Source organism: Acinetobacter sp. 70_2, from assembly GCF_056736115.1.
In genome coordinates, this window is record NZ_JBWZIP010000012.1 from 344,819 (window position 1) to 402,489 (window position 57,671).

The window sequence follows — 57,671 nt, forward strand, 5'->3', positions numbered from 1 at the left end:
TGAGTACCCTGTTGTACGGTAAATTTATGCTGATACAAATAATAATTCGGCTGAATCTGCCACGATAATTTCGCAGTATGCGATTGTGGCGACTCAACCGAAAATGAAAAAGCCTGTTCTGGTGAAAGTAGCTTATCTTCTGCAAAAACAAACTGGCTCAATACAAAACTAGCAGCTGCTAGAAAATAAATAATTCCCTGAGAAATAAGCTTTTTCATTAACATCAATCAAGTTGGTTTTATCAGAATAAGAATGCCATACCCAAGCCACCATGGTAGCCTTTATCTTGACCCTCTAAATCGACACCTACACTTGCATCAAGTTGAGTACGTTTATTAACTGCATACACTAAGCCTGTACCTAAACCATATTGGTAGTCTTGGCTTTCAGCTTTACGGTAAACAAATTCAGAATAACCAGAAAGTTTGCCGGCAATTTTATAATTGATTGTTGGAATAGCAGTTACAGCCCAGTTGCTGTTTTGCACTTCGTAACGCATCGTAATTGCGGTATTGATCAAATCATCATACTGGTACGCTACTGCTGAGCTCAGGCTATAAATGTCGTCATGTGCGGTAAACTCATCATTACCCGTTGCAATGAGCGCTTGAGCCAACACAGCCATTGTTAAATTTTCATCATTTAAATCAATCGCTTTTTTTAAGCCGATGCTTACATCACCTAAACCAGAAGTATCTGTTTTTTTACCAGCACGTTTGGTTTGAGTCCAACCCGGACCTTGCCAACCTAATTGTAATTCTAAGTCTTTAGCCAAACCTGTACGGAATAACATATCGCCATGTACAGTTACGGTTTTTTCTTTCACGCCATCAACAGTTGATTCTGTATAAGTCGCACTTGGTAAACCTTGTTCCCAGGCTAACTGCCCCACTGGAGTGATACCTGTTCCAAAGCCTGAACCTGGACGGTCAAACGAGAACTCTGCGGCAAAAGTACTTCCTGCAGCAACAGTGGTCAGAGCAAAAGTTAAAATTTGAAATGTTCTCATTCTATATTCCAATCAAGTAGTTAGTTCTTTTGACATTTTTGCTCCATGATGGCGCAATAACTCTAGTGTTTCACGCTCTTCTTGAAGCGCTTCTGACCAATCTATTTCATCAAAATCACAATCAAAGAACAACTGACTGATTGAAGATAAAATGGTGAGTCCTTCTTCATCACGTGTGTTTGGATCAACTTTTTCATCAAGTAAACGTTGAACCGCTGGTGCGCATGCCGAACTTGCTGCATCCCATAGCGGGCCATAAAATTCTTCTGCATCCCAAAGATGAACATTTGCCTTAGCCTGAATTAAGGCTTCAAGGATATCGAGATAAACTTGTAATGATTGTTGCTTTTCTTCTTTTGATAAGGGAGTACCAGCTTCATAAGCTTCTGAGACGTCTTCCCACCATTTAAAAATTCCATCACAAATAATTGATACGGGTGGCCCTTGTTCCGGATCAATGAAATTCGGATCAAGCCCCTCAGCAAGTAATTTTTGTACTTGCGTAAGTTCTAATTCTTCTATGGCTTTAATTAAAGCCTGCTGCTGGGTGGTTAACATGACCATCTCTCAAAAATATATTAGCGCTATTATGCCTAATCTCTGATGAAGATTTTAGAGGTCAATGCTATTGCATTGCAAACCAAAAGTTGTGAAGAGTTTTTATCCGTCTTTTTATGCTCCATAAAAAAAAGCCCCGAAGGGCTTTTTAGCATTTTTTTAAGCTTCATCATCAATGAGTTCTGGTTGACCACCTCTCGGGTGCTCTTTTTTCTCAAAGGTATGTTCAAGACTACGTTTTAATTTTTCAATCGCGCCATGAATTGAGGCATCAATATTTCCTGCTTTATGGTGCACTGCAACTGGTTTCAAGCCAGCAGGACGTGCTTCGATCATACAGTGGATATCTTTATCGCCACCTTTGTCCCCATTTTCATCACTAAAATGAACCGAGAAATGCGTAATACGTTCGCTATGACGTTGGAATTCTTGAGTAAGTTCTGCACGTACATAAGTAATTAAACGTTCACTATTATGGATGTTTTTATCTGTGCGGATTTCAATATTCATAAATACCATCCTCTCTTTCTTACTGTGGATCTTTTCTATGCAAAACTTTTTTATGTTGGCATGTTTTAAGCATGCATGAACTGACTTCAATTGTACATTTTGATGGTGTAATGGTTTGTTATCTCCTGACTTAAACGTACTGCTTTTAATTTATTTTGAAGATCTTCATACCTTCAATATCAGTCCATCTATAAAAATATGCAAGCTGATTTTTTAAATTTTTATGAAAAATTGAACAAAAGGAGAGCAATTGTGACCGAATCTTATCTATCTGGAGCAGAACTTATTGAGCAGATTCAAAAGTCTCCTTATTCACGTGATTTAATCGGTTATCACGGTCAGCCTCCACAGGTGAAATGGCCTAACAATGCTAAGGTTGCCGTACAATTTGTGCTGAATTATGAAGAAGGTGGCGAAAAGCATATTGAGCATGGCGATGAGGGTTCAGAGCAGTTTTTATCAGAGATTATTGGTGCTGCAAGCTACCCAGCCAAGCATATGTCGATGGACTCTATGTACGAATATGGTTCACGTGCTGGTTTTTGGCGCATTCATAGTGAGTTCCAACGACGCAAGCTCCCAATGACTATTTTCGGTGTTGCCATGGCACTGGCTCGTAACCCATATATTGTCGAAGCGATTAAAGAAGCTGATTATGATGTGGTTTCTCATGGCTACCGATGGCTTCACTATCAAGACACCGACATTGAAGTCGAAAAACAGCACATGGAACAAGCCTTATCAATTTTAGAAAATTTGTTTGGAAATAAAACTATAGGCTGGTACACCGGACGCGATAGTCCCAATACCCGTCAGTTACTCGCAGAGTTCCCACAAATACAATATGACTCAGATTATTATGGCGATGACCTGCCTTTTTGGACGACTCTCACCAATGATGCAGGTTCATCACGTCCTCACTTAATTATTCCTTATACACTCGAATGTAACGATATGAAGTTCTGTTCACCGGGTGGATTTAATAGCTCAGAACAGTTTTTTCAATATTTAAAAGATAGTTTTGATGTGTTGTATGCAGAAGGTGAAACTGCACCAAAAATGATGTCGATTGGAATGCACTGCCGTATTTTAGGGCGTCCGGGTCGTTTTAAAGCCTTACAAAAATTCCTCGATTATATCGAAATGCATGATCGGGTCTGGGTGTGTCGTCGTCAGGATATTGCCGAACATTGGTATAAAAATCACATAACTCAATAATTGATTTTTAATTTTCTAAATTCTTAAGCAAATCTCAAATCACTCTTGGCACTGTTATTGCTAAAACTCTATATCGACAACAATGAGTTTAGGAATAACAGTGTTTTTAGCCGAGTTTAATCAAGCCCCACCCGACCAACTCAAGACTCTGTTAAACAACTGCGTCCATATTCCAACTTGGGCCGAAAAAATTATTTCAGAACGGCCCTACTCATCAACATCAGTTCTGTTAGGACATGCAGAACAATTAAGCCACACGTGGTCATGGCAAGAAATACAAACAGCTTTAGCAACCCATCCAAAAATTGGGGAACGACAGGCAAAAAAACAGCTTAATGCAAAAGAACAAAATTTTTCAGCTCAAGAGCAAGCTGGCATTTCCTTAGATGAGCAAACACAACAAGCTCTGCTACAAGGCAATCTCGATTATGAACAGAAGTTTGGCTTTATTTTTTTAATTAAAGCAGCGGGCCTTAGTAGCAACGAGATTTTAAAAAAACTTAATCAACGTCTTCAAAACAATTTAGCTATAGAAAAAGTCATTGTACATGAGCAACTCGCAGCAATTGCTCTATTACGTCTATCTCAGGAATTACACACATGATCAGCACTCATATTTTAGATACAAATTTAGGTAAACCCGCTGCACAGGTAGAAGTGAAGTTGTTCCATGCAGCAACTCATGAACTGATTGCGACCGCAACCACCAACCTAGATGGGCGCGTGAGTGATTTTGGAATAAAAAACTTAGGTGAAGGTGCTTATCAACTTGAATTTGAAGTTGCGCCTTATTTTTCATCACAGCAAATCAAAACTTTTTTCCCACGTGTTTGTATTCAATTTTTTATAGAAGACATCAATCAGCATTACCACATTCCATTACTCATTAGTCCGTTTGCTTACTCCACTTATCGCGGTAGCTAACGGAAATAAAATAGGAGAAAAATATGAATCATCGACAAAAGAATGCGATTTCTCCAGAGCATGAATATTTAGGAATTTCGAAAAGTTTTGCTTACGGTTTGCAGCATGTGCTGACCATGTATGGTGGCATTGTGGCTCCGCCCCTCATTATCGGAACAGCTGCTGGTTTAAGCTCGGCACAAGTGGGAATGCTCATTGCAGCCGCCCTATTTGTAGGTGGATTGGCAACACTCATACAGACCATAGGAACCAAATATCTAGGTGCAAAATTACCTCTGGTACAGGGTGTGTCTTTTGCGGGTGTGGCAACTATGGTGGCCATTATCACCACGGGCGGTGGTTTGCCTGCTGTCTATGGCGCGGTGATTGTAGCTTCTCTAATTGGACTTTGCCTTGCACCCTACTTTTCAAAAATCATTCGTTTTTTCCCACCTGTTGTGACGGGATGCGTTATCACGATTATTGGTCTATCTTTGTTACCCGTTGCGATTCGCTGGATGATGGGTGGCAACGATAAAGCACCGAATTGGGGAAGCGTCGAGAATATCTCTTTAGCTTTGCTGACTTTAGGCATTGTGATTGTTTTAAACATGCTGCCACAAGCTGGCATTCGCCGCTTATCTATATTATTAGCGATCGTGGCTGGCACTATATTGGCCTACTTCATGGGTTTTGGTGACTTCAGTCAGGTCAGCTCAGGTGCATGGCTGCAATTTCCACATTTATTTGCATTTGGTTTCCCTACATTTGAACTGAGTGCCATTTTATCAATGTTGATTGTGACCTTAGTGATTATGACGGAAACCACAGCCGATATTATTGCTGTAGGAGACATTGTAGGAACTGAAGTCGATTCAAAACGTATCGCCAATGGTGTTCGTGCAGATATGTTCTCAAGTGCTATGGCACCGATCTTTGGTTCATTCATGCAAAGTGCTTTTGCACAAAATGTAGGGCTAGTAGCAATTACAGGTATCAAAAGCCGATTTGTTGTGGCAGCAGGTGGTGTCATTCTGATTATTTTGGGACTATTGCCTGTTATGGGTCGCCTCATTGCCGCAATTCCTATGCCTGTACTTGGTGGTGCAGGTCTGGTCTTGTTTGGGTCGGTTGCGGCAAGCGGAATCCGCACTTTGGCAAAAATTAATTATAACGATCAGAAAAATTTGATTATTGTCGCGACTGCTTTATCGGCAGGAATGATCCCAATTATTAACCATGAGTTTTATGCACATTTTCCAGCTTGGGTACAAACTTTGTTCCATTCAGGTATTAGTTCAACTTGTATCTTTGCTATCTTATTGAATTTATTATTTAATCATTTACCTTCATTTCGTAGCTCATCTACCCCGCATTTAAGCCAAACCATAAACACCAGAAATACACATTAATAAATTAGTTTTTAGCGCCCCACTTCGGTGGGACTTTTTTTAACCGTTGATCAAATTTGGCTTCATTTTTGCTTAAGACCCTGTATCCTTAGCGTGCTTTATTTGGGGGGAGATCATTTAAATGCAATTAAAGCAACTTGCGGCTACTTGTGCCTTGTTATCTGCAACTGCCATGGTTCAGGCAAAACCAATTTGGCAAGATTTTAGCGTGACCGGTCTTTATGGTGAAAACTATGAAGTTGTAGACGCAAAAGAAACCACCATCACTTTGGAATATGCAGCAAAAGTTAAATATGCTGATGTGTTTTTCTTTATGGACCGCATGCGCGGTGAAGATGATCACAAAAGTACATATTTTGAGTTATCACCACGTTTAAGCTTGGGCGAAGTATCTGGCAAAAAATTGGCTTATGGTCCAATTAAAGATGTGCTCATTAGTACCACTTGGGAAAGTAACAGCGAAAATGGCAATAACTTCGATAACTTCTTATATGGTTTTGCTGTTGATTTAGATATTCCATATTTTAAATATGCGAATTTAAACTTCTACCGTGCAAACAATGAGAAAACTGACGATGATTATCAAATGACGTTCGTTTATGGTATTCCATTTAATATTGCATCTGAAGAATTCTTGGTTGATGGCTTCCTAGATTGGTCAACTGCTGAAGGTGACCATGCCAGCGAGTTAAACTGGACAACTCAATGGAAATGGAATGTAGGTAAACACATTTCTCCTGACACACGCCTATACCTCGGTATTGAGCACTCTGTGTGGAATAATAAATTTGGTTTACAAGGCCGAGACGAAAATAACGTCAGTGCTTTGGTTAAATACCACTTCTAAAATTTTTATTTAGAAGCATAAAACAGCAAGGAAAAACGCCTTGCTGTTTTTGTTTTAGTCGAGTGGATTACCGACAATATTACTAATAATCCCCTGCATAATATGTCCACCTTGTTCACGGCGTAATTCCGCATACCACGCTTGGGTAACTGTTTCATCTTTCATATGGGTCACATCACAACGTTTACGAGCACGAAGCACCAATTCATTGGCACGTTCATTACGTTTGTTTTGATAGCGACGTAAAGCATCCTCTAGTCCCAAAGTATTAATTTGCAAAGAACGCGCTAAATAAATCGCATCCTCCATGGCTTGGCAGCCACCTTGTCCAATATCAGGTGTGGTGCTATGGGCAGCATCCCCTAAAATCACCACACGACCTTTATAAAACTGAGCAAAGGGTTCAATATCATGGATTTCTACCCGATTGGTCTTTTGTGGGTCTAAGCGTTCAATGAGCTGCTGTACAGGCTGACACCAATCAGCAAAATATTGTTTTAAAAGTTGTTTATATTCATCTCGATTATTGTCTAGACCTGCTGGCAAAGGCACATCTAAAAAGAAGTAAAACTTACCATCTGCAACCGGCATCAGAGACGCACGCTTGCCTTCCCCAACATACGTCGTCCATTGCTGGGCTGGCGCTAAATCTTCAGAGATTTCAACCAAGCCATTCCAGTTCACATAACCTGCATAACGGCGCTGTACTTGATGACCCAGCACATAGGCACGAGTCAGTGAATGAGTACCATCCGCCCCAATCAATAAGTCAGCATGCGTTGAACTACTATCTGCAAAATGCACCTCGACATAATCGGTATTGTCTTCAAGGCTCACCATTTTTTTGCCTAGATAAATCTGGTCTCGTCCAAACTCATCCATCAGCATATTTTGTAAATCGGCACGTGCAACCGGATATGGTCGTTGTCCTACTTCTTCGATTAATGGCAATAAACTGAATTGTGTCATCACGTCGCCAGTTAAGCCATCGACATAGGCCAAGTCATCCATTTGTCCACCAAGTTTGGCGATTTTCTCGGTTAATCCCAGATAGTTCAGGCATTTCACACCATTCGACCAGAGCGAAATTGCCGCGCCTACCGGAAGAATCTTTTCAGTTTGTTCAAAAATGCGAACTTGGTGACCAAATTTCTTTAATGCAATGCCTGTGGTTAGACCTCCCATTCCCGCACCAATAATCACCACATTCATAACACGCTCCTATAGATATTCACCTATAGGGTGCTTATGCTAAAAACATGCCATCGTTCAAAATTTATTTAGCTTTTCCACAAATCTGGCATGCACCATGCTTATATATTTAAATGTAGAACTCGTCTCGGCACGCTCTGTGACAGCGCAGTTTTAAATGAAAAATCATGTTTTTAACAAGAAATACGGATACTCCACTATGGCAACATTGCATGCTCCAGCTTTTGAACTTCCTGAGATTTTGAATACCAAAACCAATTTGGCAGATGCCCGAATTGGTGCACAAGTCATTGAGTGTTCAGATGATTTCTTTGCAGAAGCAAAACGTATGCTGCAATTTGAAGCACCTATTTTTGTTGAAGATAAATTTGATGATAACGGCAAATGGATGGATGGTTGGGAGACCCGTCGTAAGCGTCACGCGGGCTATGACTGGTGTATTGTAAAGCTAGGAGTAAGTGGAAAAATCACTGCACTTGATATCGATACCAGCTTTTTTACAGGAAATTATCCTGCATCTGCCTCATTAGAAGCGTGTTATGCACCAAATGGTGATCTTACAGGGGCAAAATGGGAAAATGTTTTAAGTAATACTGAACTCGGCCCAAGTCAGCATCATATTTTTATGGTCAATAATGATGCACTTTTCACCCATATACGCCTCAATATTTTCCCAGATGGTGGTGTTGCCCGTTTACGTGTTTATGGGGATGTTCATATTCAGGTGACTGATAGTGAGCAAATGCTTGATTTATTGGCCCTAGAAAATGGTGGTCGCGTAATTGCCTATAGCGATGCGCATTTTGGACATCCACGTAATTTGATTAACCCTGGTCGTGGCATCAACATGGGCGATGGTTGGGAAACTAAACGCCGCCGTGCACCAGGTTATGACTGGTGTATTCTTGCGTTGGGTAAAAGCGGAAAAATTGAAAAGCTTGAAATTGATACGGCGCACTTTAAAGGCAATTTCCCTGCCCAAGTATCTATTCAAGCGGTTTACCTTGAAAATGCAACCGATGCACAGTTAATTCCACAAAGTATGTTTTGGTCTTACTTACTCGAAGCCCAGCCTATGCAAATGGACCATATTCATGAATATGTGAATGAAATTTTACAGCATGAAAAAGTCTCGCATATTCGTATTAACATGATTCCGGATGGTGGTATTAGCCGTGTTCGTTTATGGGGGAAAATTGCCAAGTCATGATTATAAATACTGTTCAAATTCAGCCCTTGACCATTGAGAACTTTCAGCCCTTCGGAGAAGTCATTTGTTGTGATGGGCATGATTTTTTTCATATTAATGATGCCCACACCGAGCGCTACCATGCACTGGTTGAAACTGAAATTGAGGGTGAAGCAAAAGCAGGGATCAGTATTTTTCGTAATATTAAGGCCAGTGTGTTACCTCTGCAAATTTCAATGCTAGAACGCCATCCAAAGGGTTCTCAGGCATTTATTCCATTACAGCAACAAAAGTTTTTAATTATTGTGGCGCCTGCTTTAGACCAGAATACTCCCGACATTTCCAAGCTCTGTGCTTTCGTTTCAAATGGAAAGCAAAGTATCAATTATCGGGCAGGTACATGGCATCATCCGTTGCTTACCTTTGAAGCGCCGAGTGATTTTGCGGTAGTAGATCGAATTGGAAGTGGCGCAAATTGTGATGTTTTTCAATTTCCACTTGCTATAAAAATTACGACTTAAATTAAAATATACAGATCTGTCTATTTTAATTTAATGGCCGAAACACCAATAGCAGCAACTGTTGTAATGATTACCTAAAATTTAGGTTTATATAAAAATCCCCGCCTATTGAGCGGGGATTTTTTAATTCTATTTTAAACCGTGATATCAGCTAAGTTACCTTTCTGCTCAAGCCACTGCTTACGATCTGCCGAACGTTTTTTTGCAAGCAATTTATCGAGCAAACCTGCTGTTAAATGGACATCATCTAAATCAAGCTGTACCAAACGACGCGTGTTTGGATCCATCGTGGTTTCACGAAGCTGAATCGCGTTCATTTCACCCAATCCCTTGAATCGGGTAATTTGCGGATTACGATTACCTTTAACATTTTTCAAAATGGCTTCAAGTTCATCATCATCAAGCGCGTAATAAACATCTTTACCAATGTCGATACGGAACAATGGTGGCATTGCTACAAATAAATGACCTTCTTCGACCAAAGCAGGAAAGTGTTTAACGAATAAAGCACAAAGCAAAGTGGCAATGTGTAAACCATCCGAGTCGGCATCGGCCAAAATACAGATTTTGCCATAACGTAGTTCTGACAAATCATCACTGCCCGGATCTACACCAATCGCAATCGCAATGTCGTGAACTTCCTGAGAAGCCAACACTTCATCTGAAGAGACTTCCCATGTATTTAAGATTTTTCCACGAATTGGCATGATGGCCTGAAAGTTTTTATCACGCGCCTGCTTGGCACTACCACCCGCCGAGTCACCCTCGACAATGAATAGCTCACTTTCTTCACGCGTTTGGCCGACACAGTCTGCCAACTTACCCGGTAAAGCTGGGCCAGAAACAATCTTTTTACGCTCAACCTTTTTCGCGGCTTTTAAACGACGACCTGCTTTAGAAATCGCCATTTCCGCAAGTTGCATAGCAATTTCAGCATGTTGGTTGAGCCAGAGTGCAAAGGCATCTTTAGCAATATTTAAAACAATATTTGATGCTTCACGACTTGAAAGACGCTCTTTGGTTTGACCAGAGAATTGTGGTTCTTGGAACTTGAGCGACAAGATATAGTTCACGCCATCCCAAACATCTTCTGCCGAAAGTTTAAGATTACGCGGTAACAAGTTACGCAATTCACAGAACTCACGTAATGCCTCGGTCACGCCTGAACGTAAACCGTTCACATGCGTACCACCTTGTGCGGTCGGAATCAGGTTGACGTAACTTTCTTGAACCTGCTCACCGCCTTCTACATTCCAGCAAATCGCAAACTCACAGGCTGCGCGATCTGCTTGTCCACTACTTACAAATGCAGGGTTTGGCAAAATTTCGCGGTCTTGTAATTCATCCATCAAATAATCGACAAGGCCATTTTCAAATTGCCATTCGATTTTTTCATCATTAATTTGATCGATATAAGTAATTTTTAAACCAGCTGCTAAAACAGCTTTCGCTTTTAAATTATGTTTAAGTGCTTTTAACGCAAATTTTGGACTATCAAAATATTTAGCTTCGGGCCAGAAACGTACCGTTGTACCAGTCGCGCGTTTTGGTGCTTTGCCTTCTAGCACTGCCAAAGGCGCAACAGGTTCACCTTGCTCAAAAGCCATCTGGTATAAATTACCCTGACGCTGAACTTCTACCTCAACACGAGTTGATAAAGCATTTACAACCGAAATCCCCACACCATGCAAACCACCTGAAAACTGGTAGTTATCGGTGCTGAACTTACCACCAGCATGCAGCTTGGTCAGAATGATTTCAATACCACTTTGGCCATATTCAGGGTGAATATCGACTGGCATACCACGGCCATTATCTTCAACCGACAACGAACCATCTTTATAAACCGTGACACAGATTTTGTCGGCATGACCAGCTAATGCTTCATCGACAGCATTATCAATAACTTCTTGGGCTAAATGGTTTGGACGAGAAGTGTCGGTATACATCCCCGGACGACGACGAACAGGGTCTAAACCGGAAAGAACTTCAAGCGATTGAGCCGTATATTGTGTCACGTTGTACGTTTTCCTTATTTGATGGTGTGCGCAAAGAATTCGATCACTAAGGGTAATTTTTCTTCAAAATCTTCCATGGCATGATTGCCATGAGCATCCGTCAAAATCAATGAGGATGGTGTTGCAGCACTATAATAGCGTTGTGCTTGACGATAATCCAAAATTTCGTCGCCTTGTTGCAATAAGACGAGTATTTTGTCAGCATTTTCAGGTAGTTTCAGTTCCAGTTGTTCTAACTGTCGTAACTGAACATGATCAATTGACCATTGATCATTCACCTTATAAGGCATGCTTTCAACTTGGAAGAGCTCATCAAACAGCCTCCATGGTTGCATAGCAGGGTTAATCAGTACAGCCGGAACATTATATTTCGCGACAAAATATGTCGCAAAAAACCCGCCAAGGCTACTGCCGACTAAAGCCACATCTTGTAAAGACTCGATCAGCTCTGAAACTTGCGCTACAACCTGATCTGGAGATCTATTTAAATCTGGCAAATGTACATTTATGCCCAATTCGCTACAATACTGCTTAAGGCTCAGCCCTTTAATCGAAGAAGAGCTGCTATTAAAGCCATGGAGGTAGATAATATTCATATATTTCCCTCTTAAATTGAGAATAAACTCACATTTTTGTTCTCAGTTTGTATATAAAAACACTATTGTCAGACAAGAAAAACGACTCAACTTACCATTCATCAGTATTTTAAAAACATGTGTTATTTAAACTACTAAGATGGAAACGTTAGCTGCCGTTCATAAAAAGTACAGCTTAAAACGTCGGTTATAACGTAAATGGGGAAAAGATATGCCGAGCTTAACACCGTTACATGAAACTTATTGTAAATGGGATCGTACGCCACCAAGTCAGGCCGACGTACTAGAAGGTTTAGCTCAACTGTTCAGCACCAGCTTAAATGGTGTACATGAATTAATACAAGTCATTAATATTGAAGTATTAAAGAATGCTTTTGGTATTAGTGCCCAAAATGCGAATAATTTTCAAAAACGCCCTTCTGTGCAAAAGGTATATCAGTTTTCTTATGGTGCCTTACAAAAGTATGGACGTTATTTTTTAGCGCCCGGTTTGCGTCGTATTATTGAAAAGTTCCCGACCCTTCATGAAAAGCCATTAACACCAAGTCTTCATTTTTTGGTGGGCATTTTAAATGGTATTTTCGGAGACTATTTGCTTAAACAACATAGTCCCCTTGCCTTGCCCATGGTGCTATACGATCACTACGGTGCAATACAACAAGGCGAACTTGCAGGGCGTATTGTGATTTTGGTTCATGGGTTGTGTATGAACCATCTGACTTGGTCAAATGCACACTATGGCGGCATTGGTGAGCGTCTGTTAGCACAACGTGACCACAACACCATGCTGTATTTAAACTACAACACAGGTCGCCGCATTTCAGCCAATGGCCGCAGTTTTTCAAATTTATTAGAAGATTTGGTACAACGTAATCCAAGAATTACCAGTATTGATATCATCGGTCATAGTATGGGTGGGCTGGTTTCCCGTAGCGCGCTGTTTTACGGCAAACAAAACATGTACCAATGGATTCATATGGTCGAGAACTTAGTCTGTATTGGTTCTCCGCACCATGGTGCAGTACTTGAGCGCTTTGGCTTTGCTATACAAGATAAGCTCGGAGCATTCCCATTTGTCGGATTACTGGGTCAGTTAGTTAATATCCGTAGTAATGGCATTTTAGACCTACGCCACGGCAGCGTTCGTGATGATGACTGGGAATATATGGATGCCCGTATCGGCATGATGGATGACAACCGTGCTCCGGCTCCTCTACCTTCCCATATCAATACCTTTTTAGTGGCAGGAACACTCGAATTTGAAAAGGTGCGTAATAAAGCGCTTACCGTGATTGGCGATTACTTAGTGAGTGTGAAAAGCGCACTGGGCGAACATCCAAATCCACGTTTTCAGCTTAAAGTTCCAGACTCACATAAAGCAGTGTTTTATGGCTTAAACCATTTTGAAATTCAGTATCACTCAAGTGTTGCCGAACAGATTACTCGCTGGCTATATCCTCATGTTAATGATTATGTGCAAGACGGTATTCAAACTCATATTATTGATATGCCGAACTATACGCTTGAAGATTTGGAAGGGATTGTTGAGACGTAAAAAAAGCCCAACTTTTGTTGGGCTTTTTTAATTAATTAGCTTTTGTAGAAGAAAGAAAATATTTTTAAATTTCAACCTTCCAAGCTTTATTGGCAACTAGTTTTCCATTTTTTATATTTAAAACAAAGTTGTAAGCTGCTGCACCACCTTCATTAAAAGTATTTAAAATAAAAATGTTATTATTTAAGTAATATATTTTAAAATCAGCAAGCTCATTCTTATCACCATCTATACCATTTTTAGGGAAAAAATATTGCTCGAGCTCAGTTCTACTGATTTCTATTCTGTTATCTTTTTCTTTAACAATAATTTTATCAAGTTGTAAAAAATTATTGTCAGGTAGGCTACCATCTGTACCAAAGAACTTTTTATCATTAAAATACTTATATTCACCATTAAAAGTTTTATAAAGTTTAGGATCTAAAATAGCTTTTTTTGCATACACTTCTACTATTATATTTTTATCACTATAAACAGCTTTTTCTCTAGAATATTGAGATAGTTTAATAGAAGTATAACCACCAAAATTATTTATTCTATTTTTATAGACAAATCCTGTTACACCATTACTTGCATTAACTAAACAAAAATTATTAGTCTCTTCATCCATCACACAAGAAACAATTTCATTATTATTTAATTTGGTTGTAACTTTCGAACTTAAACTTGAATTTTCCCTTACATTCACATACCCATCTTTATCTTGAATAAAACCAAAATCAGCATATGAAGCTTTAATAGATCCAATAATGAAAGCGGTAAAAACTATAAGTTTAAGATATTTTTTCATTTAAGCTAAGCTCGTTATTTAATTTGAATTTCTATTTTAGAATAATAGCAATATCATATTTTAAGCTGATATTACTATTATTAAATATAATCAAAATCTTAATAACACATAATTACTCTTCATCATCATGACAATCATTTTTCTTGTTTTTTATATTCACATCAGTTGTATAATTAATTGCAAAATTTAAATTTATTAAATCTTCTTTTCTAAAGACTTTCGGAACTATATTCCAAACATTTTTACCGTTAGTAACGAATGCCAAATTAAATTCCGGAACTTTATTATTATTCGTATCAATTTGATATTCCACAGAAAATCCATCTTTTTTCTTGCCAATAATATTATATATACGTGGCTCCTTTAACCCTTGATCACAAGCTTGATATATATAAATTTTGTTTTTTAAAATTTTAATTGTACTTTCACTACAATAACACCCACCTGTTTCTAACTCTTTCATAATACCATTTGTGTATTTAAATGGTTTTATTAGGTTTCCCTCTAAACTATCAAGGTCCAAATATGACTTTTTCAAATCTTTTATTTTAGAATTATTAAAATCACTTAAACATTTATAGTTTTCACTACTTGCTTCTTTCCCATTAAATTTACATTTTAAATTTCTATATTTCAACCAAGAGCGTTGAGTATCTACCAGATACTTAACTTCATTTTTATTATCACTGATATAGCTTTTTATATCTGAATATATACTATTCAGATCATGCTCACTATTACTATACATTGTTTTCTCGTCTAACCGTTGTGGTTTATAATCTGCAGCATTTGAGCAGGCACTCAAACTAAAGACTAACAGTAAGCCAAGAAAATTAATATTAATGCCTTGCATCATATACTCCTTTAACAAATAATTGATATTCACTATTACGTCTTTTAGTTAAACCGAGATCTGGAACCCTTTTTCCATTTACAGTTATTTTATTTATATCTAACATTTCTTTAGGCCCATCTTTATAATTAGTTTCATTAATAAGCTTACATAAATTAGGTGCTTTACTAGCAATATTCCCAATATTGAATGCTAACGATACTAAAGCATCAAATTCATATTGGTAAAGCGGAACTCTAATAGCTTTCTTAACATAAGCTTCATGTTTCAAAACATCTTCATCAAAATAAGTTTTAGCTTGAGATATTGAGATAAAATCTTTTAAAGCCTTTTTCCCTAAAGCTTTACATGACGCTTGACCTACTAGATGTCCCCAACCAACTGTACAATATCCCTTAGAATCATTGTAATAATATGTCCCTTGCCCGTCAGGAGTTAAATATTTACCTTCCCATTCTTGAATAAATAACCTTGCATTTGTACTTGTTGTTAAATTGCTTATAGGTATTCTATTTCCTTTCGGAGTCTGAGAAGGAGTTTGAGGTAACTGTAAATCAAAACTATTTCTATATCCTTCTAACAATATTGCTAAGGGATCAGCTATATCATCACGTCTTGAATATAGTCCGTGCTCTTTTATTGTAAGATTTGACGCATCATCTAATGAAAAACCATTGCCTGTAAAATATTCAAAATGTAGCATCGAGACATTATGTGCTGTTTTTCCAGCAATAGGTATAACTGCTGGTCCATTGTTTTTTTTCATTACGCCTGTTTTACCCAATATTTGGCCTTGCGTAACGGGGTCGCCCACTTTTAATGTTATTGATTTTGGATCTAGTTCACCATACCTAATTATAAACTCTCTACCATCATCAGTTTTATGTCTAATACTTATTTGATTAGTGTGTAAATAAAATCCTTGTGAAGCTATTACTTTACCAGGCGCTATAGCTACTACTTCAAAGCCACTTTCTGCCTTGCTGACAGGTTTACAATTACTATATAAATCTCTTCCCGCGTGTCTTCTATTACCACCTCTATTTCTTCCAAAAATTGCCATAGAAGCATTAGTATCATTGAGTTTAGCGCCCCAATAATAATTTGACAGTTCTCCACTTATATCATTAATAGGTTTTTCTTTAAAAGGAAAAATAATACTTGGTTTATAATTAGATATATTTTGTTTTGGATTACCAGTATCTTGACTTTCAGCATTCACATTTTTTAATTCTGGTGCTGTACTATTAAGAATCTGATCTTTAATATAATTATAGACTTTATCTGCACTAATATCAGACACCCAATCTGGAGCTTTTGCTAATGTACCAAACCAATGGTCATCTTTATCATCGTGATTATCCTTCTTAGCAGCTCCATTATTAATATTAGAGTTATTATTTATTTTTTTTGGTTCTGCTTTAACTCCCTTGTTTAAAGGTAACTTTAGTATTTGTCCTTCAGAAATCTTATTTGCATCATTAATTTTATTTATTCTTTGAATCTCTTCAATATTACAATTCATTTCTTTTGAAATTTTTAATAAAGTATCGCCTTTTTTCACCTTATATGTTTTTCTACTATATTGACCAGCTTGCCCTTTCTCTCTGAGCTGAGTTTTTATTAAAACTGATGGACTATATAGCTTGACAATAGCATGGCTTTTTTCAAGACAGACTCTATTGATAAGTTGCATTTGATTTAAAATATTTTGAAAGTAGATATCAAGAACTACTCCTTTATCTCTACTTATGTCAACAATTGCTCCTTTAGAATTTGTTAATCCTTCAGCAACGAGTTTATTACCATTTTTTATTTGATATTTAGCATTCTTAATGGGATGTCCTAGCAAGTCTAATAGAATAAAGGTTACTAAACACTTATTTTTCATTCTTTTTCACTCCTAAAGTAAAATCCTCATCATCCCATTCATCAACAATTACATCCCACAGTTCTTGCTCTTTTCCAACTAAAACTTTTATATTCAACGGATCTTCTTTTGTAATTTTCCCAGTTCGCCCATGTTCATCTAGGCCTCCTGAGATAAATGAATTTGTTGCTGGAATAAAAGCTTTATAACTAAACTGACTAAAATCATTCTGCCAAAACAAATCATAAACATCCAACTTATTACTATACATCATGGTACTTGGCAGTTGAGGAACCTCATAAGAAACCTTGGCCCCACTCGTAAACAAATGTTGCCCAGCTTTACTTTCAAACTTACCGCCTGTGGTTGAAAACACGCCATTGGCATTAATTTTGAGCTGTGACCCACCAGCTGTTAATACAATTTCTTTTGGACTTGTAAGCTCGATTTTTTCTTCAGTAGAAATCAGCTTAATAACCTTCTTCGCAATTGCTTCAATAGCATCATCTTGTGCTTGTAGTTCGAGCTTTCCTTTTGCTGCATAAGCACGCAAGCCTTTTTGCGCAGCAAACAAACTGATTTTGTCTTGTGCATGTCCAATAATATTTTTCTGTGCACTCAAATTAATTGAGCCGCTAGCACTTTCGGCAATATCTTGCGACGCTTGCAAAATAATATTTTCAGGAGTCGTCAAAGCAATACCATTTGGTGAAGCTAATAACATCAAGGCTTGTCTAAAGATTTTGCCTTGTTCTTGCTGTTTAGTATCGGAACTACTTTCTAAACCTTGGGTATAACCTTCCATAAAGCCTTGTAAAGAACTCAATGCTTTAGAAGGTGATACTTCCAATTTACTGCCTTTACTAAAAGTGCCACATACACTCATCATGTCAAAGTCTTTAGTCTCAACATTGGCTAAGACTTTTCCGACCTCTTGAATACTCTCAAATGGATTTTTATGAATGCGATCTTTAATGCTGGCAAGCTTACCTTTAACGATATCGGCACCATGTTCTTCAACGTTTTCGATGAAAGCTTTTAAGTTTTCCACCGCATCTTTGGCATCGGTGAAGAAAGCATTAAATTCATCTACAACGCCTTTCGCATTGCCGCCTAGCGCACCAATGTCTTGAATAAAGCCACCACAGCTTTTTAGTGCGTGAATAGGGTCGTTATTAATCCCTTCTTTAAATAGATTTACCGTACTATCTAATGCTTGACCTGTGGTTTTTAGCTCAAGTGACTGGATGAATTTAGGTAAGCGATTAATCACGTTCAAAGCATCAGTTTGTTGCTTAGCTGCAACTTCACTGAGCATTTTCATGCTTTCATAGCCTTGTGAAAGTAAAGATTGTGCTTGTGCAGCCTCTAAATGGTCTGCAATCGCCTGCTCTTGTGCATAGGTACTAATGAGCATGCCTTTACCTGCACGCACAGCTCCCCAAGCGTCTGTTCTCAGTTCAAAGCCTTCACCACGGCCTTGGCTCGTCTCTTGTTCTTTTGGATGGCTTAGATTACCCAAATTCAGCTGTGTTGCTGCATGGCTACTTTGGAGCTGGGTACTGATTTGTCCAGTTGTGTCATCAAAGCGTAATTGGTTGAAGCCACTTCCATTGATTTCCTGACTGCGAATCCCGCTCAGTTTTTTAGTTGCAGGAAGCTGACCTTTTATATCGAACCTGGTTGGTGAACGCTGCGCTTCATGGATGCGCCCAGTCACAAATGGACGGTCGATATTGCCATCAAAGAAGTCAATAACAACCACTTCACCAATACGTGGTAAGAAACGTGCCCCATACCCTTCTCCTGCCCAAGGAGTCAGAACATCCACCCAAGCTGAGTCAGTATCATTGTCATTGCTACCTGCACCACCGTCATGGCCATGATCATCACTACGGGTAAATAGAAAACGTACTTTAATGCGCCCCCATTCATCGACATGAATAGTTTCTCCTTGTGGCCCCACGACTTTTGCTCGTTGTGGATAGGCAATTGGTCGATGCTGTTCTGGATTATATTCAGGCGCAGTTTTGATTTGACGGCGTATTAGAGTCAGCTCATTACCTTGACGCTCTATATCATCATAACCATGTTGGTCCCAACGACTTTGGGTTAATAACTGGCTAACTTGCTGATGTAAATCTTTAGGCAAGTTATTTTGGTTATAAAAGTTTTTAGCAATAATCAGGAACTCTTGATCTGCCCCTTCATGCTGATCAATTTCAGGGTGCTCGCGTAGATTAAACCAATAGCCGACTTGGCTATCGCGAACACTACTATAGGCTTTAAAGTATTTAGCCCGACTCGCATGCATGTCGGTGAAGTGTTGATTTAATTTTTCTAACTGACTACCACCCGAAGCCGTTGCCTGATCTTCTCCTTTTAAATCTTGCATCCAAGCGGGGCTTACGTGCCATGCTTGCTCAAGACTTAAAGTGGCTGAGTCGAAGTTATCCGAATGTGTATGCGTGGTAACAACCGAACCATTACCCTCTTCTTGTGCAAGGGCATCGGGTTGCCAGCGCTGCACATGTACCGCTGTCGGTTGCAAACTTCGCACTGCAACAAAACCAGTAATACTATCTTGATATTCGGTTGCGCTACTTCTGTGATAGCGAATACTACGACGCTCTAAAGCCTGATACTGGCTATTATCATCAATGAGTCTTAGTTTTTGAGCTTGTATTGGCGCAGTAAAATGCGGAACAAAAAGTTCTGACTCATCAATGAGCCAACTAATGCCTTCACTTCGCCATAAGCGCGTGAGAAAGTCATAGTCAGACTCATTGTGCTGCATGGTGAAAGGTCGAATATCATAGTTTTGACTTAACCCACCCAAGTCTAGACTTAAACTCGCAGCAAACAGTGGACTTTTTTCTTGCCACTCTTTAAATAGAACTTCGGTAATTTCTACGATACTTTTATTCATGAAAACACGACTATTACGGCGTTTGTGCCATAAATTTGTCGCATCTTCTAAAGTCAGCTTATAAAGCGTTAAAGCACCATCACTTTGTCCATAACTGGCTTCAGTCACAATACCTGTTGTTCGGAATAATTGTCCCGAATCTGTAACCTGATCAACAGCGACCTGAACGCCAATAAATTGCTTCAATGCAATTTGGGCATTGGTTGAAAGACAGATCAACTCTGCCATTAGGCCACCATTCAGCTGATGTTGGCCTTCTATACGTTGTAAGAATATTTGGTTATTGAGTAGTTCATTAGAGAACTGTACATGGATAGCACGTTTCTGAGCATTTAGCCCTATTTTTTCCAAGACACTAAATATATTAAAAAGCATTTTTTTATAATCGTAAGGATATATAAACGGGTGCACTTTATAAAAAACAGAACTATCTGTCTATAAAATTATGCGTTATTTTTATCAATTTTTCTTATATTCTCACTTATTCTAATATGATTAAAAAAAGCCCAACCTAGGTTGGGCTTTTTTTAATCGTGTTAAACTCACTTTTTAGCAGTCTTAAATACTGGATAAAAACGGAATAACTGCCATAAACAGACCAACAAAAGCAAAACGAAATAAACCAATGACCACATTGGTAAAGACTGGCCTAAAAAAGTCCAGTCAATTGCCGCACATTCACCTGAACCAGAAAGCACTTCTTGTAAAACTGCTTTCATCGGTAAAGCATCGATTAAATAATTTAAACCCGGTCCACAGCTTGGTACTTGGTCTGCTGGTAAATGCTGTATCCAAACATGACGGCCTGCCACGCCGACTGACCATAAAATTGCAATACCTGCTAAAAATGCATAGAGGCGTTTAATCGCATTGGAAACTGGGTTATGCAAAAATGCAATGAGCGCCACAAAACCCATTGCCATTAAGCCAACACGTTGAAAAATACAGAGCGGACATGGCTCTAACCCTTTTACATGTTCCAAATATAACGCAAAAGACATGCCGACAATGCTTGCCAATACAAGCAGTCCACTCACCAAACGGTAACTTAATCGCATGTAAAACCTCGTTTTTATCTATATTGTTCAAGATATTGATCAAAACTGATCTGACTATCTTGCTCAAGTTGTTCTTGCTGCTGTAAAGATTGTGCAGCCAATTGTTCAAAATATTGTAAAGTCTCTGCACTGATTTCATGCTTTTCATAACTTTCAGCATGCATCTGTGCCATATGACTGCCAAAGCTCCAGGTTCCACCATGCTTTAACGTGTCATCAATGACATGGGCAGATAATGTTTCATCTACTTCATCAATGCGTTCTTGCATTACGGTCAAAGCCGAGCTGTACAGATTTGTCGCATAGGTCTGATCGAGTAATTTGGCACAAGCCTGCATGTTCGAAATATGCTGACGTGCCCAATCTTCAATATGGTAAGACCCATTTAAATCAGTAATGGTTGCGTTTGGCGCTCGGCCACGGTTAACCACTTCTGTCTGGTTTTTCTCAATCAAATCTTGCTCAGGACATAGCAACTCAGGGCTATCACTGAGTAAGCAATAAAGTGCAAGTGCTTCAAGGAAGCCAGCCGTTGTTTCATTTACACCAATTGGTGAATATGGATTTACATCTACTGCACGAAGTTCAACATAACCCACTCCTCGATTTTGCAAGGCTTGAGATGGCGTTTCACCTGCGTGAGGCACCTGTTTTGGACGCACGAGACTGTAATATTCATTCTCGATCTGTAAAACATGATCATTAATTTGCAACGGTTCACCAGAGGCATCATTTAACCCTAAACGGCTAAATGGCGGGTAAGGAGAATGTACTGCTTTTTGTAAACCAGCCAGATAACCAGATAGGTTGTTATAGTGAATACCTAAACTTTTTTGTGCCGAGTTTTGGTAGCCTAAACGTCCCATACGCAGGGCTGTAGCATACGGTAAATAGTATGACCCTTTGATTAAAGGCAACAAATGATGTTCATGTCCAGTCAAGAAACAACGACAAACCGAAGGACTCGCTCCGACTAAGAACATTACCAGTGGCGTTAAGCGAATAAAATTACGAATAAGACCAAAATAGCGGTGGCTACGATAATCTTGCAGGCTGAGTGCTTTTAATTTTTCGTCAGTTTCATGTGCCTGCAAGGCAGTAAAAAGCGAATCTGGAAAAGATAAATTATAGTGGACGCCCGAAATGGTCTGCATACGGCGACCATAACGAATACCCAAACCACGACGATAAAGTGTCTTGAAACGGCCAATATTAGAAGTACCGTATTGCGCTAGACGAATACGCTCCTCATTGTCATCTAGCATACACGGCATAGACAACGGCCAGAGTTTTTCACCATTTTCCAAGTGGCGGTGCACAACCGCATGAATATCGGTGAGCTCATGCAAGGCATCCCCAATCGTTGGCTGTGGTGAAGTAATAAACTCCATCAACGCTTCTGAATAGTCAGTTGTAATTTTTGGATGTGTTAAAGCTGAGCCCAATGCCTTTGGATGTAACTCTTGTGATAAGAACCCATTACTTTGCATACGTAGGCTTTCACGTTCTATTCCACGTAACATGCCTTGTAGTAGCGACGAATCCACCCAAGCAGGAATAACTGATTGAGATGGTGTAGTGGGTTGACTCATGCATTTGCTCGCTTATAAAAGATCACTATATACAAAATCGTGACATGATATGGATGTTGATATGATCACATCATTTCAGTTTGGCAATTTTTATCACAATCTTGTTATTTAAGACACGAAAGAATTGTGATTTTATTGAAGAATAATTGCTAAAGAGTTGTCAATATCATGAACGATCAAGACATTTTAAACTTCTGGTTTTCACCTGAACACCGTTCACTTTGGTTTGCAAAAAGTGATGAATTTGACACAAAAATTCGTGATCAATTTGCAGACATTCATCGTCAGGCAACTCGAGCAGAACTTTGGTCTTGGCGAAAAACGGCAGAAGGTCGTCTTGCAGAGATTATTGTGCTAGATCAGTTTTCTCGCAACATTTATCGTGATCAACCCGAATCTTTTGCTTACGACAGCCTCGCTTTAGCTTTGTCACAAGAAGCAATTAGCTTGCAACTCGATGCACAGCTTAACCCTGAACAGCGCTCGTTTTTATACATGCCGTTTATGCATAGTGAATCGAAGCTAATTCATGAGTTTGCTTTAAAATTATTTCAACGCCTCGGCAATGAAATAAATTTAAGCTTTGAGAAAAAACATAAAGTGATTATCGATCGCTTTGGACGTTATCCTCATCGCAATGCCATCCTTGGACGTGTTTCAACACTAGAGGAAACCGAATTTTTATTAGAACCGAACAGCAGTTTTTAAGACTGCTTTATTTTTTAATGCTGAGTTATCCATTCTTCCATGCTCAGCTGGGAGTTCACCATGAAATATCTCTCTCTTTGTTTAGCTTTAGGCACTGCCTTAACTTTAAGTGCTTGTTCAACCCTACCGAGCAAACCCAAAACCTTCAATCAGCTTGGCCAGTTTTCAGCCTATCCGTTAAATGCACAAACGTTCCGAATCAGCTTCCAAGCTGACTCAAACATGAGCTATGGAACAGCTGAAGAAATTACCTTGGTGAAAGCAGCACAAACGACCGTACAAAAAGGCTTCCGCTTTTTTAAAGTGCAAAATGACCCAAGTAATCAAAGCCAAAAACCACCTCGTCAGGCCGTGGTTTACCCATCTGCGCCGAGTTTTTATCCGTATGGTTATGGTCGCCGTTATCCGGGCTTCTGGCATGATCCGTTCTATGATTTCCCACAAGTGGTCAATATCGACCCTGTTCAAGTGTCGTATACTATTGAATGTTATCGGGATCAAAAGCAGGCTCCGCAGGACGCTTTTGATGCAACGTTAATTCTCAAATCTATCGGACAAAAATATGGTTTAAGCCCGACAGGAGAATTGTTGCCGCCGCCTGAGCCGCCAGTAAAACAAAAATGAATAGGATGACCGTATGAATATGGCAGAAGAAGTACACCATGCACCCAATCTGAAGCGCAGCAAATACTTTGCGACGCTGGCACTTATTATTGTAGTAGTGCTGTGGATTGGGTTATTGATTGCCAATCGCTTTCTGCCAGAGTACACCAACTTAATTCATATTTTAATGTTAGGCGCGGAAGCTGGCGTAGTGGGTGGACTCGCAGACTGGTATGCCATTACCGTCCTGTTTCGAAACCCATTTGGCAAGCTTCCTATCCCAAAATTTTTGCGGGATCATACCGAAATTATTCCACGCAATAAGGCTCGTATTGCAGAGTCAATGGGCCGATTTGTGCAGGAAAATTTTCTATCACCTCAAGTAGTAGAACGAAGCTTAGAAAAAACTGACCTAAGCCTTGCCATTGGGCAATGGCTAGCCAGCCCACAAAACAACACACAAGTAGTGCAGCTCATTCAGCAAACTGTCCCGAAAATTTTTGAATTTGTTAGCCAAGAGCAAATTGCTAATTTTGTGCAAAACAACAGTGTGCAATGGGTGCGTAACACTCAAGTCAATAAACTCGCCAGTGAAATGCTACGCGCGGTCTTGGAAAATGATTTCCACCAAGATGTATTGCAACGTGGTCTCGATATTGCGCATGAGTGGGTCGTACAAAACCCGGATAAAACCCGTGAGTTAACCCGAAAAATGTTTAAAGCGCTGGGTGTCTGGTCTCTTGCAAAAGGTGCAAGCTGGATTGGTATTGATGTTCAACAACGTACCATCGATTCACTGGTTGAAAAAGTAGAATCAATGCTGGCCGACCACGAACACCCTTGGCGACAGGAAATTGAAACCGTTGCTCATTCGCTTATGCTCGAATTAGCAAATCCTGACAGTGTTGCCAGTCAACGTCTCAATAGCGGTAAAGATGCGCTGTTAGATAGTCCACAAGTTCTAAATTTCATTAGTGGTGCTGTCACCATTTTATGTGATGCCATTAAAGCAGATCTAATGAAAGAAGATTCTGGCATTGCAATGAACCTTAGAGCTGCCATTCAGCAATTGGGTGAAAACCTTGTCCAAAATATAAAAGTACGCGAAGTTCTCAACAAAGAAATGACAGGACTTGCCATGAACTTTACGGATCAATATAGCCATAAAATCATACGCTATGTGAGTGAGCGCATTCATGAATGGGACTCACGTGAAATGATTGGAAAAATTGAAAATGAAGTCGGTGGCGACTTACACATGATTCGAGTAAATGGCGTTGTAGTGGGTGCATTTATCGGTTTAACTCTAGGTGTAATCCGCGCAGCGATTGAATCGATTTTATAACGTTAATAATTATCTTAAGAGAATAACATGCTACAGCTTCAGTCAAAATTGCCCGCACAAGGGGTAACTATTTTTAGTACCATGACGGCAATGGCACAGCGCTTGGGTGCACTTAACCTTTCACAAGGTTTCCCAGACTTTCCAGCCCCTCATGCTTTGCTCGAAGCCCTCTCACAGGCAACTTTGGCTGGACACAATCAATACCCACCTGGTGATGGCATTCTCGCACTCCGTGAACAGCTTGCTTTACAGTTTCAACAGCGTGATCAACGTCAACTTGACCCTGTAACCCAGATCACGATTACACCTGGCGCGACCATCGCTATTTTCTGTGCCATACAAGCCTGTATCAACGCAGGTGATGAAGTCATTATTTTTGACCCGAGTTATGACAGCTATGGGCCTTCTGTTCAGCTAGCAGGTGGTAAAGCTGTTCGTATTGCCCTGCAAGCACCTGACTTTAAGGTGAACTGGCAGCAAGTTAAAGATTTGATTAATGACAAAACCCGTATGATTGTAGTGAATACGCCTCACAATCCAACTGGCACCATCTGGGAAAAACAAGACTGGTTAGAACTGATTGAACTAATTCAAGATAAAAACATTGTGGTTTTATCCGATGAAGTCTATGAACATTTGGTTTTTGATGGTCAGCAACACTTTAGTGCATTGCATTTCCCAGAGCTCAGAGAACGTAGTTTTGTGATTGGTTCTTTTGGTAAAACCTTCCATGTAACAGGCTGGAAAACCGGTTACTGTGTTGCTTCACCTGAATTAATGCGTTTATTCCGCCAGATTTACCAATACGCAAATTTCTGTGGTACGACACCTTGTCAGATTGCGCTAGCGCAATATATGCAGCAACATCCAGAACACATTCAGGAACTTTCACAGTTCTATCAAACTAAGCGAGATCGATTTAATCAGGCAATTCACAATAGCCGTTTTTTACTTAAGCCATCTCAAGGTACTTATTTCCAAAACCTTGATTACAGTCAAATTAGACCCGACTTAAACGATGTAGAAATGTGCCAGTTTCTTGCCGAGCAACATAAAATTGTGGCTATTCCTGTTTCGGTGTTTTACCAGCAAGCACCAGAGTCGTTACGCCTGATTCGCTTCTGCTTTGCTAAAAATGATGAGACATTGCAAAAAGCAGGAGAAATCTTGAATGAATGTTAATAAATTTAGAAACTTAGCCTAGTAAAACACTACAAGAAATCTCATCTAAATATGCTAAGTTGAATATCCGCCCCGCTCATCAAAGAGATGGGCGATGGAGAACACATGCCACCAAGACAGTCTTTAATTCATCAGCAAAATCTATGGAAAACATTTTTTGTTTTCTTATTGCCGCTTATTGCAACCAATATCCTGCAAAACCTATCTGGTACCATTAACACCATCTTTGTTGGACAAATGCTGGGAGTTGATGCAATTGCCGCAGTCTCTGTCTTCTTCCCTATTTTATTTTTACTGTTGGCTTTTATTATCGGAATTTCAACAGGCACCACAGTGTTAGTAGGACAGGCATGGGGTGCACAGAATATTGAAAAAGTTCAAAGTGTGGTTGGCTCCACCCTGTTTATGACCATTATTGGCGGAATCATTACCGCGATTATTGGTGTATTTTTTGCCCATGATATTTTAGAGCTTTTAGGCACCGACCCAAAGGTCATGCATCTCTCTTTGCCTTATGTGCAATGGATGTTAGCGGGTAGTCCCCTTCTATTTGTCTATATTATCTACACCTCTATTTTACGTGGTGTGGGTGACAGTACCACGCCTTTACTGGCCCTTGCTTTAACTAGCGTAATTGGTTTGGTCATTACCCCAATTTTGCTTAAGGGTTATTTTGGTTTACCTGCTCTAGGGATTATTGCACCCGCAATTGCAACCATCACTGGCTATGTGGCTATCTTAATTTTCCTTGCGATTTACCTAAACAAGAAAAAGCATCCGCTTCGACCGAACCGCCAGCTTTTGCAACATATCCGTCACAACCCAGAATTGAGCAAAATCATTTTACGTTTAGGTGTTCCAACCGGTATTCAAATGATTACGACTTCTATGGCGGGACTCGTGATTGTAGGTTTAGTTAACCGCTTTGGAGCTCATGCGACAGCTGCGTATGGTGCCGTAAACCAAGTACTCAACTATATTCAGTTCCCTGCTTTATCAATCTCAATTGCAGCTTCAATTTTTGCAGCACAAGCCATTGGTGCAGGTAAATCAGACCTACTCGCACGTGTTACCCGCACGGCTTTAGGTATGAACTTTTTATTTACAGGTACCTTAATTGCGCTTGGCTATCTCTTTTCAAAATACTTAATGGCTTTATTTATTACCGACCCAACCGTGGTGGTATTAGGGCAGCAGCTATTATTTATTGTACTTTGGGCAATTTTATTCTTTGGTGCAGGTGCTATTTTTGCATCCATCATGCGTGCCAGCGGAACCGTGACAGCTCCAATGTTACTCAATATCTCAGCTATTTTATTTATTGAAATTCCATGTGCTTACTGGTTTAGCTCAATATGGGGACTTAAAGGAATCTGGTTTGCCTATGCCTTGGCATTTGTCAGCCTCTGTATTGTTCAAGGCTTGTATTACCAGTTTATTTGGAAGAAAAAGAAGATCAAAGTCCTGATTTAAAAAGCTTGAACCTTATAAAAAAAGCCATCAATTGATGGCTTTTTTAATTTAAATCTTATTTCATCCATTTCGTGACAATCGTTGAAGCACGTTGGTAGCCTGTCGGGAACAAACGTTGGAATGCATCCAGAATTTTTGCGTCACTACCAATGAGTAAACGGCGTTTATTTTTCAAAACTGCGTCTAAGATTTGACGGGCTGCCTCTTCTGGTGGGGTACGTAGGAACTTATCAAAGTTTTCAATCGATTTATTTGGGTCCATACCTAAACTACTCAAGCTATCACTCATTTTTGCAGCTTTCGCAATATTGGTACGAATTCCTCCCGGATGTACGCATAACGAGCTTACACCACATTTTTCAATATCTAGCTCTTGGCGTAACGATTCGGTAAAACCACGTACCGCAAATTTAGTCGCATTATAGCCAGACTGAGTTGGCTGAGCTGTTAAACCAAATAAGCTAGAAATATTGATAATGTGACCATCTTGAGTTTGCTTAATAAACGGTAAAAATTCTTTGGTCCCGTAAACCACGCCCCAGAAGTTAATTCCAACAATCCACTCTAAATCTTCGTAGGTTGCCCCTTCTACAGTTGAGCCTAAAGCTACCCCAGCATTGTTAAAAATGAGATTAACAGAACCATGATCTTGCACGGTTTCCTGTGCCCACTGCTTTACTGCTTCGCGGTCAGAAACGTCTAACTTTTTGGTCGTTACAGTAATGTTACTGTAGGGTTTTAATAGCTCAACAGTTTTCTCTAAACCCTTTTCATTAATATCACTTAATGAAAGATGGCAACCTTGTTTTGCCAAGAGAATTGCTAATTGTTGCCCAATGCCAGAACCTGCGCCCGTGATTGCAGCGACTTTGTTTTTAAAATTTTTCATTGTCCATCCTTTGTTTTTCGATTTGCACAACCGGTTCATTGCATGTGCATTTTAGACTCTTTTAATATAATTTTGACAATAATCATTGTCAATATAGTACACTGTAATTTCAGATAGATTGGCACAATTCTGCTGACCGCTTTATCATAGGCCTCATATTTGCCGAAAAACCGATAAATCAGGAAACCATTTATTTATGGCGACAAACGACTCAACCAGTAAAAAGAAAACAAAAACTGTGAGTAAAGAACGTCAGTTCAAAGGGTTATCTCTTTCCGAACGTAAAGAAGCTCGCCGCGAAAAACTCATTGAAGCGGGTATTGCGACTTATGGGACCCTTGGCTTTTTTTCAGTGACGGTAAAGGATGTCTGCCAAGAAGCAAAACTCACTGAACGCTATTTTTATGAATCTTTTAAAAAGAGTGAGGATTTATTCCAGACCATCTTTTTAAAAATGATTGAAGAGTTACAGCAAAACTTAATGCAAGCTGTGATTAAAGCTGCGCCAGATCCAGAAAAAATGGTCGATGCAGGCTTAAGAGCACTGCTGACCACCTTAAAAGAAGATCCTCGTTTAGCCCGTATTGTCTATGTAGATGCAGTTCTGGTTCAGGAATTACATAATCAGGCCACCATTCAAGAAACCCTTGCTCAGTTTGACCGTATGATCCAAGCGTTCGTTATGCTGACCATGCCACAAATACAGCATAAGGAAAATGAGCTCTCTTTAATTGCGACAGGGCTAAACGGATATGTTACGCAAATTGCAATTCGATGGGTCATGGGTGGCTTTGAGCAGTCTCTTGAACAAGTTTTGACAGCCTGCCGTATTGTTTTCTTGTCTTTATTGGCACAAGTTTCAAAATAATATTAAAGTTTTTTGACACTACTTTAAGTCCAAAAACCTAGCTGAAAGCAAATTGGTAACACCTTGAATGGCTTTAAGAAAATTTATGCCGCCCTGTCATCATTCGGTCATGTGCTTGCCGTATTTTTGTCACAAATTATTGCTAAATTCGATTTTATAGACTTTTCTGCAATGAAATTGTCATAATTAATCTTTGTAATAAGCCTGTCATAACTACAAAACGGTTCACCGTTAAAATCTACAAGGTATTACGCTGTGAAAGATGACTATATTTTAATTGTCGATGATGAGCTTCCCATTCGTGAAATGATCCATACTTCTTTGGATATGGCAGGCTTTCAATGTTTACAGGCTGAAGATGCCAAACAGGCTCATCAAATTATCGTCGACCAACGTCCGGCGCTTATCTTGCTTGATTGGATGTTACCTGGAGGCGTAAGTGGTGTGGATTTATGCCGCCGCTTAAAACGTGATGAAAACCTAGCAGAAATTCCAGTCATTATGCTCACTGCTCGCGGAGAAGAAGACCACAAAGTACAAGGTCTAGACGCTGGCGCAGATGACTATATGACAAAGCCTTTCTCAACCCGTGAACTGGTTTCTCGTATTAAAGCTGTTTTACGCCGTGCAAATGCATTAAGCGGTGAAAAAACCATTGATGCCAATGGTTTAATTCTTGATCCTGTAAGCCAACGCGTGAGCTTTGGTAACAGTATTTTAGATATGGGACCAACAGAATATCGCTTACTTGCATTTTTTATGACCCATCCGGAACGTGCATATACACGTGCCCAGTTGCTCGATCAGGTATGGGGCGGTAATGTATACATTGAAGATCGTACCATCGATGTACATATCCGTCGTTTGCGTAAAGTGTTAGAACCTTTTGGTGTTGACCGATTTGTTCAAACCGTACGTGGTACAGGTTATCGTTTCTCTACACGTGCAGATTTAGCCGCAGGTTAACCAAAATTTATGTATGAACCCTACCCCGTCCCTGAACAGGTACGTGAACAAAAGCTTTCCCGTTACAGTAGTTTGTGGACGTTTGCTAAACAAGATTTACGACTTTTATTATTTTTCCTGATTATTGCAGGTTTAGTCGGTTTAGGGGTTGGGTATTTCTGGAGCTGTATTTTTATCGCCTTCGTGGTGTTTTTTGCACTCCAGTTGCGTTCTTTATATTTGGTGAATGACTGGATTGCCAACAACCCTTACGATGTTCCTCCCAACCTAAGTGGTATTTGGGGGGCATTATTATTTAATGTGTATCGTGCTCAGCGTCAGGAACGTATTGTTCAGGCCGAAATGGTGGGGCTGATTGACCGTGCTCAATCTTCTTTAGTTGCCCTCGCTGAAGCAGTAGTACTCATTGATGATCAACATCAAATTGAATGGTGGAACCCTGCCGCAGAGCGTTTATTGGGAATCAGTCCTCTCGACCGTGGTCGTAACTTATTAACCATTTTGCGCCAGCCTACTTTTATTGAATATTTTAACAATATTGATCAAGCACCAGATGGGATTAAACTCCATTCGAGTCTTGATGATGACCGCTATGTGCAGGTTAAGCTCACAAGATTTGGTGGAGAAAGTCGTTTATTGGTGGCTTACGACGTGACTCGTATGCATAACCTTGAGCAGATGCGTAAAGACTTTGTCGATAATATTTCGCATGAGCTTCGTACGCCATTAACGGTGCTGAGTGGTTATATCGAGACATTTACCGATCAGGAAGATATTAGTCCACGCTGGAAACGTGCATTTGATCAAATGCAGTCACAAACCAAGCGTATGAATGCGTTGGTCAATGACTTACTGCTGTTATCTAATTTAGAAAATAATAAGAAAATTGCAAAAAATCAGATTATTGAAATGCCGAGTTTAATGAATCAATTGTTTGATGATGCTCAGGCCTACAATGCCGATTATGGACACACGCTCAATTTACACATTGATAGCCACTGTGACCTGATTGGTTCTGACATGGAAATTGCCAGCGCATTTAGTAATCTAATTACCAATGCCATCAAGTACACACCAAAAGGCGGAACTATTACCATTGGCTGGCATGATGATGGTGAACATGCTTACTTTAGTGTGCAAGACACGGGCATTGGAATTAATCCTAAACATTTGCCACGACTGACTGAACGCTTTTATCGTGTTGATAGCGACCGTAGTCGTCAAACAGGTGGTACAGGTTTAGGCTTGGCGATTGTAAAACATGTGCTGATGCAACACGGCGCTTATTTAGATGTGCAGTCTAAAGAAAACGAAGGATCAACATTTACCGCAGTTTTTCCAAAAGAAAGACTCTATAACATGACCTAAAGTTACCCTCTCACATTTAAAAAGCCGACTCATGAAAAGTCGGCTTTTTTGTCACATTTAAATCCATTTATTTAAAATTAGAGCAATAAGATTTAGCCTGATTTTTCTCTATAACATTTAAAAAGTTGGTGGCAAAAGTGTTGCTCTGGCGCAATGCATCACGGTGATCTCCGCCATCAATTGTTTGATAAATCGCTGGTTTTTTTAATTTACATAGCTGTTGATAATAAGCCGATGTCCCTCTAGGGTCGACTAAATGATCTTTAGAACCTTGAACAATCATTAATGGCACGGTAGGCACCATATTTTCAATGGACTGTTGTTTTAAATAAGCCAAAAGAGGTTTTAAATCTGCATTAGGGCGAAATATGCTAGAAGGAGATTTCTTCAAATCAGATTGAAGTTCAGATAAACAACGACTGCGCGCTTGAGTTAGCACCGCCTTCATTTCTGCACTGACTAAATTTTCAGGAACAATGCTTGGCTCCGCTGCTTGCGCTCCCAATAACACAATCGGGAAGAAAGCTGCCACACTTGGTTCTGGGTTTGGATTAGTTTTCACATATTCTGCAATGCCTTCATATTGATAGCCGCCTGGAGCAAGTGCAATCGCTCCTTTTAAATCGAGTTCAGGAGCGTCTTTTTGACCATACGCCGCCACAGCAATAGCAGCAGCTCCGCCTTGGCTATGGCCCATTACCAACCATTGTTTATTGAAATCTTTTGGCTTAAGCATATGTAACGCCCGTACAGCATCTACTACTGTGTGCAGCTGGCTCTTTGCATTCATATAAGGATGTGCGCCTAAAGTACCCAGACCTTGATAATCAGGTGCTACTACTGCATAGCCTCGTGCAAGCCAACCATCTAACGCTTTTGAAGCAACTTCTTGGTATGAGTGAACTGGTCCACCGGCATAATCACCCGAAGGTGCACAAGTATCAGCAACTCCTGTCGTACCATGTGCCCAAGCCAGTATCGGCCAGCCATTTTTTGGTGGTGTTCCTTTTGGTAATAAAATAAACGCTGAGGCAACGATAGGCTCGCCATTCACACCTCGACTACGATAATTGATCAACAAATGCTGATCGGCATGGGGAAATAAACTCGTTACATCTTGCTGTTCTATAGACAATATTGAACCCGGTTTTTCGCTCACTATTTGCTTACTCAAATCTGTAATTGGAGCAGCCATAGCAGAACCAGACGTCAAACAAATACTGCTAAATAAAATTTTAAAAAAGGAATTACTTTTTCTAATCAAGGGATTACTCCTCTATTATTTACATTGCATCTATTTAAATAATCAATTTATAAAATATAAATTACCATAAAATTATCTATAATTTATATTCAATCTAAAAACACATTAAAACAGATTTACTGAAATTTAATAAAACTATATTTTAAAAATATTTAATATAAATACAGTTGCAAAAATTAATCCCGTTTAAATAATAAAAAATATATGCTGATATCTTCCTAATTACTACAGCGATTAAAATGTCAAAACAATATAAATTTATACCGTACCTAATTTGTCTTATTCTCGGTTCTGTATCTATCCATAGCTTTGCAGACGTACAAGTGTATGGTCCTGGTGGTCCAGCACCCGCAATGAAAGAAGCCGCCAAACAATTCACCAATAAAACGGGCATAGCAGTCCATGTGACTTCTGGACCTACTTCTCAATGGTCGGAAAAAGCGAAACAAGATGCCGATGTTATATATAGCGGTTCCGAAGCCATGATGTCTGATTTTGAAAATGCTTTTTCTGAGCAAATTATAAAAGACTCGGTAGAGCCTTTATATTTACGTCCCGCAGCCATTTTAGTGAGAAAGGGAAACCCTAAGAATATTAAAGGTTTTAAAGACCTCGCTAAACCCGGTGTTAAGGTTTTAGTTACGCATGGCGCAGGTCAAGTCGGTATGTGGGAAGATATTGCTGGCAGAACTGGAAATATTCAATTAACCAAATCTTTTCGAAAAAATATTGCCACCTATGCAGCCAACACAGGAATTGCCAAGAAAAACTGGGAAGAAAATAGCAGCTATGATGCTTGGTTAGTCTTTAATATTTGGGGAGCCAGTAACCCAGATATTGGACAAATTATACGAATTGAACCAGAGCTAGTTATTTATCGAGATACAGGTGTAGCCTTAACCAAGCATAGTTTAAAAGACACTGAAGCTAAACGTTTTGTGGATTTTCTATCGTCTCAACAAGGCAATGCTATTTTCAAAAAATATGGTTGGACTAAATAATGAAGAAGGGAGTCATACTCCCTTTTTAATTTTGAAAAGTATTAACTCTGCCTAAGCTAAAATATATTCTTTGATATTGAATATACGCCTACGGCATATAAAGTACCCAGTATTAAACAAAAGGCTGAGCTGATATACCAAAATAAATCACTATTCCCAACAAATTTTGATTTTAACCATGGAAAAGCAAAACCACGAATAAGAAACACGGCTGCAACAAGTGACAAAATAATTTCGGTAAAAGGTAATAGCTGTAGTCCTTTTGCTGCAAAGAAGGCATACATAGAACATACTGTTAGGATGATCCCCACAGCTATAGCTGTAAAATTCGGATACCAATGTCCCCTTTCGACCATCTGAACAATACTTTTCCCAGCCCCTAAAAACCGAAAACCATTTGCTCCCCAAAACACACAAATAAAATGAAGTAACGCGGCCACGAAAGTCAAAGCCGAAGCAAAATATAAACTAATGATAGGAGTTGGGGACATTTTATTCTCTTCGTGAGTATTTATAATGAGTTAAAAATTAATTTACTGGTAAACATTATATTTAAAAATATAGTTAATTATAGAAATGTAAATAAAAAAGAGAGCAAATGCTCTCTTTTTAAATCTATTGATGGGTTAAAGCGTATGGCCCATACGTTCGCCCATGACAACAACGGACTCGGCTTTAAAACGTTTTTCCCACTCGATTTTATCTTTTTCAAATAAAATAATTGCAGTAGAACCTAAATAAAAACGGCCAAGCTCAGCACCTTTCTCTAACTTCAACTGATGATGCTGTAATTCGATACGACCCGACGGTTTTACTTTACCTGTTGCTACAGTTTCAATACCTGCAACAATCATCGCACCCACGAGAACAACAGCCATACGACCAAGTTCAGTATCAAACAAGCAAACCATACGCTCATTACGGGCAAATAAACCTGGTACATTTTCAGCAGTGACCTGATTTACTGAAAATAACTCACCTGGTACATATAAAGTTTCAGTTAATGTGCCTGAAAATGGCATATGAACACGGTGATAATCACGTGGAGAGAGATAAACAGTTGCAAACTCGCCTTCTTGGAAAGGTTGAGCAAGTTGTGGGTCACCAATTAATTTTTCTACAGAGAAGCTTTGGCCTTTTGCCTGAAAAACTTCGCCAGCAGTAATTTTACCAATTTGAGAAATTGCACCATCTGCTGGTGAAACAATACTGTCTGCATTTTCGTCAACTAAACGTACGCCATCTTTCAATGCACGAGTAAAGAAATCATTAAAAGATTTATATTTGAGTGCATTGCCTTGTTCAGCAATTGATAAATCAATGCCGTATTTGGTTTTAAATGCATGAATAACCGCAGCTTTTAACACTGGATTTTCACTTGCAGCAACTTTACCCACCACACGGCTTAACTGATGCTGAGGAACAAGATTTTGTGCCTTAATAAATAATTCTTTTTTTAAGCGAGATGTAAAACTCAAGACGGCGATTCTCCAGTAATGATAGGACTATCGAGGCGATTGCCCCATTCACTCCACGCACCATCATAGGCTTTTGCTTCCCAACCCAAAAGTCTAGCCAAAATATAGGCCAAACCAGAACGGTGATGTGACTGGCAGTATACGACTACAGGTTGTTTTAAATCGAACCCAAGTTGTTCAAGACGCTGCCGCGTGCGTTCAAGCGGATGCAATTTTAGATGATTTTGACGATTAAGTGCAGTACTCCATTCAAAATGGAGTGCATTTGGAATGTGACCACCGCGTCGTGCTGCTAAACGGACACCACTGTACTCATCAATCGTTCTACAATCCCACAATTGAATGCTTTCTTGCTCAACCTGTTTTCTTAGTTCTTCATAGTTCACTCGGAACTGAGCAGCATGTGATAAATCAATTTGAATTAAGTTATCAACTCGAGGAAGTTCTTCAACCTCAGCTGTGGTGGGTAATCCTGCGCCAAGCCATGCATGAATGCCGCCATTAATTAAACTGGTGCGGGTAAATCCTAAGCAATGCAAATTCCAGATTAAACGCCCAGCCCATGCCCCACCTTCATCGTCATAGACCACCACATGGTGATTTGGCGAAATATTCAATTTTTCAATGAGCGCTTGTAAACCTGCTTCATCTGGCAAAATGCCAGTGGCTTCTTCATGCTGAGCCACCAACCATTTAGGCTGTAAGTGAATGGCATGTGGAATATGGAGTTGTTCATAAACCGAGGCACGGCTTAAATCTACAATACGAATATATTCATTGCCTAAATAAGGCACTAACTCTTCTGCTTCTATTAATAAATCGAGTTTAAAATCAGGGAGTGTCATCGTCATGGTTACTTTTTATACCAGCTTAATTTCATCTTAGCATAAGCTTATATCTATCAAACTCTGATTTTCTGCTACCGTTTAGCAAAAAATCAGATATAAACATTCTCAAGCGTTAAGTGCCTGCCAAGCTGTCAAACTACATTGTAATTAAACAGCTTCTTCAAGCTCTTCAATTTGGAAAACCTGACGTAAATAAGCCAAGAACGTATCGTTGTCGGTCATGGTCTTTCCTGGGCTATCCGAAATTTTGGCAACCGACTGACCATTACACTCAACCAGTTTCAACACAATATTGAGCGGTGTTTGCCCCATATCGTTGGTCAAATTGGTTCCAATACCAAAACTCACCTGAAAACGGTCTTTGAAGTATTGGTGCAATTCCCATGCTTTTGGCAAATTGAGACCATCACTAAAGGTCAACATTTTAGTTTTAGTGTCAATTTTTAATTTACGGTAGTGCGCGTAGGCTTTATCGCCCCATTCGTAAGGATCACCACTGTCATGACGTAAGCCATCAAACAGTTTTGCGAAATACAGGTCAAAATCTCTAAGAAAAGCGTCCATCCCAACAACGTCGGTCAAAGCGATTCCCAAGTCTCCACGATATTCTTGAACCCATGTTTCTAAAGCAGCTTTTTGAAAGTCACGTAAGCGGACATCAAGCGCCTGAAACGCCTGTAGGAATTCATGTGCCATGGTTCCAATTGGCGTGATATTTAATTCTTTAGCCAGCAAAACATTACTCGTTCCACGGAACACATTTGGAACAGTTTTATGAAATGCAGCCACTACATGTTTTTGCCATTCAAAGCTATAGCGGCGGCGTGTACCAAAATCAGAAACTAAAAATGGAGGGTCATTCGGCTGCTGGGATTTTTCATATTGCTGAATCAATTCAAGCTTGGCTTTTAAACGGCGTTCACCTTCAACCCAGACTTCATCTGTTTTAATACGGCTAAAATATAATTCGTTTACAATGGCTAAGACAAAAATCTCGAACATCATGGCCTGAACCATCGGCCCTTCAATACGAATATCTAGTCGGCCTTCCGCATCTATACTGGCCTGAATAAAACGTCGTTTAAGCTGGAATAGTTCTAAATAATCGACAAAGTCGCTTTTAATAAATCGTAGTTTTCTTAAATATTGTAGTTCGTCTTCTTTATATTTGAGATTACATAAATGGTCGAGTTGCTCGTTTAAGTCATCCAAAATATCCACTAATGGATAAACAGTATCTTCTAAATTTCTGCAACGAAAATGGTAGACGCTATGTGTTTGCGGGAATTTATGCAAAACCACTTGTAGCATTGTAAATTTGTACAAGTCTGTATCAAGTAAAGAATGGATAATTGGAGACATAGTCAATGATTATTCGCTTGCTTCTTAGCATTAAAGCATATTTTTATAGATGAATTATGAGCTTTTATACCATTGTTGCAACTCCATGAAATTTCCTTTTAAAAATCATTTAAATTAATTTCTGCTAAACTGCATCAATTCAAATAATTGCAGAAACTCTCTAACAATGCGCGCTTTAATACAACGAGTTCTTGAAGCTAAAGTGGTGGTAGACGGTGAAACGACCGGTGAAATCCAGCATGGCTTATTGGTTTTTTTAGGAATTGGCCGAGACGATACTTTAGCCATAGGTCAGAAGCTTATCGATAAGATTTTAAAATATCGTATTTTTGATGATGAGCAAGGCAAGATGGGCTGGAATGTATCTCAGGCAAATGGCGGAGTCCTGCTTGTCTCTCAGTTCACGCTCATGGCTCAAACCCAAAAAGGTTTACGTCCAGACTTTGGTCCAGCTATGCCACCTAGCGACGCAAAAGCACTCTATGAACAGTTAGTTGAATATACCCGCTCACAGTTTGAAAATGTTCAAACAGGTATTTTTGCTGCTGACATGAAAGTACACCTCATTAATGATGGGCCAGTCACTTTCAATTTAGAAGTTGAAGCTTAAATATAAAAAAACTCCCAATCGGGAGTTTTTTTATTAGATCTTAGCGACCAGTTTTTTCTTTAATAAAAGCACGTGCTTGACGTACTTTATCTTTTACTGGTTTTGGTAATCTTGGTGGAATGAGTTTAGCTGCTTGGTTAAACCAAACGAGCAGGCTGAAATCGCCTTCCATTTTAATGCTACCGTCTTGCATACCCGTCATAAATGCAGTTGGGTCGCCTTTAAGTAAAGTTTTTACACCTTGTTCGCTATCTGCAAATTGCAAAATAAAGTCAGCTTTTTCAGGTGAGCCAGCGACTGTATCGATGTGACCATTGTTAATAATAATTTGGCGAGCAACACCTAAATCAGTACCAATTTGAATGCGGAATGCGCGGTCATGCACTAGCTCAATAAACTTAGGACTTGTACGTGCCAACTGTTTCATACGCAGTGCCAAACCTGCTACCAATAAATCTAACGGGTCTGTACTGACATCAACAAGTGGTAACTTGACTACAGGTATAGAAGAAAGTTTCATGAACATTCACGCCTATTGTATTTTTATGAAAACCTTGGGGCAAAACTCAGCAAGGGCTCCCCATTGCCTGTTTTGTGCATCGACTGATGATATTCTAATTGGCAACGCAATCTATATATGAAACGTCAACAGACCAGCCTATCGTAGCATAACTGGCTATTTTTTAATAAATGCTTTGTATAATAAAAATCATGTTTTCGTAAATAAAAAAGGCATGCTGTGCATACCTTTTTACCGTTAGATAACAATTTAATTATCGGCTAGAACATTGCTGCTGATCATCTTCATATACTGGCGTATGTTCTATATATTGGCGATTTGCCAAAGCCTTCTGTGCCTGTTTATCCTCACGTAATAAAACAAATGTGACCATTACCATCGCTAGACTTAGTGCAGTTAAATAACTATATGTGACTGGCATTTCAAAAGTGACTTGAACTCCAAAACGGACCACTTCCAATAGCCCCCAAAAAAACATCCCTGCAAGCATAAAACCAAGCCAACGACGGTAAGGAGAAAAGAAAACAGCAACAAGCGCGACAGCAATTAAGCTGAATCCGGCGATAGCGGCAAAATTCGCTGTTACCATAGAAACCTCCGTCTTAATGAAAACGTCTAAAAACATTCGGTCTGAACACCAGACCTCATTCCAAAAACAACTTTAATTCATGATTTGTGTTGAAGCTTAGAAAGCATTATGGATGTTTTTTTTTAGAAAAAAAGACCTGTTATTTGTCGATGCGACATACTTTGTCGCAACATTCTTTTGTCATTACATTTTTGTAAATTTAAAAAAGTTCTACGGCCTATATGGCATCAATTCTGGCGTGTCATTACAAAAAACTATGCTGTTTTTTTGCCTGAAAATAAGTTTTTTTCAGTTTTTTTTATTGCCTTTTTTCTGTGCACAATTCTGTCATAACTTGCTTGTTTTTATGACTATTCTACATAAAAAAAGCGCTACTCTTGAGCAGCGCTTAATGATTGTTCAGTATTATTTAAGCACGGTTTAAATCTTTGTCATGCATACCGAGTAAATACAGTACACCATCTAAACCAACGCTTGAAATCGCCTGATTCGCATTTTGGCGAACAAGCGGTTTAGCACGATACGCTACGCCAAGTCCTGCAATCGCAAGCATTGGTAAATCATTTGCGCCATCACCGACAGCCATTGCCTGCTCTAATGAAATATCGAGTTTGTTGGCAAGCTCACGTAATAATTCAGCTTTACGTGCGCCATCAACAATGACACCTTTTACTTCACCAGTTACAACGCCATCTTGTACGTCTAGAACGTTGGCATGAACTTCATCAATACCAAGTTTGCCTTGTAAATATTCAGCAAAATATTGGAAACCGCCTGATAAAATAGCCGTTTTATATCCAAGTGCTTTTAACGTTGAAATGAGGCGTTCTGCACCTTCAGTAATAGTTAAACGCTCAGCAATTTTAGGTAAAACAGCAGCATCAAGCCCTTTTAACAATGCAACACGGGCACGAAAGCTTTGTTGGAAATCAAGTTCGCCTTGCATTGCTCTTTCAGTAATTTCAGCAACTTGTGCACCTACCCCTGCTTCAATCGCCAACTCATCAATCACTTCTTGCTCAATTAAGGTTGAGTCCATATCGAAGCACACTAAACGGCGATTACGTCGATATGCGTTGTCTTCTTGAACAGCGACATCAATATTTAATTCGCTTGAAAGAAGTAAACAAGCTGCACGCATTGCTTGTGCATCTAAAGTTGGACCACTGCTTAAACCAAACTGTACGCAAGCACGACGAGGCAATGTACTATCTTTTTCAAGGTCTACACGGCCGGATAAACGCGTTATCGTTTCGATGTTAAAGCCTTGTGTAGACACAATTTGTGTAACTGCTTGTAAATGTGCAGCAGTCAGTTCTGGCGCTAAAGCCGTGACGATATAACGAGTTCGTCCACCTTCGCTTACCCATTGATCGTATTCTGCGCCCGAGATTGGTTTAAAGCGCACTGTTAAGCCAATATCATGTGCTAAAATCAAAATCTCTTTCATTGCCAACGCTGTCGCAGTTTCATTATCTGAAGCGACCACGATGCCCAATGTCAGTTGATTATGAATAACGGCCTGACCTACATCCAGTATTTGCAATGAATGTACGGATAGTACTTGCATTAATCGGGTAAACTGGTTTGGTTGGTCCGGTCCTAAAAAGGATATAAGAATGATTTCTCGCATGAATTGACTCTAGTCTGAGTGACAACTATTGTAAGAATCATAATCGAATTTCAATATAATTGCCTTGGAAGTTTAACTTGATTGCGCCTAGACAAGGGCTATTTGCTAGCCTACTGATCATTAGTTTTGCATTGCATACCTTTTTATTGGTGATTGCAACAACACACCAGCTCAATGAAAACCGTGCGAGTCAAGGTCAGCTCATGACCAGTCAACTCGTAGCAGACAGCTTATCTGAGCTTGAGCCTGCCAATACGGTATCTTTGGCGCTTATTGCCAATCGCTATGCGACCAATCCAAGTGTGGCATCTATTCGTATTCTTGATGCCAATAAACAAGTCTTGGCAACAAGCGGCATGTCAAAAACTCGCGAAGGTGAAATTTTTGTTCGTGATGCTCTTCAAAACGAGAAGAAAGTCGGTTCTATTGAAATTACGCTTATTCAACCAAGTATTGGGGAAATTCTTCGTACCCAATGGCTTGCGATTTTAGCTTCACTGTTCCTACATGTTTTATTATGGCTTGCTTACCGTGCTATCGCTCGTCCAACCCGTAGCGAATACTTAGCCCGTATTAACGAAGAAAATCGTTTAAAACATGAAATTCAAGAGTTAACACAGGCTCTCGCGCTTGAAAAACAAAATACAGTAACCTTGGTTGCTCAAGCTCAGCAGCAAGCTAAAGCGAAACCACTGGTTCGCCCACAACCAGAAAAAAGCACAGAAGCTACAAACCAAGATACCTTGGCACTTAATATTCAGTTTTATGACCCAAAACAGTTATTAAGTAGCGTTAACCAGTCTGTTTCTGTTCCTTATTTTAAACTTTGTCAGCTCTTCTTAAATAAAAGTATCGAGCTATGCACAAAGCATTATCATTTAAAGGCGACTGATATTGAGGTGGTAGATGAGTTTCATGCAGAAGGCGCAACACTCGCAATCTCAACTTCACATCCGCACGCTGTAGAATGCTTACTTATGGTAGGTACAGTTTTCCAATTACTGTCAGACGTTTTATATAAACGTTACCGTGAAGATAAACGTTTTGCGCTGCAAACCCGCAGTGCGGTGTGTCATGCTGTAGAAGCAATGCAGATTGATGCGAAAGAAGCCGCTCAGCGTTTAGCACAACATCTTCATGCGAAAGAGTCTGCGCTTTATCTTGAGAATGATCAGCTTAAAGCTATTCAAGACAGCTATCAGCTTGTTGCAATGCCAAACCCAAGTAATATCATGACTCGTCATGCATTTATGATTAATGGCATGAACGCTGAATGTGCAGAGCTTGCACAAAATATTCGAACTGAAATTTTGATGGGTAAAAAATCAATCCCACAAAATGACAGCCCAAGTAGTGCAGCTTCTTAAAAAGTCTTTGTGCGCATTTAAACCTAGCCTTTTGGCTAGGTTTTTTTTATTTAAATTCATGGTATTTAGTTTAAATAATTTTATTTTCTTATGATTTATTCAGATAAATAAATCCAGATCTATTATGTTGGGTGGTAAATTTGGATAAATCAGAATCATAGGCAAAATTCTATAAACAGCGTAAACTATGCGAAATTTATTCAATAGAAATTGTCTTACGACAAAAAAAGGTGAAAGCGAATGCCGCTGAGTCGTGTTGAAGATCTTGTCGCCGATATTCGTGCAGGCAAAATGGTTATCTTGATGGATGACGAAGATCGCGAAAATGAAGGTGATCTTGTCATCGCAGCAACGCATGTTCGTCCTGAAGATATTAACTTCATGATTACCCATGCACGTGGTCTAGTGTGCCTGACCTTAAGCCGTGAACGCTGTAAGCAGTTGAATCTTCCACTCATGGTTGACCAGAACGGCGCTCAGCATAGCACTAACTTTACGTTATCTATTGAAGCTGCTGAAGGTATTACCACGGGTATTTCGGCAGCAGAGCGTGCACATACCATTCAAGCTGCTGTTGCAGCGCATGCTAAACCAAGCGATATCGTACAACCAGGTCATATTTTCCCACTCATGGCACAACCAGGTGGTGTATTACACCGCGCAGGTCATACCGAAGCGGGTTGTGATTTGGCACGTTTAGCAGGTCTTGAACCAGCTTCTGTCATTTGTGAAATCATCAATGAAGATGGCACAATGGCACGTCGTGCAGATTTAGAAATTTTTGCTGAGAAGCATGGCCTAAAAATTGGTACAATTGCCGACTTAATTCACTACCGTATGACGAATGAGCAGACTGTAGAACGTTTGGATCAAAAAACGATTCAAACAGAATACGGTTCATTTGAGCTCTATCGCTATCGTGAGATTGGTAACCCAGACATTCATTTGGCTTTAGTGAAAGGCGAGCCTAAAGAAGGTGTTACAACGGTACGTGTACATGGTTTCAGCCCAATTCGTGATTTGCTTAAGCTGAATAAGGCTGACGGCGAACCTGCTTGGAATCTTGACCGTGCACTACAGACGATTGCAGCGAGTGATCGCGGTGTTTTAGTCTGGATCGGACAAGACCATTTGCAAGACTTGGGACCAGCGTTGGATGATTTAAACAAGCCAAAACCGGTGAAATCCAATGCAGCACTTTCACATCAATATCAAACTATTGGTGTAGGTGCTCAAATTTTGCGTGATTTAGGTGTTGAAAAAATGAAGCTTCTTAGCTCACCATTACGTTTCAATGCCTTATCTGGCTTTAATTTAGAAGTAGTGGAATATGTCACTGCTGATCAAATCACAACGAAATAATCGAGGTTGCTATGGCAATTCGCCGTATTGAAGGTTTATTACATCTCGCAAGTGAAGGTCGTTATGCGATTTTAGTGGGTCGTTTCAACAGCTTTGTTGTTGAACACTTATTGGAAGGCGCGATCGACACATTAAAACGTCACGGCGTAAATGAAGATAACATTACTGTTATTCACGCTCCTGGCGCATGGGAACTCCCGATCGTTGCTAAAAAATTAGCTACATCAAACCAGTTTGATGCCATCATTGCTCTTGGCGCAGTGATCCGTGGCAGCACACCTCACTTTGACTTTGTTGCGGGTGAATGTGCAAAAGGTTTAGGTGTAGTTGCGTTAGAAAGCAGCTTGCCTGTTATCAATGGTGTATTAACTACTGACAGCATCGAGCAAGCAATCGAACGCTCAGGTACAAAAGCAGGAAACAAAGGTAGCGAAGCTGCTTTAACTGCAATTGAAATGGTTAATTTATTAAAGGCAATTTAAAGCATGTCTCAAACACTGCAAGCCGCTTACGCAGCAAAACGCAAAGCACGTCGTTTTGCTGTACAAGGTATTTACGAGTGGCAAATGAGTCACAACCCTGTACATGAAATTGAAGCACGTACCCGTGCTGAAAATGCAATGCACAAGGTCGACTTAAGCTATTATCACGAACTGCTAACACAAGTGATTGCACAGCACGAAGAGCTTGATGCGTTACTTATTCCGGTACTTGACCGTGAAATTGACGCGCTTGATGGTGTAGAGCTCGCGACTTTACGTTTAGGTGCTTACGAGTTACGTGATCATTTAGAAATCCCATACCGTGTGGTACTTGATGAAGCTATCGAACTCGCTAAGCATTTTGGCGGAGCAGACAGTCATAAATACATCAATGGTGTATTAGACCGCCTAAGTTCGACACTGCGTAGCGCAGAAAAACAACAAGCAAACTAATAGGCTTGGTGTTCTATGGCTGAGTTTTCAATTATTGACCAGTACTTTAATCGGCAGTCAAACTCCGATGTCGCGCTTGGTATTGGTGATGACTCAGCCTTAATTACTCCCCCTCCAAATCAACAATTGGTGATCTGTGCAGATACACTTGTTGCTGGACGTCATTTCCCTCTTGAAACCTCACCTCATGCAATTGGCTGGAAAAGTGTTGCTGTAAATCTTTCAGATATTGCTGCAATGGGTGCCAAACCGCACAGTATTTTACTAGCAATCAGCTTGCCTCAAGTTGACCATGAGTGGCTTGAAGGGTTTAGTCAGGGAATCTATGACTGTTGTAATCAATTTGGTGTTGCCTTAATTGGTGGAGATACCACCCAAGGTCCACATCTCACCATTACCGTTACCGCAATGGGCTGGATAGAAGCCGGAAAAGCCGTGTTACGTTCAGGCGCAAAAGTCGGTGATTATGTGTGTGTGAGCGGTCAGGTGGGCGATGCAGCCTATGGTTTACAGCACTTAGGCCATCCGCTGCAACAAAGACTCGACTATCCGACACCACGCTGTCAGCTTGGACAAGAGCTAAAAGGCCTTGCCTCTAGCATGATTGATGTTTCAGATGGCTTAGCTCAAGATTTAGGACATATTTTAAAAGCATCCAAGGTTGGAGCTCGACTCGTCTTGAAAAAATTACCTGTTGATCCTGTATTACAACAACTCGAAGAACAACAACGTTGGCAGTATGCGCTTGCAGGTGGTGATGACTACGAATTATGTTTTACAATAACACCGCAAAATTATGAAAAACTTTTGCAAAAACAACTGGACGTTAAGATTACAATGATTGGACAGATCGTTGAACAAACAAAACTAACTTTTGAGCATTTGGGTTCAGATTACCCATTGCACATTCATGGATACCAACACTTTGCATAAACCGCCGATTCATTTTAAGAACATGTCTTGGTTCAACCGCTGCATCGTTTTCTGTGGGGTTGGTTTTGGATCTGGTCTCGCTCCTAAAGCACCCGGTACTTTTGGCTCTGCTTTTGCCTTACTTTTCATTCCTATCTGGTTATCTCTCGGATTTAACTTAAGTTTAATCGCTATTCTCATCATGTCCTTGGTGGGTATTTATATTTGTGGTCAAACGGCAAAAGTCCTTGATGTTCATGATGATGGGCGAATTGTTTGGGATGAATTTGCAGGACAATCAATTACTCTTCTGCCTTTAATATTTTTTAATATAATGTCGTTACAATGGGCACTAATTGGTTTTTGCTTATTCCGCCTGTTTGATGTTTGGAAACCTTGGCCAATCCGTGTTGCCGACCAGAAAGTTGCTGGTGGCTTCGGAATTATGCTGGATGACATCATTGCAGGGCTTTGGGCGGCACTCTGTATCATCATATTTATTACTTTCTGGGGCGTAACGCCATTTAAGTAGGTTTACTCATGTCAACTACCGTCATTATCCTTGCTGCAGGCAAAGGAACGCGAATGCGTTCACAACTACCTAAAGTACTACAGCCTTTAGCTGGTCGCCCGCTACTAGGACATGTTATTAAGACAGCAAAACAACTATTAGCAGAAAATATCATTACCATTTATGGACATGGCGGCGATCACGTAAAACAGACGTTTGCACAAGAAAACATTCAATGGGTTGAGCAAGCAGAACAATTAGGTACAGGTCATGCGGTACAAATGACTTTACCGGTACTTCCTAAAGACGGTATTTCATTAATTTTATACGGTGATGTTCCTTTAGTCCGTCAAACAACGCTAGAGCAACTTGTTGAAGTATCAAGTAAAACTGGTATTGGCATGATTACTTTACATGTCGATAACCCAACAGGTTATGGCCGTATTGTTCGCCAAGACGGAAAAATTCAAGCGATTGTTGAACATAAAGACGCAACTGATGCTCAGCGCCAAATTCAAGAAATCAACACAGGTATTTACTGTGTAAGCAACGCAAAACTTCATGAATGGTTGCCTAAGCTTTCTAATGAAAACGCGCAAGGCGAATACTATTTAACTGACATCGTTGCGATGGCGGTTGCAGATGGCTTAGAAATTGCCTCTATTCAGCCAGAACTTGCTTTTGAAGTTGAAGGGGTGAATGACCGCTTACAACTTGCAGCACTTGAGCGTGATTTTCAGCAACAGCAAGCAAAAGAACTCATGCAACAAGGCGTAACTTTTGCCGACCCTGCCCGTTTTGATTTACGCGGTTCTGTGAAAGTTGGACACGATGTTCGTATTGACGTAAATGTCATTATTGAAGGTGACTGTGAACTCGGTGACTTTGTAGAAATCGGCGCTGGTTGTATTTTGAAAAATACAAAAATTGCCGCAGGAACCAAAGTTCAAGCTTATAGCGTTTTTGATGGTGCAATTGTGGGTGAAAACACCCAAATTGGTCCATTTGCACGCTTACGCCCAGGTGCTAAATTGGCAAACGAAGTCCACATTGGTAACTTTGTTGAAGTCAAAAATACAACCATTGGTCTTGGCAGTAAAGCCAATCATTTCACTTACTTAGGTGATGCCGAGATCGGTGCTGACTCAAATATTGGGGCAGGTACAATTACCTGCAATTATGATGGTGCAAATAAACACAAAACCACTATTGGCGATGCAGTCTTTATCGGTTCTAATAGCTCGCTGGTTGCGCCTGTGACTATTGGAAATGGAGCAACAGTCGGTGCGGGTTCTGTGATTACGAAAGATGTAGCTGAACAAAGTCTCTCCTTTGAACGTGCTCAACAAATTTCTAAGGCAAATTATCAACGTCCCCAAAAGGTTAAAAAATAAGAGGATTGAATTATGTGTGGTATCGTCGGAGGCGTTGCAGAACGTTGTGTAACCGAGATTTTAATCGAAGGTTTAAAACGTCTTGAATATCGCGGTTATGATTCAGCGGGCGTTGCTGTACTGAATAATGAAGAAGTTTTACGTGAGCGTCGTGTAGGTAAGGTGATTAATCTTGCCGATGCTGTTGCTGAACACCAGCTCACTGGGGTAGTTGGTATTGCTCATACACGTTGGGCAACTCACGGTAAACCAACTGAAAATAATGCTCACCCGCACATGTCGGGTAAAGTGGCAGTCGTTCACAACGGTATTATCGAAAACTATCAAGAGCTTAAAGATGACCTTCAAGCTTTAGGATATGTATTTACCTCTCAAACAGATACAGAAGTTGTCGCTCACTTAGTTGCAGAAGCACTAAAAAGCACAGACAGCTTACTTGAAGCAGTAGAATCGGTTGTTCCTCAGCTTAAAGGTGCATACGCACTGGGTATTATCCATAGCGATTACCCAGATGAGTTAATCACTGTACGCGAAGGTTCACCACTCGTAATTGGTGTAGGTATTGGTGAAAACTTTATTAGTTCAGACCAACTTGCATTGTTACCTGTAACTAACCGTTTTATGTATTTAGAAGAAGGTGATATTGCTCGCCTGACTCGTACTTCAATTGAAGTATTTGCAAACGGTCAACCTGTTGAACGTCCAGTGAAAGAGCTTGACGCAACAGTAAGCAATGCTTCAAAAGGTGAATACAAGCACTACATGCTCAAAGAAATTTATGAGCAACCAGAAGCAATCAAACAAACGATTTCTCAAGCACTTGATGGCAACAGCTTACGCGAAGATTTCTTGCAAGATGCTGAGGCAGATTTCAGCAAAATTCAAAGCGTACAGATTATTGCATGTGGTACAAGTTATCACTCAGGCATGATCGCGAAGTATTGGTTTGAACAACTGATTGGCGTGCCTTGCCAAGTTGAAATCGCAAGTGAATTCCGCTATCGCACACCTGTGATTGTTGAAAATACGCTTTATATCTGTATTTCTCAATCAGGTGAAACAGCTGATACTTTAGCTGCATTACGTGAAACTCAAAAACGTGCGAAAGCAAACAATATCGATATTCAAACTTTGACTATCTGTAACGTTGCTACGTCTTCAATGGTTCGTGAAACTGATCACCACTTATTGACCCTTGCTGGGCCTGAAATTGGTGTTGCATCAACGAAAGCGTTCACGACTCAGCTTGCTGCGCTTATGCTACTCGTTCTAAAAATTGGACAAGTAAAACAGCGTATTAGCAATGTCATGATTGAAGAGATTGCTCGTGAATTGTGGCACAGCCCGAAAGTCATTCTTGATACGCTTAAGCAAGATTCTGAAATTTTACGTTTATCAGAATTGTTCGTTGAAAAACAACACTGCTTATTCTTAGGCCGTGGCACACACTATCCAATCGCTTTGGAAGGTGCATTAAAGCTTAAAGAAATTTCATATATTCACGCAGAAGGTTACGCGGCTGGTGAGTTAAAGCACGGCCCATTGGCACTTGTTGATACTGAAATGCCAATCGTGATTCTTGCGCCAAACGACGAAATGCTTGATAAGCTTAAGTCGAATATGGAAGAAGTTCAGGCACGTGGCGGTGAATTATTTGTTTTCGCTGATGAAAATAGCGGCGTAGTCGAAAAAGATCGTCAACACGTTGTACAAATTCCAGCAGTAAACGAATGGCTTGCTCCAATCATTTATAGCGTACCAGTTCAGTTGTTGTCTTATCACGTTGCTGTATTACGTGGTACAGACGTTGACCAGCCACGTAACTTGGCGAAGTCAGTAACTGTAGAGTAATTCAAAAAGATCATTATTAAGGCATCACCTGCTTTAATAACTGATTGATTAAGCCCGATCTGCATTACTGCATATCGGGCTTTTTTATTGCCGGATTCAAAGGATTCATATAAAACAAATACAAAATGGAAGGCCGCGGTATACTTTGCAAGCTGCCCAAAAGAGGTGTGCCTATAATTTTGAAAGACATGTTTACAATTGGAATTTTAATGAAACAGATGTGCTTGATGGCATAGTTATTTAGGAAAAAATTTAAGAAATATAGATACAAGAATAGATGGAGTATTTGCGAGTAAAGGTAAATATGTTTACATGCAAAGAGGAATTGATTTTTCATTTTTTAATAAAGTTTACTACCCTGCATGCACTCCAGCACCAAGAGCAAAATAATGAAACGTATTGCATTAGTTATTATTGGATTATGTGTTATATACGTTATTTATCAATTATATAGTGCAAATACTTCTTGTTACTTAAAGGGTTCCATTTGTACTTCGGAGTTCAAATATTCAAATTCTGTTGAACGTTCCTTATATATAAATAATAAAGAAATCTCTTCTGATCAAAAGCAATCATGGATAAATAATCACCATATTTATCCAAAAGGTGAAAATGGATATTGGAATTATTGTAAGGAATATTCAAAAAGCTCTATTGTTTGCTCATTTCAATATCTTGTGAATATTAGTAAATGTAAAGACTTAAGTGTAGATAAATACCCAATTGATAATTGGAGATTAAGGTTTTATAAAATATCGATGCTTGATAGGGAAAAGCTTACTTATACATTGGAGTTGTATGAGGGAAAAAAAGATTCTTGGATGCAAAGCCAATTGATCAATACTGATCAAGAAGTATTATGTGATTCTGAAGTTAAACCTTATTAATTGATAAAAAGCAAAAATTGAAGAAAAGATTAGGAAACTCTCCCCTAGGCCCCCGTGCCACAACAGACTTTTTACTTTTGCGCTGATTTAAAGTTTGAGAGATCATTGCGACACAGAGATAAAGGAGCTAAGCGAACTTAGCCCATTTCAGTTTTATCGCAGCGTTGAATGCTGCTGAAAAAGTTAGGGGCAAAGTCCTGTGGGAGAACAGGACTTTGCAAACTGGTGTGTTTTAAACGTTGTACGGTTTGGGGTGAACAAATTCTTTTAAATTCCTGCTGAGCATTGGCATCATCATTGGTAATACTGTAAGCACCGACCATAAGGTTTAAAACCAATATAAATTTATGAAGTTTCATATTATTCTCATGATTATTTATAAATTTAAATAAAGAAAGAATATAATTCGAATAAATATTAAAATAATTTTTAAATAATAATTAATCCTCCCACAAATATAGGAAAATAAAATAATTAAAATTTTAAAATAGAAATAATTTATAAATTTAAAAAATCAGGTCGCAAAAAACCCAAATTTTAAATAAATAAAACTATTAACGGAGAGAGAAAACGAGTTTGAATAATGGCATGGCCAACTCCTTAAAAATGGAGTTCTACCACCAAATCACCGCGAATTAATTTAGGGTGGTAGAACGAAAGAGGGTTGACAGACTGGTCTAGCGATCAGCACGCGCGTACGCGTCCCCCTTCCGCCCTACCATAGAGAAAAAGGGGGCACAAAGGTTCCACAAGGGAAATACTGAGGAAGTATAACCCATACGCTAGACTCGGTCTGTCAAAACCGGCTGGCAATGTAGGCCAGCAACGAGATAATAATCGGTGATTTTAATTACGTCAATTTATTTTAATGAAAAAGTTTAAATATAATAATTTAATTAATGTTTAAATAATATTAACCCTTATTTTATATTTATAGCTTTTAATTAAATTTAAAATATAAACCTGGGTTATATATATTTAGTTAATAAAATAGACTAATCGTTAATTCTAATTTAATAGTTTATATAAATATGTCTAAAATGAAAAATATCTAGGGATAAAACATCTTATAGAGCGCCCTACTCCATAATTCGATAAGCGAGCACTTCTAGCATCTTTTCTAAAATTTATTCCGCTATAGCTTTATTGAATTTATAAAGCTCTAAAGCATAGTCTCTGGCCTTTATTAAGACATTCTAATAAATATAATTAAATCAAAGTGTTATATACAAAAACCAACAAAAACACTTGTCTTTTTACATGAAAAATCATGATATAAATCACGCTTCGAAATTTGCCTAATAACTATAAATTTCGACTACTACAAAAACTTTCTAATTATAAGGAGTGACTTATCATGTCTAATGGATTTCCAGGTGGAAACTTTAGAATCGTTAACAAAGAAACAGGTGCGTGTATCGCAAGCGCATACGGTGGACAAACCCATGGTTTACAAGATGGTGTAAGTTCACTTGGAGAAACGGGTAAGATAGCTTACTCGCATACAAATGACCGACTATTTACAGTACATGACAAAGTTAAAAACATAGACGAAGAGATTTGGTATTTTGACAGTCACGCAGACGGCTGGGGTCGTAGAGTGAATATGCTTTATAACAAAGTGACTGATATTCGCTCTAGTTGGGCTCTCGGTGCTCGTGTTGAAACAGATGCGATTACATATAAATTATTAGATAACGATTTAGAACATTTCCTTAATCTTTTACCAAAGCAAGATGAAGAAACACTTGCCCACTTAAAAACCAGTGATTGTCTTGATATTGTTGGTTTATTAGAGACATTTATTCATAGTAACGGCGAAGAAAATATTAAATCGGAGCTTATTGGTAAACTAGATGAGACTAAGCTGAATGAATATTTAAATGCCGTACTCGCTCATGAGTCAATTCGTCGCATCGAACAAAAATTCGATGAATATGCACGCTCTCCTTGGCTGTTTTTAAATATTCCTGAACTTAAAGATTTACCTGACAGTCCTTTCGCGCAGCAGAATGAACAACTCTATAAAATTATTCTTGCCGCGGTGCAATTAGATGTCTTGGATCAAAAAGATTGGACTACAAGATCAGAGTTCCGATTGCATTTACGCCATGACAATATCGATGCTCTACTAAAAAATATGAAGAAAGAGAGCATGGCGGAGCTTCATGGAAAAGCATATAAAGAATATGAAAATACTCAAGACCTTAAAAAAGAAGCCGTAAAAGTCCTTCTAGAGCTTAGAAAAACGCTAGATTTACATACGAATGAAAAAAATATGGATACGGTCAAAAAGATTTTAAAGGTAAGCTTAAAATCAAATGAGTCTTTTGAACAACTGCAAACAGCGTTAAACAGTACCAATGGTAAAGAATTAAAACCAGTTAATTGGCACAGTGGCGGTGTTTTCTTGCAAGGCGCGGGTCGCCAGTACCAAACTAAATGGGCATTTGAAGATGGTTATATCTTTGTAGAAGGCCAACCAGATGCTGTACTGACACATCTCTGGGGTTCATCTGTAGGTATTAGTCAACGATCTGATGACCAAAAACAGCGCTGGGAACTTAAAAGTGCTTAATTAGCAGTGACTCCAAAACCTAAATAAGCTTATTTTCAATCATCCAAAGAATTTAAAATCATTCTTTGGATGATTTTGGGTTTTGTAGAAGTAAATCTGATTATAAAATTGAAATACTTATAAATTTCATATACTTTAAATTGTTTAAAATTTACTCAAAAATAGTAACAATAAGATAGGTAAAACATGATTTCTTTAGAGCTTTTCATTACATTTTTAATTACTACAATTATTTTTGCTTATATTCCGGGTCCGGCAATGCTTTATACGGCTGCACAGACGCTTTCTCGCGGCAGAAAATCTGGTTTGATGGCAGCATTTGGAATTTTCTTAGGAGGTTGTTTTCATATCATTGCAGCCTCTTTAGGCTTAACGACCATCTTTCAAATCATTCCAAAACTCTATGATATTATTAAGATTTTAGGCGCTTTGTATTTAGTTTGGTTAGGCATTAAATTAATTAGATCTACCTCGTCCCCGACTCTTCAGCAAAATGTTGAAAATGGTCAATTATCTTTAAAGCAGAGCATTCTGGTCGAAGTTTTAAACCCTAAAACCGCTATTTTTTATATCGCATTTTTACCTCAATTTATTAATACCTCATTAGATTTTCCAGTTTGGTCTCAATTCATCATTCTGGGGCTGATTGTGAATCTAATCTTTGTTTCTGCTGATATTGTTTGTGTGTTTTTAGCCAATTACATCAGTCAAAAATTAACTAAATCAAAGAAACCCCAAAAATCTATGTCAGTGATGGGTGGACTCATTTTTATGGGACTAGGCGTTTTTCTTGGCTTTAAAAACCAGTAGTTTCTACAGGTAAATGCTTACCTAATAAAGAAAAAGTCACGTCTGCAACTTCCAACGGGTCTGAACTGGTCCAAATAATATGATTTCCCTCATTTGGACTTTCAGAATTTAAATGATATTGATTGAGCTGCCGAATTAATTGCGCTGTTACAGCTTCCGAAGGCTCAATAATTTGAATATCAGAGCCTACAATTTCCTGAATAGTGTGTGAGACAAATGGATAGTGTGTGCATCCTAAAATAATCGTATCGACTTTTTGCTCGACCAACGGCGCCAAAATATTTTTTAAATAATCTTTAACCTCGGCGGTATGTGCTTTGCCCGTTTCAATTTTTTCAGCCAAACCAATACACGGTACCAAAGACACTTTAATATCTTGCGCATACGTTTCAATTAAACTTTTTAAGTTTTTGCCCTTCACAGTGGTTGCCGTTGCCAAAACAGCAATATGCTTGCTCATGGTCATGGCTACCGCGGGTTTTACCGCTGGTTCTATCGCAATAAGCGGCACATTAATTTGCGCTCTAATCGTTTCAACCGCTACGGCCGTCATGGTGTTACAAGCAATCACGATCGCTTTGCATTTACCCTGAGCAACTAAGTTTGAAATTAAATGCGTGGTTCGTGAAACAATCCAGTCGCTTTCTCTGTCTCCATAAGGGACATATTTCGAGTCGGCGAAATAGATAATGTCTTCATTTGGAAGAGCCTCCCGAATATGCTTAAAGAGAGACAACCCGCCTAAACCAGAGTCAATCATCCCAATCGGGTTGTTATTATTATTCATGGTTAGTCCTGTATTTCATGTATTTAGAAAAATTCTTTCATGGTTGCCAAGTCTGTGAGCACGATTTTGGGCTGAATAGTTTTTAATTTTTCAGCCGATGTATATCCCCAACCTACCGCTGCAAAATCAATACCTGCTTTATGTGCAGCTTCGCCATCCGTGGTTTGGTCGCCAACATAAATGGCATGGTTCTTACTGACGTCCAAAATGTTGAGAACACGCTTTATTCGCTTCGCTTTGCCAAATATAGACGAGCCACCATCAATATGGCTAAAAAGCTCACAGAGTTCTTTACCCAGTACATTTTGACAGTTTTCTTTGGAGTTCGAGGTAATAATTGCGAGCGTATATCCCTGCTTATGCAGTTCAATTAGGTGGTCACGCATACCTTCAAACAAATGAATTTCCTCATCTCTTTCTTTCATTAACCGAATAAAGTCTTTCGCAATCCAAGGCAGTTTCCACCGAGAAACATTCATCTCTTTCATAATTTCTCTAGGCGTAAGTTGTTTGTAGTACTCAACTTCGTGAAGGCTTACCGTTTTAAACTTATACTTTGCGGAAAGTTGATTTAAAACGTTTAGAAAAAAATGAAAGGAATCGACTAAAGTGCCATCTAAATCAAAAATAATCGCTTGATATTGTTTTAAGGTTTTTTCCATTTCTAATTTCAAAAGTATATTTTTCATTATTATATTATGTTTTTTATATCTTTTTAAATCAGGCCCAACGAGGACCTGACCTAAATTTCGGATTTTATTTTAAGCTGCCGCTTTTTGTTCTTTTATCCAATTTTTAATACGGGCATCGAGTATATTTAAAGGCAGTGTTCCTGCATTTAAGATCATGTCATGGAACGCTTTGATATCAAAACGATCTCCAAGCTCCTGTTTCGCAAGCTCCCGTAGCTCTAAAATTTTGAGTTGGCCCATTTTGTATGCCAATGCTTGGGCAGGAATAGCAATATAGCGGTCTGCCTCTGCCTGAATATCAGGTTCATCTAAAGCTGAGTGTTCGCGCATAAAATCAATCATTTGCTGACGGGTCCATTTTTTATAATGTACGCCAGTGTCCACCACTAAACGACAAGCACGGAACAACTCACTCGAGAGTCGTCCATAGTCTGAAAGTGGATCTTTATAGAAACCAACGTCTTTACCCAGTTGCTCTGCATAAAGCGCCCATCCTTCTATATAGGCAGTATGATTCGGCTGCTTTCGGAACATCGGCAAATTTGGCAAGTTTTGGGCAATATCAATCTGCATATGGTGGCCGGGAATGGCCTCATGGTAAGCAGTCGCTTCCATGGATATTTTTGAACGTTCAGAGAAGTCTCCAGTATTTACATAGACTTGTCCGGGGCGTGAACCATCAGGCGTGCCTTGGTGATACTCCGCTCCTGCCGCTTCTTTTTCTCGATATTGCTCTACAGGTAAAACTTCGACTTTATTTTTAGGTAATAAACCAAATAACTTCGGTAACTCCGGTTGCATTTGGGCAATATATCCGCGATAAATCTCTAAAATTTCTTCACGAGATTTTGGGAAAACAGCGGGATTTGTTTTTAAGGATTGTTGGAAACTTTTTAAGTCATTGAAACCTTGTGCTTTAGCAATTTTCAGCATTTCCGCTTCTACACGCGCAACTTCTTTCAATCCGAGCTGATGAATATTTTCAGGGCTCTCTAGTGTGGTCGTATTATTTTCTACATAAAAACGATAAAGCTCGTCACCGTTTGGCAAGCTCCAAATACCCTCGTGTTGTCGGCCATGAGGTAAGTAATCTTTCTGAATAAATGTTCCAAGTTTTTGATAAGCAGGCCGAACATTCTGATCTATGGCCTGTAGGATTTCGCGGCTTAAACGCTCTTGTTCTGCTTTCGAAATATTGTTTGGAAATTGCTTTAATGGAGAAGCAAATACACTGTCTTTCCCTGCTGGAGCTGCAATGCTATTAATCTGCTTTACCACTTTTTCAATTAAATATTTCGGTGGCATCAAACCATCTTTTTGTCCTTGTTTCGCTAACTGAATACCTTGATCAAGAATAAGAGGAATTTGTTTTAAACGAGCAATATAGTCTTGATATTGTTTAGTATTATTAAATGGAATCGAACTAATAAATCCCGGAAATTGTAAATGTAGGCCCCACATTTGATTGAAAGGCATCTCATAGAGTTTCAAATCATAATTTTTAAGTGTCTCTTTTAACTGATAAATCATTAAATCTTTATTTAATTGATCTGTTGCTGAAAATCCTGTGCTATCGATTGCTTCAAAACGTTTTAAAAAATTTTGAGTAGTTTTTTTATCTTTCTCAATCTGATTTTTTGAAGACTCGGTCCATCGATCGTTGTAGCGTAAATCGCCTAATGTCGTTGCAGTCTCAGGATTATTTTTCAAAGTATATTCCCATTGTTCTTGTAAAAGCTGATTTAAAGCTTTCACCCGAACAGAGACATTACTGTTTTGTTTAGCTTGTGATTTTTCGGTGGTATTTGTATTTATTTCGGGGGGTGTAGCATTAGAAGAATGAGACATCCAAAATAAAATACTGATACAAGCAAAATGTAAGGTTCTGTTTTTCATTTAATTATCCAAACATATTTAACGAAGTTTAAAATATAGACAAAACAAATTACGTGCCAAGCAGCCTATAAAATGGTGTAAAAATCGAGTATTTTTTAACTCAATGATTTTATAAATTAATTTTCTTTCTAATTAAATTATTTATAGTTGCTATCTATATTCTGAATCTGACTTTAATTTACCAGAAAGTCAAAAAAAAGTGCACATGAGCAATCTCAGTGCACTTTTGAATTTCTACATTAAAAATTGTTTCTCAAGAAAACAAATATTGATAAACAATATACGCAGCCAGTTTTGCTGTTCGATTGTCTAAATCAAATTTTGGATTGCACTCGGCAATAT

55 protein-coding genes and 1 pseudogene (2 of these 56 running past the window's edge) are annotated in these 57,671 nt (G+C 39.2%); 29 read left to right on the forward strand and 27 right to left on the reverse strand.

Annotated features, from left to right (window positions below):
- The 4 genes from dsbD to AC1PJ9_RS05480 form a co-directional block, all read right to left on the reverse strand.
- Positions 1-224, reverse strand: partial view of a protein-disulfide reductase DsbD gene (gene dsbD / locus AC1PJ9_RS05465; protein ID WP_311087262.1) — the beginning only. 1,588 nt of this gene lie to the left of the window's left edge; 224 of the gene's 1,812 nt are visible here — the first part of the coding sequence; its start codon is at positions 222-224; the stop codon falls past the left edge of the window.
- A 17-nt stretch (positions 225-241) separates the two neighbouring features.
- Positions 242-1,009, reverse strand: coding sequence for a transporter (locus AC1PJ9_RS05470; RefSeq protein WP_263614833.1), 768 nt, complete (start codon positions 1,007-1,009; stop codon positions 242-244).
- A gap of 12 nt (positions 1,010-1,021) precedes the next feature.
- Positions 1,022-1,567 carry an ankyrin repeat domain-containing protein gene (locus AC1PJ9_RS05475; protein ID WP_263614834.1) on the reverse strand — a complete coding sequence of 182 codons (546 nt, stop codon included), beginning with the start codon at positions 1,565-1,567 and terminating at the stop codon, positions 1,022-1,024.
- 159 nt (positions 1,568-1,726) lie between these two features.
- A complete protein-coding gene (locus AC1PJ9_RS05480; protein WP_263614835.1) occupies positions 1,727-2,077 on the reverse strand; it encodes an HPF/RaiA family ribosome-associated protein in 351 nt (116 codons plus the stop codon).
- A 252-nt stretch (positions 2,078-2,329) separates the two neighbouring features.
- Here AC1PJ9_RS05480 and puuE point away from each other — a divergent pair, with 252 nt between their 5' ends.
- The 5 genes from puuE to AC1PJ9_RS05505 all read left to right on the forward strand — a co-directional run bounded on the left by puuE (position 2,330) and on the right by AC1PJ9_RS05505 (position 6,457).
- Positions 2,330-3,295: an allantoinase PuuE gene (puuE, locus tag AC1PJ9_RS05485; RefSeq protein WP_311087263.1), complete on the forward strand. Its 966-nt coding sequence runs from the start codon at positions 2,330-2,332 to the stop codon at positions 3,293-3,295.
- 100 nt (positions 3,296-3,395) lie between these two features.
- Positions 3,396-3,899, forward strand: a complete 504-nt coding sequence (gene uraD, locus AC1PJ9_RS05490) for a 2-oxo-4-hydroxy-4-carboxy-5-ureidoimidazoline decarboxylase (protein WP_311087264.1) — start codon at positions 3,396-3,398, stop codon at positions 3,897-3,899.
- Positions 3,896-4,219, forward strand: coding sequence for a hydroxyisourate hydrolase (gene uraH / locus AC1PJ9_RS05495; RefSeq protein WP_174744295.1), 324 nt, complete (start codon positions 3,896-3,898; stop codon positions 4,217-4,219). Before uraD ends, uraH begins: the two co-directional genes overlap by 4 nt.
- Before the next feature lie 23 nt (positions 4,220-4,242).
- Entirely contained in the window at positions 4,243-5,610 is a 1,368-nt protein-coding gene (locus tag AC1PJ9_RS05500; protein WP_311087265.1) for a nucleobase:cation symporter-2 family protein, read from the forward strand.
- Between the two features lie 121 nt (positions 5,611-5,731).
- A complete protein-coding gene (locus tag AC1PJ9_RS05505; RefSeq protein WP_263614839.1) occupies positions 5,732-6,457 on the forward strand; it encodes an outer membrane protein OmpK in 726 nt (241 codons plus the stop codon).
- Between the two features lie 54 nt (positions 6,458-6,511).
- On the opposite strand, the gene hpxO is transcribed toward AC1PJ9_RS05505, so the two are convergent.
- Positions 6,512-7,669, reverse strand: coding sequence for an FAD-dependent urate hydroxylase HpxO (gene hpxO / locus AC1PJ9_RS05510; RefSeq protein WP_311087266.1), 1,158 nt, complete (start codon positions 7,667-7,669; stop codon positions 6,512-6,514).
- Between the two features lie 199 nt (positions 7,670-7,868).
- Between hpxO and alc the strand changes: the two genes are divergently transcribed.
- Complete coding sequence (gene alc, locus AC1PJ9_RS05515; protein ID WP_311087267.1) at positions 7,869-8,879, forward strand: allantoicase; 1,011 nt, start codon at positions 7,869-7,871, stop codon at positions 8,877-8,879.
- Positions 8,876-9,379, forward strand: a complete 504-nt coding sequence (locus AC1PJ9_RS05520; RefSeq protein ID WP_311087268.1) for an ureidoglycolate lyase — start codon at positions 8,876-8,878, stop codon at positions 9,377-9,379. The genes alc and AC1PJ9_RS05520 overlap by 4 nt, the downstream gene beginning before the upstream one ends.
- Before the next feature lie 134 nt (positions 9,380-9,513).
- Here AC1PJ9_RS05520 and parE read toward each other — a convergent pair whose 3' ends face one another.
- Both parE and AC1PJ9_RS05530 read right to left on the reverse strand, forming a co-directional pair.
- On the reverse strand, positions 9,514-11,397 hold the full coding sequence (parE, locus tag AC1PJ9_RS05525) for a DNA topoisomerase IV subunit B (protein ID WP_213689131.1): 1,884 nt from the start codon (positions 11,395-11,397) through the stop codon (positions 9,514-9,516).
- Positions 11,398-11,411: 14 nt separating this feature from the next.
- Positions 11,412-11,993: a YqiA/YcfP family alpha/beta fold hydrolase gene (locus tag AC1PJ9_RS05530; protein WP_311087269.1), complete on the reverse strand. Its 582-nt coding sequence runs from the start codon at positions 11,991-11,993 to the stop codon at positions 11,412-11,414.
- Between the two features lie 211 nt (positions 11,994-12,204).
- On the opposite strand from AC1PJ9_RS05530, the gene AC1PJ9_RS05535 reads away from it, so the two are divergent.
- Positions 12,205-13,548, forward strand: a complete 1,344-nt coding sequence (locus AC1PJ9_RS05535; protein WP_002054038.1) for an alpha/beta fold hydrolase — start codon at positions 12,205-12,207, stop codon at positions 13,546-13,548.
- Between the two features lie 64 nt (positions 13,549-13,612).
- Here the strand turns inward: AC1PJ9_RS05535 and AC1PJ9_RS05540 are convergent, their stop codons facing one another.
- The 6 genes from AC1PJ9_RS05540 to gshA all read right to left on the reverse strand — a co-directional run bounded on the left by AC1PJ9_RS05540 (position 13,613) and on the right by gshA (position 22,640).
- Positions 13,613-14,338, reverse strand: a complete 726-nt coding sequence (locus tag AC1PJ9_RS05540; protein WP_311087270.1) for an SH3 domain-containing protein — start codon at positions 14,336-14,338, stop codon at positions 13,613-13,615.
- 112 nt (positions 14,339-14,450) lie between these two features.
- Positions 14,451-15,191, reverse strand: a complete 741-nt coding sequence (locus AC1PJ9_RS05545) for a lysozyme inhibitor LprI family protein (protein ID WP_311087271.1) — start codon at positions 15,189-15,191, stop codon at positions 14,451-14,453.
- Complete coding sequence (locus AC1PJ9_RS05550) at positions 15,178-17,082, reverse strand: glycoside hydrolase family protein (RefSeq protein ID WP_032011057.1); 1,905 nt, start codon at positions 17,080-17,082, stop codon at positions 15,178-15,180. The genes AC1PJ9_RS05545 and AC1PJ9_RS05550 overlap by 14 nt, the downstream gene beginning before the upstream one ends.
- Entirely contained in the window at positions 17,072-20,365 is a 3,294-nt protein-coding gene (locus tag AC1PJ9_RS05555) for a type VI secretion system Vgr family protein (RefSeq protein WP_311087272.1), read from the reverse strand. Before AC1PJ9_RS05555 ends, AC1PJ9_RS05550 begins: the two co-directional genes overlap by 11 nt.
- 167 nt (positions 20,366-20,532) lie before the next feature.
- The gene (locus AC1PJ9_RS05560) at positions 20,533-21,048 is read right to left on the reverse strand and encodes a disulfide bond formation protein B (protein WP_311087273.1); all 516 of its coding nucleotides are present in this window, start codon (positions 21,046-21,048) and stop codon (positions 20,533-20,535) included.
- 14 nt (positions 21,049-21,062) lie between these two features.
- Entirely contained in the window at positions 21,063-22,640 is a 1,578-nt protein-coding gene (gshA, locus tag AC1PJ9_RS05565; protein ID WP_000082286.1) for a glutamate--cysteine ligase, read from the reverse strand.
- 168 nt (positions 22,641-22,808) lie between these two features.
- Here gshA and AC1PJ9_RS05570 point away from each other — a divergent pair, with 168 nt between their 5' ends.
- The 5 genes from AC1PJ9_RS05570 to AC1PJ9_RS05590 all read left to right on the forward strand — a co-directional run bounded on the left by AC1PJ9_RS05570 (position 22,809) and on the right by AC1PJ9_RS05590 (position 27,951).
- Positions 22,809-23,348 carry a DUF924 family protein gene (locus AC1PJ9_RS05570; RefSeq protein WP_311087274.1) on the forward strand — a complete coding sequence of 180 codons (540 nt, stop codon included), beginning with the start codon at positions 22,809-22,811 and terminating at the stop codon, positions 23,346-23,348.
- A 60-nt stretch (positions 23,349-23,408) separates the two neighbouring features.
- Positions 23,409-23,972, forward strand: coding sequence for a CC0125/CC1285 family lipoprotein (locus tag AC1PJ9_RS05575; protein ID WP_151761708.1), 564 nt, complete (start codon positions 23,409-23,411; stop codon positions 23,970-23,972).
- A gap of 13 nt (positions 23,973-23,985) precedes the next feature.
- On the forward strand, positions 23,986-25,296 hold the full coding sequence (locus AC1PJ9_RS05580; RefSeq protein WP_311087275.1) for a DUF445 domain-containing protein: 1,311 nt from the start codon (positions 23,986-23,988) through the stop codon (positions 25,294-25,296).
- A gap of 27 nt (positions 25,297-25,323) precedes the next feature.
- Complete coding sequence (locus AC1PJ9_RS05585; protein WP_311087276.1) at positions 25,324-26,478, forward strand: pyridoxal phosphate-dependent aminotransferase; 1,155 nt, start codon at positions 25,324-25,326, stop codon at positions 26,476-26,478.
- Positions 26,479-26,583: 105 nt separating this feature from the next.
- On the forward strand, positions 26,584-27,951 hold the full coding sequence (locus tag AC1PJ9_RS05590; RefSeq protein ID WP_311087277.1) for an MATE family efflux transporter: 1,368 nt from the start codon (positions 26,584-26,586) through the stop codon (positions 27,949-27,951).
- 55 nt (positions 27,952-28,006) lie between these two features.
- On the opposite strand, the gene AC1PJ9_RS05595 is transcribed toward AC1PJ9_RS05590, so the two are convergent.
- Positions 28,007-28,840 carry an SDR family NAD(P)-dependent oxidoreductase gene (locus AC1PJ9_RS05595; RefSeq protein WP_311070081.1) on the reverse strand — a complete coding sequence of 278 codons (834 nt, stop codon included), beginning with the start codon at positions 28,838-28,840 and terminating at the stop codon, positions 28,007-28,009.
- A gap of 196 nt (positions 28,841-29,036) precedes the next feature.
- Between AC1PJ9_RS05595 and AC1PJ9_RS05600 the strand changes: the two genes are divergently transcribed.
- From AC1PJ9_RS05600 to phoR, 3 genes are all read left to right on the forward strand, one after another.
- Positions 29,037-29,708 (forward strand): TetR/AcrR family transcriptional regulator, encoded by a 672-nt coding sequence (locus AC1PJ9_RS05600; protein ID WP_198071896.1) that lies wholly within the window; start codon positions 29,037-29,039, stop codon positions 29,706-29,708.
- Between the two features lie 255 nt (positions 29,709-29,963).
- Positions 29,964-30,674, forward strand: coding sequence for a phosphate regulon transcriptional regulator PhoB (phoB, locus tag AC1PJ9_RS05605; RefSeq protein WP_000650776.1), 711 nt, complete (start codon positions 29,964-29,966; stop codon positions 30,672-30,674).
- A gap of 9 nt (positions 30,675-30,683) precedes the next feature.
- Complete coding sequence (gene phoR, locus AC1PJ9_RS05610) at positions 30,684-32,042, forward strand: phosphate regulon sensor histidine kinase PhoR (RefSeq protein ID WP_263614859.1); 1,359 nt, start codon at positions 30,684-30,686, stop codon at positions 32,040-32,042.
- Between the two features lie 67 nt (positions 32,043-32,109).
- Here phoR and AC1PJ9_RS05615 read toward each other — a convergent pair whose 3' ends face one another.
- Complete coding sequence (locus AC1PJ9_RS05615) at positions 32,110-33,306, reverse strand: alpha/beta fold hydrolase (RefSeq protein WP_311087278.1); 1,197 nt, start codon at positions 33,304-33,306, stop codon at positions 32,110-32,112.
- Between the two features lie 239 nt (positions 33,307-33,545).
- Between AC1PJ9_RS05615 and AC1PJ9_RS05620 the strand changes: the two genes are divergently transcribed.
- Positions 33,546-34,307, forward strand: a complete 762-nt coding sequence (locus AC1PJ9_RS05620; RefSeq protein ID WP_311070083.1) for an AcfC family putative adhesin — start codon at positions 33,546-33,548, stop codon at positions 34,305-34,307.
- A 56-nt stretch (positions 34,308-34,363) separates the two neighbouring features.
- Here the strand turns inward: AC1PJ9_RS05620 and AC1PJ9_RS05625 are convergent, their stop codons facing one another.
- From AC1PJ9_RS05625 to pncB, 4 genes are all read right to left on the reverse strand, one after another.
- Positions 34,364-34,798: a hypothetical protein gene (locus AC1PJ9_RS05625; RefSeq protein ID WP_263614862.1), complete on the reverse strand. Its 435-nt coding sequence runs from the start codon at positions 34,796-34,798 to the stop codon at positions 34,364-34,366.
- 135 nt (positions 34,799-34,933) lie between these two features.
- Entirely contained in the window at positions 34,934-35,785 is an 852-nt protein-coding gene (asd, locus tag AC1PJ9_RS05630; RefSeq protein WP_263614863.1) for an archaetidylserine decarboxylase, read from the reverse strand.
- Entirely contained in the window at positions 35,782-36,630 is an 849-nt protein-coding gene (locus tag AC1PJ9_RS05635) for a sulfurtransferase (protein ID WP_311087279.1), read from the reverse strand. The genes asd and AC1PJ9_RS05635 overlap by 4 nt, the downstream gene beginning before the upstream one ends.
- A gap of 150 nt (positions 36,631-36,780) precedes the next feature.
- Positions 36,781-37,995, reverse strand: coding sequence for a nicotinate phosphoribosyltransferase (gene pncB, locus AC1PJ9_RS05640; protein ID WP_311087280.1), 1,215 nt, complete (start codon positions 37,993-37,995; stop codon positions 36,781-36,783).
- 166 nt (positions 37,996-38,161) lie between these two features.
- Here pncB and dtd point away from each other — a divergent pair, with 166 nt between their 5' ends.
- On the forward strand, positions 38,162-38,605 hold the full coding sequence (gene dtd, locus AC1PJ9_RS05645; protein ID WP_005109240.1) for a D-aminoacyl-tRNA deacylase: 444 nt from the start codon (positions 38,162-38,164) through the stop codon (positions 38,603-38,605).
- 40 nt (positions 38,606-38,645) lie between these two features.
- On the opposite strand, the gene AC1PJ9_RS05650 is transcribed toward dtd, so the two are convergent.
- From AC1PJ9_RS05650 to serB, 3 genes are all read right to left on the reverse strand, one after another.
- Positions 38,646-39,125: an SCP-2 sterol transfer family protein gene (locus AC1PJ9_RS05650; protein WP_263614865.1), complete on the reverse strand. Its 480-nt coding sequence runs from the start codon at positions 39,123-39,125 to the stop codon at positions 38,646-38,648.
- A 253-nt stretch (positions 39,126-39,378) separates the two neighbouring features.
- Positions 39,379-39,714: a ciprofloxacin tolerance protein AciT gene (gene aciT / locus AC1PJ9_RS05655; RefSeq protein WP_004704819.1), complete on the reverse strand. Its 336-nt coding sequence runs from the start codon at positions 39,712-39,714 to the stop codon at positions 39,379-39,381.
- Positions 39,715-40,123: 409 nt separating this feature from the next.
- Entirely contained in the window at positions 40,124-41,347 is a 1,224-nt protein-coding gene (serB, locus tag AC1PJ9_RS05660) for a phosphoserine phosphatase SerB (RefSeq protein WP_200027011.1), read from the reverse strand.
- A gap of 59 nt (positions 41,348-41,406) precedes the next feature.
- On the opposite strand from serB, the gene AC1PJ9_RS05665 reads away from it, so the two are divergent.
- The 9 genes from AC1PJ9_RS05665 to AC1PJ9_RS05705 all read left to right on the forward strand — a co-directional run bounded on the left by AC1PJ9_RS05665 (position 41,407) and on the right by AC1PJ9_RS05705 (position 50,566).
- A complete protein-coding gene (locus tag AC1PJ9_RS05665; RefSeq protein WP_311087281.1) occupies positions 41,407-42,714 on the forward strand; it encodes a hypothetical protein in 1,308 nt (435 codons plus the stop codon).
- Positions 42,715-42,954: 240 nt separating this feature from the next.
- Positions 42,955-44,076, forward strand: a complete 1,122-nt coding sequence (gene ribBA / locus AC1PJ9_RS05670; protein WP_200027009.1) for a bifunctional 3,4-dihydroxy-2-butanone-4-phosphate synthase/GTP cyclohydrolase II — start codon at positions 42,955-42,957, stop codon at positions 44,074-44,076.
- A gap of 11 nt (positions 44,077-44,087) precedes the next feature.
- Positions 44,088-44,558, forward strand: coding sequence for a 6,7-dimethyl-8-ribityllumazine synthase (gene ribH, locus AC1PJ9_RS05675; RefSeq protein ID WP_001007829.1), 471 nt, complete (start codon positions 44,088-44,090; stop codon positions 44,556-44,558).
- 3 nt (positions 44,559-44,561) lie between these two features.
- Complete coding sequence (gene nusB, locus AC1PJ9_RS05680; RefSeq protein WP_108679740.1) at positions 44,562-45,011, forward strand: transcription antitermination factor NusB; 450 nt, start codon at positions 44,562-44,564, stop codon at positions 45,009-45,011.
- Positions 45,012-45,026: 15 nt separating this feature from the next.
- Positions 45,027-45,944, forward strand: coding sequence for a thiamine-phosphate kinase (thiL, locus tag AC1PJ9_RS05685; protein WP_311087282.1), 918 nt, complete (start codon positions 45,027-45,029; stop codon positions 45,942-45,944).
- Positions 45,922-46,455, forward strand: coding sequence for a phosphatidylglycerophosphatase A family protein (locus AC1PJ9_RS05690; protein ID WP_199999755.1), 534 nt, complete (start codon positions 45,922-45,924; stop codon positions 46,453-46,455). The genes thiL and AC1PJ9_RS05690 overlap by 23 nt, the downstream gene beginning before the upstream one ends.
- A gap of 8 nt (positions 46,456-46,463) precedes the next feature.
- A complete protein-coding gene (gene glmU / locus AC1PJ9_RS05695; RefSeq protein ID WP_019458576.1) occupies positions 46,464-47,828 on the forward strand; it encodes a bifunctional UDP-N-acetylglucosamine diphosphorylase/glucosamine-1-phosphate N-acetyltransferase GlmU in 1,365 nt (454 codons plus the stop codon).
- Between the two features lie 12 nt (positions 47,829-47,840).
- On the forward strand, positions 47,841-49,679 hold the full coding sequence (glmS, locus tag AC1PJ9_RS05700) for a glutamine--fructose-6-phosphate transaminase (isomerizing) (protein ID WP_199999757.1): 1,839 nt from the start codon (positions 47,841-47,843) through the stop codon (positions 49,677-49,679).
- A gap of 389 nt (positions 49,680-50,068) precedes the next feature.
- Entirely contained in the window at positions 50,069-50,566 is a 498-nt protein-coding gene (locus tag AC1PJ9_RS05705) for a hypothetical protein (protein WP_077168815.1), read from the forward strand.
- Positions 50,567-50,693: 127 nt separating this feature from the next.
- Here the strand turns inward: AC1PJ9_RS05705 and AC1PJ9_RS05710 are convergent.
- A pseudogene (locus AC1PJ9_RS05710) lies at positions 50,694-50,925 on the reverse strand (hypothetical protein).
- A 998-nt stretch (positions 50,926-51,923) separates the two neighbouring features.
- Between AC1PJ9_RS05710 and AC1PJ9_RS05715 the strand changes: the two are divergent.
- Together AC1PJ9_RS05715 and AC1PJ9_RS05720 are read left to right on the forward strand one after the other, a co-directional pair.
- Positions 51,924-53,144, forward strand: coding sequence for a hypothetical protein (locus AC1PJ9_RS05715; RefSeq protein ID WP_311087283.1), 1,221 nt, complete (start codon positions 51,924-51,926; stop codon positions 53,142-53,144).
- 186 nt (positions 53,145-53,330) lie between these two features.
- Positions 53,331-53,954 (forward strand): LysE family translocator, encoded by a 624-nt coding sequence (locus tag AC1PJ9_RS05720; RefSeq protein ID WP_311087284.1) that lies wholly within the window; start codon positions 53,331-53,333, stop codon positions 53,952-53,954.
- Here the strand turns inward: AC1PJ9_RS05720 and murI are convergent.
- From murI to hutG, 4 genes are all read right to left on the reverse strand, one after another.
- Positions 53,941-54,741, reverse strand: coding sequence for a glutamate racemase (murI, locus tag AC1PJ9_RS05725; protein ID WP_311087285.1), 801 nt, complete (start codon positions 54,739-54,741; stop codon positions 53,941-53,943). The two genes, AC1PJ9_RS05720 and murI, sit on opposite strands and share 14 nt — an antisense overlap.
- Positions 54,742-54,764: 23 nt before the next feature.
- Positions 54,765-55,403, reverse strand: a complete 639-nt coding sequence (locus tag AC1PJ9_RS05730) for an HAD family hydrolase (RefSeq protein WP_311087286.1) — start codon at positions 55,401-55,403, stop codon at positions 54,765-54,767.
- Between the two features lie 99 nt (positions 55,404-55,502).
- Entirely contained in the window at positions 55,503-57,329 is a 1,827-nt protein-coding gene (locus tag AC1PJ9_RS05735) for a DUF885 domain-containing protein (protein WP_311087287.1), read from the reverse strand.
- A gap of 253 nt (positions 57,330-57,582) precedes the next feature.
- On the reverse strand, positions 57,583-57,671 hold the 3' portion of the coding sequence (gene hutG, locus AC1PJ9_RS05740; protein ID WP_311087288.1) for a formimidoylglutamase. Its footprint extends 832 nt past the window's final position; 89 of the gene's 921 nt are visible here — the last part of the coding sequence; the start codon falls outside the window, past its right edge — the gene reads right to left on this strand; it ends in the stop codon at positions 57,583-57,585.

Coding starts and splice junctions, on each gene's coding strand:
- AC1PJ9_RS05545 (WP_311087271.1), bottom strand. CDS start 15,191: ATGCAAGGCATTAATATTAATTTTCTTGGCTTACTGTTAGTCTTTAGT.
- serB (WP_200027011.1), bottom strand. CDS start 41,347: ATGCGAGAAATCATTCTTATATCCTTTTTAGGACCGGACCAACCAAAC.
- murI (WP_311087285.1), bottom strand. CDS start 54,741: ATGAATAATAATAACAACCCGATTGGGATGATTGACTCTGGTTTAGGC.
- glmU (WP_019458576.1), top strand. CDS start 46,464: ATGTCAACTACCGTCATTATCCTTGCTGCAGGCAAAGGAACGCGAATG.
- alc (WP_311087267.1), top strand. CDS start 7,869: ATGGCAACATTGCATGCTCCAGCTTTTGAACTTCCTGAGATTTTGAAT.
- AC1PJ9_RS05690 (WP_199999755.1), top strand. CDS start 45,922: ATGGATACCAACACTTTGCATAAACCGCCGATTCATTTTAAGAACATG.
- AC1PJ9_RS05530 (WP_311087269.1), bottom strand. CDS start 11,993: ATGAATATTATCTACCTCCATGGCTTTAATAGCAGCTCTTCTTCGATT.
- dtd (WP_005109240.1), top strand. CDS start 38,162: ATGCGCGCTTTAATACAACGAGTTCTTGAAGCTAAAGTGGTGGTAGAC.
- nusB (WP_108679740.1), top strand. CDS start 44,562: ATGTCTCAAACACTGCAAGCCGCTTACGCAGCAAAACGCAAAGCACGT.
- aciT (WP_004704819.1), bottom strand. CDS start 39,714: ATGGTAACAGCGAATTTTGCCGCTATCGCCGGATTCAGCTTAATTGCT.
- AC1PJ9_RS05590 (WP_311087277.1), top strand. CDS start 26,584: ATGCCACCAAGACAGTCTTTAATTCATCAGCAAAATCTATGGAAAACA.
- AC1PJ9_RS05580 (WP_311087275.1), top strand. CDS start 23,986: ATGAATATGGCAGAAGAAGTACACCATGCACCCAATCTGAAGCGCAGC.
- uraH (WP_174744295.1), top strand. CDS start 3,896: ATGATCAGCACTCATATTTTAGATACAAATTTAGGTAAACCCGCTGCA.
- AC1PJ9_RS05730 (WP_311087286.1), bottom strand. CDS start 55,403: ATGGAAAAAACCTTAAAACAATATCAAGCGATTATTTTTGATTTAGAT.
- AC1PJ9_RS05505 (WP_263614839.1), top strand. CDS start 5,732: ATGCAATTAAAGCAACTTGCGGCTACTTGTGCCTTGTTATCTGCAACT.
- AC1PJ9_RS05620 (WP_311070083.1), top strand. CDS start 33,546: ATGTCAAAACAATATAAATTTATACCGTACCTAATTTGTCTTATTCTC.
- AC1PJ9_RS05480 (WP_263614835.1), bottom strand. CDS start 2,077: ATGAATATTGAAATCCGCACAGATAAAAACATCCATAATAGTGAACGT.
- AC1PJ9_RS05650 (WP_263614865.1), bottom strand. CDS start 39,125: ATGAAACTTTCTTCTATACCTGTAGTCAAGTTACCACTTGTTGATGTC.
- AC1PJ9_RS05540 (WP_311087270.1), bottom strand. CDS start 14,338: ATGAAAAAATATCTTAAACTTATAGTTTTTACCGCTTTCATTATTGGA.
- AC1PJ9_RS05585 (WP_311087276.1), top strand. CDS start 25,324: ATGCTACAGCTTCAGTCAAAATTGCCCGCACAAGGGGTAACTATTTTT.
- pncB (WP_311087280.1), bottom strand. CDS start 37,995: ATGTCTCCAATTATCCATTCTTTACTTGATACAGACTTGTACAAATTT.
- AC1PJ9_RS05500 (WP_311087265.1), top strand. CDS start 4,243: ATGAATCATCGACAAAAGAATGCGATTTCTCCAGAGCATGAATATTTA.
- AC1PJ9_RS05535 (WP_002054038.1), top strand. CDS start 12,205: ATGCCGAGCTTAACACCGTTACATGAAACTTATTGTAAATGGGATCGT.
- AC1PJ9_RS05475 (WP_263614834.1), bottom strand. CDS start 1,567: ATGTTAACCACCCAGCAGCAGGCTTTAATTAAAGCCATAGAAGAATTA.
- phoR (WP_263614859.1), top strand. CDS start 30,684: ATGTATGAACCCTACCCCGTCCCTGAACAGGTACGTGAACAAAAGCTT.
- AC1PJ9_RS05575 (WP_151761708.1), top strand. CDS start 23,409: ATGAAATATCTCTCTCTTTGTTTAGCTTTAGGCACTGCCTTAACTTTA.
- AC1PJ9_RS05735 (WP_311087287.1), bottom strand. CDS start 57,329: ATGAAAAACAGAACCTTACATTTTGCTTGTATCAGTATTTTATTTTGG.
- AC1PJ9_RS05520 (WP_311087268.1), top strand. CDS start 8,876: ATGATTATAAATACTGTTCAAATTCAGCCCTTGACCATTGAGAACTTT.
- AC1PJ9_RS05705 (WP_077168815.1), top strand. CDS start 50,069: ATGAAACGTATTGCATTAGTTATTATTGGATTATGTGTTATATACGTT.
- gshA (WP_000082286.1), bottom strand. CDS start 22,640: ATGAGTCAACCCACTACACCATCTCAATCAGTTATTCCTGCTTGGGTG.
- AC1PJ9_RS05600 (WP_198071896.1), top strand. CDS start 29,037: ATGGCGACAAACGACTCAACCAGTAAAAAGAAAACAAAAACTGTGAGT.
- AC1PJ9_RS05560 (WP_311087273.1), bottom strand. CDS start 21,048: ATGCGATTAAGTTACCGTTTGGTGAGTGGACTGCTTGTATTGGCAAGC.
- AC1PJ9_RS05550 (WP_032011057.1), bottom strand. CDS start 17,082: ATGAAAAATAAGTGTTTAGTAACCTTTATTCTATTAGACTTGCTAGGA.
- ribH (WP_001007829.1), top strand. CDS start 44,088: ATGGCAATTCGCCGTATTGAAGGTTTATTACATCTCGCAAGTGAAGGT.
- AC1PJ9_RS05595 (WP_311070081.1), bottom strand. CDS start 28,840: ATGAAAAATTTTAAAAACAAAGTCGCTGCAATCACGGGCGCAGGTTCT.
- AC1PJ9_RS05715 (WP_311087283.1), top strand. CDS start 51,924: ATGTCTAATGGATTTCCAGGTGGAAACTTTAGAATCGTTAACAAAGAA.
- glmS (WP_199999757.1), top strand. CDS start 47,841: ATGTGTGGTATCGTCGGAGGCGTTGCAGAACGTTGTGTAACCGAGATT.
- AC1PJ9_RS05720 (WP_311087284.1), top strand. CDS start 53,331: ATGATTTCTTTAGAGCTTTTCATTACATTTTTAATTACTACAATTATT.
- ribBA (WP_200027009.1), top strand. CDS start 42,955: ATGCCGCTGAGTCGTGTTGAAGATCTTGTCGCCGATATTCGTGCAGGC.
- thiL (WP_311087282.1), top strand. CDS start 45,027: ATGGCTGAGTTTTCAATTATTGACCAGTACTTTAATCGGCAGTCAAAC.
- AC1PJ9_RS05625 (WP_263614862.1), bottom strand. CDS start 34,798: ATGTCCCCAACTCCTATCATTAGTTTATATTTTGCTTCGGCTTTGACT.
- AC1PJ9_RS05570 (WP_311087274.1), top strand. CDS start 22,809: ATGAACGATCAAGACATTTTAAACTTCTGGTTTTCACCTGAACACCGT.
- AC1PJ9_RS05555 (WP_311087272.1), bottom strand. CDS start 20,365: ATGCTTTTTAATATATTTAGTGTCTTGGAAAAAATAGGGCTAAATGCT.
- hpxO (WP_311087266.1), bottom strand. CDS start 7,669: ATGAATGTGGTGATTATTGGTGCGGGAATGGGAGGTCTAACCACAGGC.
- AC1PJ9_RS05635 (WP_311087279.1), bottom strand. CDS start 36,630: ATGACACTCCCTGATTTTAAACTCGATTTATTAATAGAAGCAGAAGAG.
- AC1PJ9_RS05470 (WP_263614833.1), bottom strand. CDS start 1,009: ATGAGAACATTTCAAATTTTAACTTTTGCTCTGACCACTGTTGCTGCA.